The sequence below is a fragment of the Cyanobium sp. NIES-981 genome, from assembly GCF_900088535.1.
Lineage (GTDB): Bacteria > Cyanobacteriota > Cyanobacteriia > PCC-6307 > Cyanobiaceae > NIES-981.
Genome location: NZ_LT578417.1, coordinates 1481134 through 1535207, shown reverse-complemented (window position 1 = coordinate 1535207; position 54074 = coordinate 1481134). Strand labels below are relative to the sequence as shown.

General features: G+C 69.3%; 58 protein-coding genes (1 of these 58 running past the window's edge). 40 read left to right on the top strand and 18 right to left on the bottom strand.

Annotated features, from left to right (window positions below; translation table 11 throughout):
* Positions 1 to 221: 221 nt before the first annotated feature.
* Positions 222 to 896 (bottom strand): DoxX family protein, encoded by a 675-nt coding sequence (locus tag CBM981_RS07855; RefSeq protein WP_087067965.1) that lies wholly within the window; start codon positions 894 to 896, stop codon positions 222 to 224.
* 193 nt (positions 897 to 1089) lie between these two features.
* Here CBM981_RS07855 and CBM981_RS07850 point away from each other — a divergent pair, with 193 nt between their 5' ends.
* Both CBM981_RS07850 and CBM981_RS07845 read left to right on the top strand, forming a co-directional pair.
* Positions 1090 to 1302 carry a hypothetical protein gene (locus CBM981_RS07850; RefSeq protein ID WP_087067964.1) on the top strand — a complete coding sequence of 71 codons (213 nt, stop codon included), beginning with the start codon at positions 1090 to 1092 and terminating at the stop codon, positions 1300 to 1302.
* 57 nt (positions 1303 to 1359) lie between these two features.
* Complete coding sequence (locus tag CBM981_RS07845) at positions 1360 to 1503, top strand: chlorophyll a/b-binding protein (RefSeq protein ID WP_087067963.1); 144 nt, start codon at positions 1360 to 1362, stop codon at positions 1501 to 1503.
* 99 nt (positions 1504 to 1602) lie between these two features.
* On the opposite strand, the gene CBM981_RS07840 is transcribed toward CBM981_RS07845, so the two are convergent.
* Positions 1603 to 3672: a glycogen-debranching protein gene (locus CBM981_RS07840; RefSeq protein ID WP_087067962.1), complete on the bottom strand. Its 2070-nt coding sequence runs from the start codon at positions 3670 to 3672 to the stop codon at positions 1603 to 1605.
* A 155-nt stretch (positions 3673 to 3827) separates the two neighbouring features.
* Here CBM981_RS07840 and CBM981_RS07835 point away from each other — a divergent pair, with 155 nt between their 5' ends.
* From CBM981_RS07835 to CBM981_RS07785, 12 genes are all read left to right on the top strand, one after another.
* Positions 3828 to 4520, top strand: coding sequence for an MBL fold metallo-hydrolase (locus CBM981_RS07835; protein ID WP_172820849.1), 693 nt, complete (start codon positions 3828 to 3830; stop codon positions 4518 to 4520).
* A 137-nt stretch (positions 4521 to 4657) separates the two neighbouring features.
* Positions 4658 to 4933: an HU family DNA-binding protein gene (locus CBM981_RS07830; RefSeq protein WP_006911342.1), complete on the top strand. Its 276-nt coding sequence runs from the start codon at positions 4658 to 4660 to the stop codon at positions 4931 to 4933.
* Between the two features lie 50 nt (positions 4934 to 4983).
* Entirely contained in the window at positions 4984 to 5952 is a 969-nt protein-coding gene (gene gluQRS / locus CBM981_RS07825) for a tRNA glutamyl-Q(34) synthetase GluQRS (protein WP_087067960.1), read from the top strand.
* 449 nt (positions 5953 to 6401) lie between these two features.
* Positions 6402 to 6680 (top strand): hypothetical protein, encoded by a 279-nt coding sequence (locus CBM981_RS07820; RefSeq protein ID WP_369801591.1) that lies wholly within the window; start codon positions 6402 to 6404, stop codon positions 6678 to 6680.
* Between the two features lie 70 nt (positions 6681 to 6750).
* Complete coding sequence (locus CBM981_RS07815; protein ID WP_087067958.1) at positions 6751 to 7293, top strand: NAD(P)H-dependent oxidoreductase subunit E; 543 nt, start codon at positions 6751 to 6753, stop codon at positions 7291 to 7293.
* Positions 7293 to 8975 (top strand): NuoF family protein, encoded by a 1683-nt coding sequence (locus CBM981_RS07810; RefSeq protein WP_087067957.1) that lies wholly within the window; start codon positions 7293 to 7295, stop codon positions 8973 to 8975. The genes CBM981_RS07815 and CBM981_RS07810 overlap by 1 nt, the downstream gene beginning before the upstream one ends.
* Positions 8972 to 9691 (top strand): bidirectional hydrogenase complex protein HoxU, encoded by a 720-nt coding sequence (hoxU, locus tag CBM981_RS07805; protein WP_087067956.1) that lies wholly within the window; start codon positions 8972 to 8974, stop codon positions 9689 to 9691. The genes CBM981_RS07810 and hoxU overlap by 4 nt, the downstream gene beginning before the upstream one ends.
* A 13-nt stretch (positions 9692 to 9704) precedes the next feature.
* A complete protein-coding gene (locus CBM981_RS07800) occupies positions 9705 to 10280 on the top strand; it encodes an oxidoreductase (RefSeq protein ID WP_087067955.1) in 576 nt (191 codons plus the stop codon).
* 12 nt (positions 10281 to 10292) lie between these two features.
* Entirely contained in the window at positions 10293 to 11753 is a 1461-nt protein-coding gene (locus CBM981_RS07795; protein ID WP_087067954.1) for a Ni/Fe hydrogenase subunit alpha, read from the top strand.
* A gap of 185 nt (positions 11754 to 11938) precedes the next feature.
* Entirely contained in the window at positions 11939 to 13216 is a 1278-nt protein-coding gene (locus CBM981_RS15305) for a hypothetical protein (RefSeq protein ID WP_157665379.1), read from the top strand.
* A 251-nt stretch (positions 13217 to 13467) separates the two neighbouring features.
* Positions 13468 to 15258, top strand: a complete 1791-nt coding sequence (locus CBM981_RS07790; protein WP_225867306.1) for an N-6 DNA methylase — start codon at positions 13468 to 13470, stop codon at positions 15256 to 15258.
* Complete coding sequence (locus tag CBM981_RS07785; protein ID WP_087067953.1) at positions 15255 to 16379, top strand: restriction endonuclease subunit S; 1125 nt, start codon at positions 15255 to 15257, stop codon at positions 16377 to 16379. Before CBM981_RS07790 ends, CBM981_RS07785 begins: the two co-directional genes overlap by 4 nt.
* Before the next feature lie 40 nt (positions 16380 to 16419).
* Here the strand turns inward: CBM981_RS07785 and CBM981_RS07780 are convergent, their stop codons facing one another.
* Together CBM981_RS07780 and CBM981_RS07775 are read right to left on the bottom strand one after the other, a co-directional pair.
* Entirely contained in the window at positions 16420 to 16689 is a 270-nt protein-coding gene (locus tag CBM981_RS07780) for a Txe/YoeB family addiction module toxin (RefSeq protein WP_087067952.1), read from the bottom strand.
* The gene (locus tag CBM981_RS07775) at positions 16676 to 16951 is read right to left on the bottom strand and encodes a type II toxin-antitoxin system prevent-host-death family antitoxin (RefSeq protein WP_087069279.1); all 276 of its coding nucleotides are present in this window, start codon (positions 16949 to 16951) and stop codon (positions 16676 to 16678) included. Before CBM981_RS07775 ends, CBM981_RS07780 begins: the two co-directional genes overlap by 14 nt.
* A gap of 254 nt (positions 16952 to 17205) precedes the next feature.
* Here CBM981_RS07775 and CBM981_RS07770 point away from each other — a divergent pair, with 254 nt between their 5' ends.
* The 6 genes from CBM981_RS07770 to CBM981_RS07750 all read left to right on the top strand — a co-directional run bounded on the left by CBM981_RS07770 (position 17206) and on the right by CBM981_RS07750 (position 22899).
* Positions 17206 to 17568 (top strand): nucleotidyltransferase domain-containing protein, encoded by a 363-nt coding sequence (locus tag CBM981_RS07770; RefSeq protein WP_087067951.1) that lies wholly within the window; start codon positions 17206 to 17208, stop codon positions 17566 to 17568.
* On the top strand, positions 17558 to 17944 hold the full coding sequence (locus CBM981_RS07765) for a HEPN domain-containing protein (protein WP_087067950.1): 387 nt from the start codon (positions 17558 to 17560) through the stop codon (positions 17942 to 17944). Before CBM981_RS07770 ends, CBM981_RS07765 begins: the two co-directional genes overlap by 11 nt.
* A complete protein-coding gene (gene hsdR / locus CBM981_RS07760; RefSeq protein ID WP_087067949.1) occupies positions 17941 to 20283 on the top strand; it encodes an EcoAI/FtnUII family type I restriction enzme subunit R in 2343 nt (780 codons plus the stop codon). Before CBM981_RS07765 ends, hsdR begins: the two co-directional genes overlap by 4 nt.
* Positions 20284 to 20290: 7 nt before the next feature.
* Positions 20291 to 20914, top strand: coding sequence for a hypothetical protein (locus CBM981_RS15300; protein WP_157665378.1), 624 nt, complete (start codon positions 20291 to 20293; stop codon positions 20912 to 20914).
* Positions 20914 to 21660: a uracil-DNA glycosylase family protein gene (locus CBM981_RS07755; protein WP_087067948.1), complete on the top strand. Its 747-nt coding sequence runs from the start codon at positions 20914 to 20916 to the stop codon at positions 21658 to 21660. Before CBM981_RS15300 ends, CBM981_RS07755 begins: the two co-directional genes overlap by 1 nt.
* Positions 21661 to 22104: 444 nt before the next feature.
* Positions 22105 to 22899: a transglutaminase family protein gene (locus CBM981_RS07750; protein WP_087067947.1), complete on the top strand. Its 795-nt coding sequence runs from the start codon at positions 22105 to 22107 to the stop codon at positions 22897 to 22899.
* A gap of 103 nt (positions 22900 to 23002) precedes the next feature.
* Here CBM981_RS07750 and CBM981_RS07745 read toward each other — a convergent pair whose 3' ends face one another.
* From CBM981_RS07745 to CBM981_RS07735, 3 genes are all read right to left on the bottom strand, one after another.
* The gene (locus CBM981_RS07745) at positions 23003 to 23698 is read right to left on the bottom strand and encodes a response regulator transcription factor (protein ID WP_087067946.1); all 696 of its coding nucleotides are present in this window, start codon (positions 23696 to 23698) and stop codon (positions 23003 to 23005) included.
* A gap of 60 nt (positions 23699 to 23758) precedes the next feature.
* On the bottom strand, positions 23759 to 23962 hold the full coding sequence (locus tag CBM981_RS07740; RefSeq protein WP_087067945.1) for a hypothetical protein: 204 nt from the start codon (positions 23960 to 23962) through the stop codon (positions 23759 to 23761).
* Between the two features lie 134 nt (positions 23963 to 24096).
* Positions 24097 to 25311 carry a DUF2235 domain-containing protein gene (locus tag CBM981_RS07735; RefSeq protein ID WP_087067944.1) on the bottom strand — a complete coding sequence of 405 codons (1215 nt, stop codon included), beginning with the start codon at positions 25309 to 25311 and terminating at the stop codon, positions 24097 to 24099.
* Between the two features lie 189 nt (positions 25312 to 25500).
* Here CBM981_RS07735 and CBM981_RS07730 point away from each other — a divergent pair, with 189 nt between their 5' ends.
* From CBM981_RS07730 to hypA, 3 genes are all read left to right on the top strand, one after another.
* Positions 25501 to 25689: a hypothetical protein gene (locus CBM981_RS07730; protein ID WP_087067943.1), complete on the top strand. Its 189-nt coding sequence runs from the start codon at positions 25501 to 25503 to the stop codon at positions 25687 to 25689.
* Positions 25690 to 25803: 114 nt separating this feature from the next.
* Positions 25804 to 26265 carry a hydrogenase maturation protease gene (locus CBM981_RS07725; protein WP_157665377.1) on the top strand — a complete coding sequence of 154 codons (462 nt, stop codon included), beginning with the start codon at positions 25804 to 25806 and terminating at the stop codon, positions 26263 to 26265.
* On the top strand, positions 26258 to 26599 hold the full coding sequence (hypA, locus tag CBM981_RS07720) for a hydrogenase maturation nickel metallochaperone HypA (RefSeq protein WP_087067941.1): 342 nt from the start codon (positions 26258 to 26260) through the stop codon (positions 26597 to 26599). Before CBM981_RS07725 ends, hypA begins: the two co-directional genes overlap by 8 nt.
* Before the next feature lie 9 nt (positions 26600 to 26608).
* Here the strand turns inward: hypA and CBM981_RS07715 are convergent, their stop codons facing one another.
* Both CBM981_RS07715 and CBM981_RS07710 read right to left on the bottom strand, forming a co-directional pair.
* The gene (locus CBM981_RS07715; protein ID WP_225867604.1) at positions 26609 to 26968 is read right to left on the bottom strand and encodes a type II toxin-antitoxin system VapC family toxin; all 360 of its coding nucleotides are present in this window, start codon (positions 26966 to 26968) and stop codon (positions 26609 to 26611) included.
* The gene (locus CBM981_RS07710; RefSeq protein WP_087067940.1) at positions 26968 to 27189 is read right to left on the bottom strand and encodes a CopG family transcriptional regulator; all 222 of its coding nucleotides are present in this window, start codon (positions 27187 to 27189) and stop codon (positions 26968 to 26970) included. Before CBM981_RS07710 ends, CBM981_RS07715 begins: the two co-directional genes overlap by 1 nt.
* A 311-nt stretch (positions 27190 to 27500) precedes the next feature.
* Here CBM981_RS07710 and hypB point away from each other — a divergent pair, with 311 nt between their 5' ends.
* From hypB to hypE, 7 genes are read left to right on the top strand one after another with little or no spacing between them, the layout of a single operon-like run.
* Entirely contained in the window at positions 27501 to 28196 is a 696-nt protein-coding gene (gene hypB / locus CBM981_RS07705; protein WP_225867603.1) for a hydrogenase nickel incorporation protein HypB, read from the top strand.
* The gene (hypF, locus tag CBM981_RS07700) at positions 28193 to 30643 is read left to right on the top strand and encodes a carbamoyltransferase HypF (protein WP_087067939.1); all 2451 of its coding nucleotides are present in this window, start codon (positions 28193 to 28195) and stop codon (positions 30641 to 30643) included. The genes hypB and hypF overlap by 4 nt, the downstream gene beginning before the upstream one ends.
* Positions 30603 to 30812 carry a HypC/HybG/HupF family hydrogenase formation chaperone gene (locus CBM981_RS07695; RefSeq protein ID WP_087067938.1) on the top strand — a complete coding sequence of 70 codons (210 nt, stop codon included), beginning with the start codon at positions 30603 to 30605 and terminating at the stop codon, positions 30810 to 30812. The genes hypF and CBM981_RS07695 overlap by 41 nt, the downstream gene beginning before the upstream one ends.
* Positions 30809 to 34531, top strand: coding sequence for a pyruvate:ferredoxin (flavodoxin) oxidoreductase (gene nifJ / locus CBM981_RS07690; protein WP_087067937.1), 3723 nt, complete (start codon positions 30809 to 30811; stop codon positions 34529 to 34531). The genes CBM981_RS07695 and nifJ overlap by 4 nt, the downstream gene beginning before the upstream one ends.
* Positions 34528 to 35574 carry a dihydroorotate dehydrogenase-like protein gene (locus CBM981_RS07685; RefSeq protein WP_087067936.1) on the top strand — a complete coding sequence of 349 codons (1047 nt, stop codon included), beginning with the start codon at positions 34528 to 34530 and terminating at the stop codon, positions 35572 to 35574. The genes nifJ and CBM981_RS07685 overlap by 4 nt, the downstream gene beginning before the upstream one ends.
* Positions 35571 to 36692 (top strand): hydrogenase formation protein HypD, encoded by a 1122-nt coding sequence (gene hypD / locus CBM981_RS07680; RefSeq protein WP_087067935.1) that lies wholly within the window; start codon positions 35571 to 35573, stop codon positions 36690 to 36692. The genes CBM981_RS07685 and hypD overlap by 4 nt, the downstream gene beginning before the upstream one ends.
* Positions 36689 to 37744 (top strand): hydrogenase expression/formation protein HypE, encoded by a 1056-nt coding sequence (gene hypE, locus CBM981_RS07675; RefSeq protein ID WP_087067934.1) that lies wholly within the window; start codon positions 36689 to 36691, stop codon positions 37742 to 37744. The genes hypD and hypE overlap by 4 nt, the downstream gene beginning before the upstream one ends.
* Before the next feature lie 40 nt (positions 37745 to 37784).
* Here the strand turns inward: hypE and CBM981_RS07670 are convergent, their stop codons facing one another.
* Positions 37785 to 38276: a hypothetical protein gene (locus CBM981_RS07670; protein WP_087069276.1), complete on the bottom strand. Its 492-nt coding sequence runs from the start codon at positions 38274 to 38276 to the stop codon at positions 37785 to 37787.
* Between the two features lie 160 nt (positions 38277 to 38436).
* On the opposite strand from CBM981_RS07670, the gene CBM981_RS07665 reads away from it, so the two are divergent.
* The 3 genes from CBM981_RS07665 to CBM981_RS07655 all read left to right on the top strand — a co-directional run bounded on the left by CBM981_RS07665 (position 38437) and on the right by CBM981_RS07655 (position 41574).
* Positions 38437 to 38619, top strand: a complete 183-nt coding sequence (locus tag CBM981_RS07665) for a hypothetical protein (protein WP_087067933.1) — start codon at positions 38437 to 38439, stop codon at positions 38617 to 38619.
* A 112-nt stretch (positions 38620 to 38731) separates the two neighbouring features.
* A complete protein-coding gene (locus CBM981_RS07660; protein WP_087067932.1) occupies positions 38732 to 39592 on the top strand; it encodes a galactose mutarotase in 861 nt (286 codons plus the stop codon).
* Positions 39593 to 39630: 38 nt separating this feature from the next.
* A complete protein-coding gene (locus tag CBM981_RS07655; RefSeq protein WP_087067931.1) occupies positions 39631 to 41574 on the top strand; it encodes a sensor domain-containing phosphodiesterase in 1944 nt (647 codons plus the stop codon).
* On the opposite strand, the gene CBM981_RS07650 is transcribed toward CBM981_RS07655, so the two are convergent.
* The 3 genes from CBM981_RS07650 to CBM981_RS07640 all read right to left on the bottom strand — a co-directional run bounded on the left by CBM981_RS07650 (position 41564) and on the right by CBM981_RS07640 (position 45980).
* Positions 41564 to 43141, bottom strand: coding sequence for a mechanosensitive ion channel family protein (locus CBM981_RS07650; RefSeq protein WP_225867602.1), 1578 nt, complete (start codon positions 43139 to 43141; stop codon positions 41564 to 41566). The two genes, CBM981_RS07655 and CBM981_RS07650, sit on opposite strands and share 11 nt — an antisense overlap.
* A 103-nt stretch (positions 43142 to 43244) precedes the next feature.
* Positions 43245 to 45482, bottom strand: coding sequence for an FAD-dependent oxidoreductase (locus tag CBM981_RS07645; protein ID WP_225867601.1), 2238 nt, complete (start codon positions 45480 to 45482; stop codon positions 43245 to 43247).
* 33 nt (positions 45483 to 45515) lie between these two features.
* A complete protein-coding gene (locus CBM981_RS07640; protein WP_225867600.1) occupies positions 45516 to 45980 on the bottom strand; it encodes a cupin domain-containing protein in 465 nt (154 codons plus the stop codon).
* Between the two features lie 271 nt (positions 45981 to 46251).
* Between CBM981_RS07640 and CBM981_RS07635 the strand changes: the two genes are divergently transcribed.
* Positions 46252 to 46527 carry a DUF2721 domain-containing protein gene (locus tag CBM981_RS07635; RefSeq protein ID WP_087067928.1) on the top strand — a complete coding sequence of 92 codons (276 nt, stop codon included), beginning with the start codon at positions 46252 to 46254 and terminating at the stop codon, positions 46525 to 46527.
* Here CBM981_RS07635 and CBM981_RS07630 read toward each other — a convergent pair.
* Positions 46521 to 46955, bottom strand: a complete 435-nt coding sequence (locus CBM981_RS07630; protein WP_172820847.1) for a hypothetical protein — start codon at positions 46953 to 46955, stop codon at positions 46521 to 46523. The genes CBM981_RS07635 and CBM981_RS07630 overlap by 7 nt on opposite strands.
* 106 nt (positions 46956 to 47061) lie before the next feature.
* The gene (locus tag CBM981_RS07625; protein WP_087067926.1) at positions 47062 to 47574 is read right to left on the bottom strand and encodes a BCAM0308 family protein; all 513 of its coding nucleotides are present in this window, start codon (positions 47572 to 47574) and stop codon (positions 47062 to 47064) included.
* Positions 47575 to 47714: 140 nt separating this feature from the next.
* Here CBM981_RS07625 and CBM981_RS07620 point away from each other — a divergent pair, with 140 nt between their 5' ends.
* Together CBM981_RS07620 and CBM981_RS07615 are read left to right on the top strand one after the other, a co-directional pair.
* Entirely contained in the window at positions 47715 to 48164 is a 450-nt protein-coding gene (locus tag CBM981_RS07620) for a VOC family protein (protein ID WP_087067925.1), read from the top strand.
* A gap of 32 nt (positions 48165 to 48196) precedes the next feature.
* The gene (locus CBM981_RS07615; RefSeq protein WP_087067924.1) at positions 48197 to 49375 is read left to right on the top strand and encodes a hypothetical protein; all 1179 of its coding nucleotides are present in this window, start codon (positions 48197 to 48199) and stop codon (positions 49373 to 49375) included.
* 20 nt (positions 49376 to 49395) lie between these two features.
* Here CBM981_RS07615 and CBM981_RS07610 read toward each other — a convergent pair whose 3' ends face one another.
* Positions 49396 to 49959, bottom strand: coding sequence for a pyridoxamine 5'-phosphate oxidase family protein (locus CBM981_RS07610; RefSeq protein WP_087067923.1), 564 nt, complete (start codon positions 49957 to 49959; stop codon positions 49396 to 49398).
* Positions 49956 to 50591, bottom strand: coding sequence for a glutathione S-transferase family protein (locus CBM981_RS07605; protein WP_087067922.1), 636 nt, complete (start codon positions 50589 to 50591; stop codon positions 49956 to 49958). Before CBM981_RS07605 ends, CBM981_RS07610 begins: the two co-directional genes overlap by 4 nt.
* Before the next feature lie 140 nt (positions 50592 to 50731).
* Here CBM981_RS07605 and CBM981_RS07600 point away from each other — a divergent pair, with 140 nt between their 5' ends.
* The 4 genes from CBM981_RS07600 to CBM981_RS07585 all read left to right on the top strand — a co-directional run bounded on the left by CBM981_RS07600 (position 50732) and on the right by CBM981_RS07585 (position 53726).
* Complete coding sequence (locus CBM981_RS07600) at positions 50732 to 51343, top strand: TetR/AcrR family transcriptional regulator (protein ID WP_087067921.1); 612 nt, start codon at positions 50732 to 50734, stop codon at positions 51341 to 51343.
* A 79-nt stretch (positions 51344 to 51422) separates the two neighbouring features.
* Positions 51423 to 51875 carry a rhodanese-like domain-containing protein gene (locus tag CBM981_RS07595; RefSeq protein ID WP_157665375.1) on the top strand — a complete coding sequence of 151 codons (453 nt, stop codon included), beginning with the start codon at positions 51423 to 51425 and terminating at the stop codon, positions 51873 to 51875.
* Positions 51830 to 52984: an acyltransferase family protein gene (locus CBM981_RS07590; protein WP_087067919.1), complete on the top strand. Its 1155-nt coding sequence runs from the start codon at positions 51830 to 51832 to the stop codon at positions 52982 to 52984. Before CBM981_RS07595 ends, CBM981_RS07590 begins: the two co-directional genes overlap by 46 nt.
* Before the next feature lie 10 nt (positions 52985 to 52994).
* Positions 52995 to 53726: a TIGR04283 family arsenosugar biosynthesis glycosyltransferase gene (locus CBM981_RS07585; protein WP_087067918.1), complete on the top strand. Its 732-nt coding sequence runs from the start codon at positions 52995 to 52997 to the stop codon at positions 53724 to 53726.
* Here CBM981_RS07585 and CBM981_RS07580 read toward each other — a convergent pair.
* A protein-coding gene (locus tag CBM981_RS07580; protein WP_087067917.1) for a DUF547 domain-containing protein crosses the window boundary here: on the bottom strand, positions 53708 to 54074 show its 3' portion. Its footprint extends 326 nt past the window's final position; 367 of the gene's 693 nt are visible here — the last part of the coding sequence; its start codon lies beyond the right edge, outside the window; the stop codon is at positions 53708 to 53710. The genes CBM981_RS07585 and CBM981_RS07580 overlap by 19 nt on opposite strands.

Genomic DNA, 54074 nt, shown 5'->3' with positions numbered 1-54074 from the left:
GAAGGGGAGGAGGACATCACGACCCTCCTGCCCCGACGATCCCACCAACGCGACCATCTGCGCAAAAAGAAGGGCGCCCCGTGTCGGGCGCCCTTGGGCCTGTTGCGGGACTCGCGCTGCCCGGTCCTGGCCTCTGACCCATGGCTAGATCCGCCCGGCCGCGCTGTCAGTACGGCAACCCGTCACCGGGCGGTTTCAAGCGGTGGGTGCCACGGGCGGGTTCAGATCCCTCCACTCGGCGCCAGGGGGGCGGAAGCCAGGGAGGCGGACACGGTCTCCGCCGGGTCGTTGGCGTCCTCCCGATCACGCACCAGGTCGGCGGAGATGGCACCGTCGAAGGAGAGACGGCCCGGCCCCAGCAGCAGCAGGCCGAGGCTGCCGCCCAGGTACAGCACCACCAGCTCGAGCACGTAGATGTTCAGGCCCGCGGTGAGGATGTGGTGGTAGGCGGCCACACCCATGGTGCCGGCGATGGCGAGGGCCCCCAGAGGCGTGAGCAGGCCCAGGATCAGCAGCCAGCTGCCCGCCACCTCGGAGAGACCCGCCACCCAGGCGAGCACGAGGGGGAAGGGGAGATGGAGCGGCGCCACGTAGGTGTCGGCGAAGGCCTGGGGGTTGGCGAGCTTGTCCTGGCCGTGGTGGATCATCATCAGGCCGACGGCCACCCGCAGGATCAACAGGCCGGCATCGGCGAGGGCACCGCGCTCCAGCACGTAGCGCCGCAGCAGGGTGCGTGTCGCCGGGCGCTGCACCAGGCGGGTGAGCGGACCAGGGGCGGGGGCGAGGGAGCCGGCGCGGGAGGCGTCGAGGTCGGAGCGGTTCAGGCGCAGGAACCACAGGGCCAGACAGGCCGCGGTGAAGCCAGCGAGACCTTCCAGCAGCTGAAGGGTGGACATCGGCAGCAATGGGGAGGATGGTGTGGAAGGAACTCTGGCAAGTCAGGTAACGGAACGTGAAGGCGTTCCTGAGCCCCGCCGTTCCCTGCCGCGGCCACGGCCGTGGCCGGCACCGCCCGGGGCTCCCGCCCCGCCGGGCCTCCGCCACGGCCCCGCTGGATCTGTCACAATGTTTACACTTCGTAACACCGTCATGACTGTTGGCGAGCTCTTTCTCGAGTCGGTGTCCACCGGGGTGATCACGCCCGCCGAGCTGCACTGGCTCACCCAGCGCCAGAACCTCTTTTCCCGGGTGGAGGAGGCGGCGGCCGTTCGCCTCGGCCGGCTCCTCGACCAGGGAGAGATCCAGCTGGGCTGCCGGCTGGGCCACCGTCCGGCCCCGTCCGGCGGATTTCCCGCCGCCTGACCCAGGACCCGCCTCGGGCAGTTAGGATTTCTTTACGTTTCGCAATCACGCGCAACCATGTCTGACTCCACCTCCCGCTTCGGTTTCGTCGCCTTCGCTGAAACCTGGAATGGCCGCCTCGCCATGCTCGGTTTCGTGATCGGTCTCGCCACCGAGCTGCTCACCGGCCAGGGCATCCTCGGCCAGATCGGCCTGGGCTGATCCGCGGAGCTTCCGCCACCCGCCAACGGCCATCCGCCCACGGCCGATCAGCGGCGGCACCCCCCGGGTACCGCCGCTTCTTCATGGCCGGCCCCCGCGTCAGGGCAGGCGCACCCCCGCCAGGCGCCGACGGGCCACCAGCAGCACCAGGCTGCGGCTCTCCAGCGGGATGCCCCCGGGCCTCCAGCGCTCCGGTGTGGCCGGCAGGTCGTCGCCGGGGGGCAGGCCGGTGTCGATCACCCGCAGCCACCCCGAGGTGGACACCGGCAGGTCGAAGTGCACGGCCTTGCTGTAGGCGTTCATGGCGCACCAGAGCAGGGGCCCATCGATGCTGTCGTTGATGCTCCAGGCCACCGTGTGCGACCAGCCGGCCCAGTCCGGCCGGCCGATCTCCACCCCATGCCACTGGCGCCAGCGGTGCACCGGGTCGTCCTGACGCCGCTGGGGGCGTTCCGGCAGGGGGAATTCCGGATTGATCAGATCCACCAGCTGGTGCCGCAGGGCCAGGAGCCGCCGCAGGAACAGGCGCAGGGCCTGGTCGCCCGCGTCGGGCTGCCAGTGCATCCAGCCCAGGGGGTTGTTCTGGCACCAGGTGTTGTTGTTGCCCCCCTGGCTGCGCCGCACCTCATCCCCCATCAGCAGCATGGGCACCCCGGGCGCCAGCAGCAGGCTGCTGAGCAGATTGCGCAGCTGCCGCTCGCGCAGGCTGGTGATCGCATGGTCGGTGCTCGGACCCTCCACGCCGTGGTTCCAGCTGTTGTTGTGGTTGTCGCCGTCGCGGTTGTCCTCCCCGTTCGCCAGGTTGTGCTTGGTGTTGAAGCTCACCAGATCCGCCAGCGTGAAGCCGTCATGGGCGGTGAGGAAGGTGATGGCCTGGCCGGGGTGCACCGGCACGTGGTGGTAGAGGTCAGGGCTGCCGCTGAGCCGCTGGCCCACCGCCCAGGCGCAGTTGTCATCGCCTTTCCAGAAGCGGCGCAGGTCGTCGCGGAAGCGGCCGTTCCAGGTGGCCACCCGCTTGGCAGGGAAGTCGGCCAGCTTGTACAGCCCGCCGCAGTCCCACGGTTCGCTGATCAGCTTCAGGTCGGCCAGGTCGGGATCGGCCTCCATGGCCTCGAACAGGGGCGGCGTGGTGAGGGGGGCGAGGTTGTCGCCGCGGCTGAGGGCGATGCCCAGATCGAAGCGGAAACCATCCACCCCCAGTTCAACGGCCCAGCAGCGCAGGGATTCGAGGATCAGCCGCCGCACCAGGGGCCGGTTGGCGGCGATGGTGTTGCCGCAGCCGCTCACGTCCAGATACTCGCCCAGGGCGTTCTGCTGGTAGTAGAGCCGGTCGCAGAAACCGCGCCAGCTGAGGGTGGGGCCATTCTGGTTGCCTTCGCTGGTGTGGTTGTAGACCACATCCAGCAGCACCTCGATGCCGGCCTGGTGGCAGGCCGTCACCAGCTGGCGCACCTGGTCGCGGCCGCTGAGGGGATCGGTGCCGATCAGGTAGTCGGGATGGGGAGCCATCCAGCTCACCGGGCTGTACCCCCAGTGGTTGAGACGGCCGTCCGGGGCATCGCTGGGATCGAAGGCCATCACCGGCAGCAGCTCGATCGCGGTGATGCCCAGCTCCCGCAGGACGGGCAGGGCCTCGATCAGCCCCAGCAGCGTGCCCTGCTGCTCCCGGCTCACCGGACAGCCCGCCCCCTGGGTGAAGCCGCCCACGTGCAGCTCGTAGATCACGCTGCGCTGCCAGCTGTGGCGCGGCCGTGGGGCCGCCTCGAAATCGAAGCGGTCGCGCTCGGTCACCACCCCCTTGAGGCAGTGGGCCGCGTTCGGCGCCGCCCCCACCGCCGCGCTGCGCCGGTAGCTGCCCCAGCCGGCGATGGCCCGGGCACAGGGATCCAGCAGCACCTTGGAGGGGTTGAAGCTGTGGCCACCCGGCTGCAGCGGCCCGAACACGCGGTAGCCGTAGCAGGTGCCCAGGCCCAGGCCCTCCACCTCCACGTGCCAGTGGTCACCGGAGCGGTGGCCGGAATCGAGTTTCACCACGCGGACGGGCTCGCTGGCCTCGCCGTGGCTGAACAGCAGCAGCTCCAGGCTGGTGGCCAGCGGCGCCACCACGGAGAAGTTCACGCCCCGGGGGGTGAGGGAGGCGCCGAGGGGCCAGGGTCGCCCGGGGCGCACCGCCCCCGCAGGCTGGCCCGCGGCAGTGCCCCGCTGGGGAACCGCCGGCTGGGCTGGAGCCGGCTGGGCTGGAGCCGAGGTGGATGGGGCTGACAACGGCTCCGGCCAGTGCGCCCACAAACTAGGCAGCAGTGCCGTGGAAAGCCCAGGTGTCCGTGCTCGCCCATCCTCCGGAGGCTGGCCGCCCACCCCAGGCCGTGCTGCCCGGTCTGTGGCTGTTCGCCCCCAGCCGCGACAGCCAGGGGGGCAGCAGCTGGTTGCTGGAAGCCTCCCGCACCGGGCTGGGCTTCGATCTGCTGATCGACTGCCCCGGCTACAGCCAGGCCAACCTCGACTGGTTGCGCGGTCGGGGCGGGGATGGGCTGCTGGTGCTCACCGGCCGGGAGGGCCACGGCCGCTGCCGGCGCTGGCAGCAGGCCCTCGGCTGGCCGGTGCTGGTGCAGGAGCAGGAGGCCTACCTGCTGCCCGGGGTGGAGCGTCTGCAGCGGTTCGGCTCCGCCCATGACCTGGCCGCCGGCGCGCGCCTGCTCTGGACCCCGGGCCCGACGCCCGGCGCCTGCGTGCTGCATGTGCAGCGCCAGGGCCTCGACGGGCTGTTCTGCGGCCGGCTGCTGGCGCCGGTGGGGGTGGGGGCCGTGGCCCCGTTGCGCACCGCCCGCACCTTCCACTGGCCGCGGCAGTGCCGCAGCCTGGGGCGGCTGCGCCAGTGGCTGCCGCCGGGCTCACCCCACTGGATCGCCTGCGGTGGCGGTCTCGGTGCCCTGCGCGGCGAGAAGCTCGTGCCCCACGGCGCTGCCGTGCTGGCTGCCCTCGCGCTGGAAGGCCCGCCCACCCCATTGATGGGGTAATTCAACACGAAAACCGTTGCAGCACCGTGCTTCTCTGTTGCGGTACCGGGGTGTGGCCCATACCATTGGCGCGCTGATGCCCCGTACGGCGCCCCCGCCGCCGCTTCGATCGCGCCCCAGAGGCTTACCCCGCTCCCATGAACAAAGCTGACCTCGTCAACCTCGTGGCCGCCCGCACCGAGTTGACCAAGACCGACGTCTCCCAGGTCGTCGACGCCGCCATCGAGACCATCATCGATTCGGTGGTGGAAGGAAAGAAGGTGTCCATCCTCGGTTTCGGTTCCTTCGAACCGCGCGAGCGCTCCGCCCGGCAGGGCCTCAATCCCAAGACCGGCGAGAAGATCAAGATCCCGGCCAAGCGGGTTCCAGCCTTCACCGCCGGCAAGATGTTCAAGGACCGCGTGCAGGGCTGAGCCAGCCCGGACCCACCCCCGGCACCAGCGGCCTCCAGGCCGCTTTTTTCATGTCCGCCCGTCCGCCCGTGCTCCCCGATCATCTGCAGCAGCTGCTCCAGGCCGGTGTGCAGCGGCGGGCCAGGGCCTACCGGGGCCGTTTCGCCCCCTCCCCCACCGGCGCCCTGCACCGGGGCAACCTGCGCACGGCCCTGCTCAGCTGGCTGGAGGCCCGGCTGGCCGGCGGGGAGTGGCTGCTGCGGCTCGATGATCTCGACACGCCCCGCAACCGCCCCGGAGCCGAGGAGGGGATCCTGCAGGACCTGCGCTGGCTAGGCCTCTCCTGGGACGGGCCGCTGTGGCGCCAGAGCGACCGCCGCGGGCTGTACGCCACGGTGCTCTCGGCCCTCCGCCGGCAGGGCCGCCTCTACCCCTGCCGCTGCAGCCGGCGGCTGCTGGCCGACGTGTCCGCCCCCCATGGGGCCTGGGCCGTGTACCCGGGCTTCTGCCGCGACAGGCCGCCCCGGTGGGGGCCCGAGCAGGGGCGCCTGCCCAGCTGGCGGCTGCGCTCCCCGCCGGGACGGATCCGCTGGAGCGAGCACTCCGCGCTGGGGTTGTGCTCGGCGGCTGGAGACCTGGACGCCGCCAGCCAGGTGGGGGATGTGGTGCTGCGCCGGGCGGATGGTTTCCTCGCGTACCACCTCGCCACGGCCGTGGACGAACTCACCCTGGGCATCAGCGCCGTGGTGCGGGGGGCCGATCTCTGGCGCTCCACCGCCGCCCAGGTGGCGGTGATGGCCGAGCTGGGCGCTCCACCGCCGCTGTATGCCCATGGGCCGCTCTGGTGTGACCCGGCCACGGGTCAACGGCTGAGCAAGCGCGAGGGCTCCGCAGGGCTGGCCGGTCTGCGGGAGCAGGGGCTGGACGGGCCCGGGGTGATCGGGCTGCTGGCCGCCAGTGTCGGCCTGGTGCCGCCGGGCTCCCGGCTCAGTGCCGCGGACCTGCTGCAACAGGTTCGCGGCGGCAGGCGGGAGGCTTAAGGAAGGTTTCGGGAATGGGGTGTGGAAACCCACGCACACTGAGGAGAGAACCTCCACGGCTCCCCCGGGCCGCCCAGAACCAGGCCGCATTGATGAACATCGAAGCCAGGCTCCTCCACCTCGACCCCCAACAGACTGGTCGCCGGGCCGGGCGGATCTGCGGCCACTGCGGCGGCAGCGGCATCCTGCGCCTCGACGACCAGCGCTTCCGCACCTGCCTGGACTGTCTGGGGCAGGGGCGCTGTGCCGCGCCCGCCATCACCCCGATCAGCGGGTCGGTTTCCTCTTCTGCTGCCTGATGAAGAAGGCGGCCGTCGCCACCACCACGGCCAGGGGAACGGCCGTCAGCAGCAGCAGGATCACGGCGGTCCAGTCGGTGTACATCCGCAACCTGAGAGTTGCTGCCATCATCCCAGCAACCCCCCCCGCTGCGCTGCACGGGTGCTGTGATGCCGCTGCGTCGTTGTGTTCTGTCCCTGGGGCTTCTCGTGGGGTCGGGGGTTCTGCCGGGCCTGCCGGGCGGCGCCGGCGCCACGGCGGATGTGGTGTTCGACGACTGCCGGCCCACCGCCGACGGGGGCGTGAGCTGCGACACCCGCCCCACCGGCGACACCCTGCTGAACGACGAGGCGGCCCGCTTCGGCCTGTTCGATGCCGCCAGCCCGGGCTGGAGCGAGTTCGAGCCCTTCGAGGCCGACGACGACATGCTCGGGGGCAACGGCACCTGACCTCCCAGGCCGGGCCCCTGCTGACGGGGGGGCGATCCGTCGCTAGGCACGGGATGGCGATGCGCCGGTGATGGCAACGACGGCCCCTGCTCCCCCTGGCTCCACCTGCCTCCTGGCCGACACGCAGGCGCGCATCAGCCGGATCGTGCGGGGGCAGGGGGGCCGGGCCGACGCCCTGATCGAGGTGCTGCACCGGGTGCAGGAGCTGATGGGTTATCTGAGCCAGCCGGCGCTGGAGCAGGTGGCCCGCGAGCTGCAGCTGCCCCTCTCGCGGGTGTACGGGGTGGCGAGCTTCTATCACCTCTTCCGCCTGCAGGCCCCCTCGGCCCATCGCTGTGCCGTGTGTCTGGGCACCGCCTGCTTCGTGAAGGGGGGCGCCGAGCTGGCGGCGCTGCTGGAGCGGCGGCTCGCGCTGCGGCTGGGGGATCCGGCCGGCAACGGCACCTGGGCCCTGGAGCCGGTGAGCTGCCTGGGGGCCTGCGGGCAGGCGCCGGTGCTGGTGGTGGACGGCCAGCTGGAGGCCCGCTTGCCGGTGGACGCTCCCGAGCAGCTGGCCCGGCGCCTCGATGCCCTGGCGCTCGGGCAGAGCCGGCCCGGAGCCGGGGGGAGCTGATGGCGGCCGGGGCCTGCCTGCGCTGCTGCGGCGCCAGCGGCTGCCGCTCCGCCGGCAGCGAAGCCGTGCGCCAGGCCCTGGAGGGGGCGGCGGAGCGGGCCGCCGCGGCCGGCCAGGCCCCGCCCGCGATCCGCCCGGTGGGCTGCCTGCGCCTGTGCGGCCGGGGGCCGCTGGTGGCGCTGGATCGGCCCCAGCAGCCGGGCCGGCTGTTTGCCGCCGTGCGGCCCGAGCAAGCGGCTGCCCTGGTGGCGGCCGCCACCGGGGCAGCCGAGGTGGCGTGCGGGGTGGAGCCTGGGATGGCGGCGTCTGCGCTGGCGGAGGCGGCCCTCGCAGGCCAGGAGCTGGACCTGGGGCATCCCTTCTTCGCCCTGCAGCAGCCGGTGGTGCTGGAGAACTGCGGCTGGATCGATCCCACCGCGATCGACGACGCCCTGGCCCGCGGGGCCTACGGGCAGCTGCAGCGGGTGCTGAGCGGCTTCACCCCGGAAGCGGTGCGGGAGCAGGTGAAGCGCAGCGGCCTGCGGGGCCGCGGCGGCGCCGGCTATCCCACGGGGCTGAAGTGGGACACGGTGGCCCTGCAGCCCCCCGGGCCGCGCACGGTGGTGTGCAACGCCGATGAGGGCGATCCGGGCGCCTTCATGGACCGGAGCGTGCTGGAGGGCGATCCGCACCGGCTGATCGAGGGGATGGCGATCGCCGCCTATGCGGTGGGCGCCGCCCAGGGCTACGTGTACGTGCGGGCCGAATACCCCCTGGCGATCGAGCGGCTGCGGCTGGCGCTGCGGCAGGCCCGCAGCCGGGGCTTCCTGGGGGAGCGCATCGCCGGCACGGGCTTCCGGCTGCGGCTGGAGGTGCGGGTGGGGGCCGGGGCCTACGTGTGCGGGGAGGAAACGGCGCTGCTGGCCTCAATCCAGGGCCAGCGCGGCACCCCCAGGCCCCGCCCCCCCTTCCCCGCCCAGGTGGGTCTGGGGGGAGCGCCCACCCTGATCAACAACGTGGAAACCCTCGCCGCCATCCCGGCGATCCTGCGGGAGGGGGGCGACTGGTATGCCGCCATCGGCACCGAGGGCAGCCGGGGCACCAAGGTGTTCGCCCTCTCGGGGGCGGTGGAGCGCACGGGGCTGGTGGAGGTGCCGATGGGCACCAGCCTGCGCACGGTGGTGCTCACCATGGGCGGCGGGGTGCCGGGGGGGGAGGGTCCCCACGGCGGCATCAAGGCGGTGCAGACCGGCGGGCCCTCGGGCGGCTGCATCCCGGCGGCCCTGCTCGACACGCCGGTGGACTACGCCCGCCTCACGGCCCTGGGTTCGATGATGGGCTCCGGCGGCATGGTGGTGATGGGCGAGAGCACGTCCATGCCCGAGGTGGCCCGCCATTTCATGCGCTTCAGCGTGCAGGAGAGCTGCGGCAAGTGCGTGCCCTGCCGCGCCGGCACGGTGCAGCTGGCCCAGCTGCTCGACCGCTTCGTGGAACGGCGCGCCGTGCCGCAGGATCTGGAGCGGCTGGAGCAGCTCTGCGCGATGGTGGGCCGCACCAGCCTCTGCGGCCTGGGGCAGGCGGCGCCCAACCCGGTGCTCAGCACCCTGCGCCATTTCCGCCACGAATACGAGGCGGCCTGCCGCGAGCCCAGCGGCTGCCAGACCAGCGGCAGCTGCCCCATCGGCGAGGCGCCCCGGCCATGAGCGTGCACACCCTCACGGTGGACGGGGTGGAGGTGGCGGTGCCGGCCGGAGCCTCGCTGCTGGAGGCGGCCCGGGCGGCCGGATCGGAGCTGCCCACCCTCTGCCACCTCGACGGCCTCACGCCGGTGGGGGCCTGCCGCCTCTGCCTGGTGGAGGTGGAGGGCAGCGGCAAGCTGCAGCCGGCCTGCGCCACGGCCGCCGCCGAGGGGCTGGTGGTGCGCACCCGCACGCCGGAGCTGGCGGAGTTCCGCCGCATGGCCGTGGAGCTGTTCTTCGCGGAGGGCAACCACGTGTGCGCCTTCTGCGTGGCCAACGGCGCCTGCGAACTGCAGGACGTGGCGGTGACCGTGGGCATGGACCACTCCAGCTTCCCGTATCAGTACCCGGCGCGCCAAGTGGATGCCTCCCATCCGCAGTTCGCGCTGGATCACCACCGCTGCATCCTCTGCACCCGCTGCGTGCGGGTGTGCGAGGAGATCGAGGGGGCCCACGTGTGGGACGTGGCCCACCGCGGCGCCGAGTGCCGGATCATCGCCGGGCTGGACCAGCCCTGGGGCGAGGTGGCGGCCTGTACGTCCTGCGGCAAGTGCGTGGACGTGTGCCCCACCGGCGCCATCTTCCGCAAGGACGACACCACATCCGAGAAGCAGGCGCACCGGGAGCGGCCCCAGCAGCTGCGCAGCGCCCGCGACCAGCACCAGTGGCAGAACCAGTGAGCCCGAACCAGCCATGACCACCCCAGCTCCGAAACTGCGCTTCGCCACGGTGTGGCTGGCGGGCTGCAGCGGCTGCCACATGTCGTTTCTCGATCTCGACGAGTGGCTGTTCGAGCTGGCCAGACACGTGGATGTGGTGTTCTCGCCGGTGGCCAGCGACGTGAAGACCTATCCCGAGGCCGTGGATGTGTGCCTGGTGGAGGGCGCCGTGGCCAATGCCGACAACCTCGAACTGGCCCAGCAGCTGCGCCAGCGCACGCGGCTGGTGGTGGCGTTCGGCGACTGCGCCGTGACCGGCAACGTGCCGGCCCTGCGCAACCTCTGGGCCGGCGTGGATGGGGGCTCGCGCCAGAGCGTGCTGGATCGCGGCTATGTGGAGCTGGCCGACACCGGCGCCCAGCACCCCCATGCGCCCGGCATCGTGCCGGAGCTGCTGGAGCGGGTGCTGCCGCTGCATGAGGTGATCCCGGTGGATCTGTATCTGCCCGGCTGTCCGCCGAGCGCCGATCGGATCCGGGAGGCGATCACGCCCCTGCTGCGGGGCGAAACGCCGGTGATGGAAGGCGCGGCGATGCTCAAGTTCGGCTGAGGGGGAGAGGCCATGACCCGCACGATCACGATCGATCCCGTCACCCGCATCGAGGGCCACGCCAAGATCACGCTTCACCTGGATGAGGCGGGCCGGCTGGCCGATGCCCGCTTCCACGTGGTGGAGTATCGGGGCTTTGAAACCTTCTGCGAGGGGCGGCCGTTCACCGAGATGGCGGGCATCACCGCGCGGATCTGCGGCATCTGCCCGGTGAGCCACCTGCTGGCGGCGGCGAAGACGGGCGACAAGCTGCTGGCGGTGCAGCCGCCACCGGCGGCAAGGAAGCTGCGGAAGATGCTGAACCTGGCCCAGCTGTGCCAGAGCCATGCGCTCTCCTTCTTTCACCTCAGCAGCCCCGATTTCCTGCTGGGCTGGGAGAGCGATCCGGCGAAGCGCAATGTGTTCGGCCTGATGGCGGCCGATCCGGAGCTGGCCCGCGCCGGCATCCGGCTGCGCCAGTTCGGCCAGCAGGTGCTGGAGCTGCTGGGGGGCCGCAAGATCCACTCGGCCTGGGCGGTGCCCGGTGGGGTGCGCACGCCCCTGAGCGCCGAGGCGAAGGCCTGGATCCTGGAGCGGCTGCCGGAGGCGAAGGCCACGGTGGCCACGGCCCTGGAGCTCTACAAGAAGCTGCTCGATGGTCCGCTGCAGCGGGAGCAGCGCACGTTCGGCGATTTCCCCTCGCTGTTCATGGGCCTGGTGGGGCCGGGGGGGCAGTGGGAGTGCATCGATGGCCTGATCCGCCTGGTGGACAGCAGCGGCGCGGTGGTGGCCGATGGCCTCTCGGAAGACGACTACGCCAGCTTCCTGGGTGAGGCGGTGGAGAGCTGGAGCTACCTGAAATTTCCGTACTACAAGCCGCTGGGCTACCCCGACGGGATCTACCGCGTGGGCCCGCTGGCGCGGCTGAACGTGTGCGAGGCGATCGGCACGGACTGGGCCGACCGTGAGTTGCAGGAGTTCCGCCAGCGCAGCGGCACGGCGCAGAGCGGCGGCCGCATCGCCACATCATCCTTTGCGTATCACCATGCGCGGCTGGTGGAGATCGTGGCCTGCCTGGAGGGCATCGAGCAGCTGGTGGCGGACGACACCCTGATGAACGGCCGCATCCGCGCGAGGGCCTCGCTCAATGCCAACGAGGCCGTGGGCGTGAGCGAGGCGCCCAGGGGCACGCTGTTTCACCACTACCGGGTGGACGACGACGGCCTGATCACCCGCGTGAACCTGATCATCGCCACGGGCCAGAACAACCTGGCCATGAACCGCACCGTGACCCAGATCGCCCGCGAATTCATCCCAGAACCGGTGGCCGAGGGCGCCGAGATCCCCGAGCCGCTGCTGAACCGGGTGGAGGCGGGCATCCGCTGCTTCGATCCGTGCCTCTCCTGCAGCACCCATGCGGCGGGGCAGATGCCGCTCAGGATTGCGCTGGTGGATGCCAGCGGGGCGGTGGTGGCGGAGAGGGTGAGGGGTTGAAGGATGTTATGCGAATCCGTAGAAGCTGCGTAGGGTCAGAAGTGCTTGCCTAGGATTCATTGCCGCAGCAAGATTTGCAGCAAGAGCTTACTGCTGAGAGAGGTTTATGCCGCTGAATCCGGGAGGCTCTTGGCCTTTTGCGGGTCCGCCCAATAAGCGTTAGACACACTTAAATCACTTTGCACATGACTCGAAAGGCTCGGCAAAACTCCTCAGGACAAGACAACATCGAGAAGCTTGCAAACACTGACTTAGACCCAATAGGCAGTGAAATCGCTCGGATAAGCAAGCTAGGTGGTGCCTTAAACCCAAGGCTTGAATTACCCAGCTTGTCGGTACAGATTGCTGCCAAAGCAGGGTTGTCAGAAGCAATAAAGAATATGAACTCTCTAGCTCCGGCCTGGGCAGACCTTGCTAAGTCATTGGATTGGTCCAAGTCAGTAGCTTTACAGACTGAGGCCCTCAAGGCCATGGACTTGTCGTCAGCAATACAGCGTCAAACTGAAGCGCTTCGAGCAATAGACTGGGATCTTGGGAGGCTTCGTGGAGAGCCACCAGCAATCCTACAAGATGCATTGGAGGAGAGTAGTAATGAAAGTGGACTTGAAGGGGAGATTCGTAAACTCCGAAAAGAAATAGAAAAGAAGGGTGCTCTTCTTGCCGACAGAGAGGCAGACCGTACCGAATTGCAAGCTCGGGCATCCGAACTCAAGGCAAGTCTCGAACAACTACGCCAAAAAGAGCGATTTGCCTTCCTGCTAAATCAGGTTCATCCTGCAGCCCAGGTGTTGCTCGGCACCGATCTTTCCTTTAGGGATCAATTCTTGGGTGCAAAGGAGTGCACTGGTTTTGTTGTCTCAATGGATATCCGAAGATCAACGGAGCTAATGCTGAAAGCACGCAGCCCAGACCGGTACGCAGAGTTTATCTCGTCGTTATCTCGTCAGCTAACCAAAGAAGTGCTTGAGTCATTTGGTGTGTTTGACAAGTTTACAGGTGACGGCATCCTGGCTTTCTTCCCTGATTTCTACAGTGGAACGGATGCAGGTTTTTATGCCGTTTCATCAGCGATGCGATGTCATCAGATATTTCACCAGCACTACAAGTCGCATCGAAACAGCTTCATCTCTGTCCTCCAGGATACAGGTCTTGGTGTCGGCATTGACTATGGGAATCTAAGTCTTGTTCAGGTTTCAGGTCACCTTACGGTTGTTGGGCCTCCTGTTGTGTACGCATGTAGGCTAGGTGGCGCCCCTGCCGGCTCAACACTCGTTAATCAGCCAGCATATGAGATTCTTTGTGAGGCTTACGGACTTAATCTGCACTTCGAGGAAACCACTCAGGATCTTAAGCACGAAGGGAAGATATTGGCTTATCGTACAGAGCCAACCCCTAAAGAGTATGAGCCAAGTGCGCCAATGTGGTTTGTCCAAGATGCCACTGCAAGTGATCCATGTGATTGATCGCAATGCGTCTTGGAGTGCCTAACACGAGATTCAGAAGACGGATGCAGAAACTGCCTCTATTTCCAGAGTGAATCCTCCCTTCTCATCTGGGGCGTTGTACATCTTCAAAAACCACTTCGTTCCCTGCTTGCATCTCTGCCGCCATCGTTCTCTCCAATACCCCCACCCACCCTTCCACCCCCCTGCCACCAGCCTTGCCTCCCCCCTGACCCCGCTGGCATCCTGAGTAAGCAGATCCACTCCCCCCGTTGACCTACGCCGCTGAGACCCCGCTGAGCGACGCCGGCAGCAGCGACGACCTCCACGACGAATTCCTCGGCGCTCTCGCCGCCCTGGGCGGTTCAGCCGGCAACGGTCGTCTGCGCGAGACGCTGGAGTGGGACGAAGCCCGCTACGAGGCGGTGAAGGGTGCCCTGCTGAACCGCCGCCTGATCGTGCCCGGCCGTGGCCGCGGGGGCTCGGTGTCTCTGGCGGGTGAATCGGCGGCTGAGCCCTCCGGCAATGGCCAACGCGCCAGCCGCGCCCCCAGCACCCGCACATCCAACGGCTCCCGTGTCACCTCGGCCCCCAGCTCGTTCGAGCAGGCGTTCCGCGCCATCGACGACTGTCTGCGCAAGGAGGCGGGCTGCGGCACCGAGCTCGACTACACCGAGCAGACATCCTGGCTGCTGTTCCTCAAATACCTCGACGGGCTGGAAGACGACAGGGCCGCCGTGGCCGCTCTGGAGGGCCGCAGCTACAGCCCCATTCTGGAGGAGCCCTACCGCTGGAGCCGCTGGGCGGCGCCGAAGAACGCCAGCGGCCAGCTGGATCACCACGCCGCCCTCACCGGCGACGACCTGCGCGACTTCGTGAACCAGCGCCTGTTCCCCTACCTGGAGCGCTTCAAGCAGCGCGCCAGCGGGCCGAACACGATCGAATACAAGATCGGTGAGATCTTCGGCGAACTGCGCAACAAGATCAGCAGCGGCTACAACCTGCGCGAGATCATCGATCAGCTCGATGGCCTCCAGTTCCGCTCCCAGGCCGAGAAGCACGAGCTCTCGATGCTCTATGAGGAAAAGATCAAGCGCATGGGCAACGCCGGCCGCAATGGCGGTGAGTACTACACGCCCCGGCCGCTGATCCGCGCCATCGTGCAGGTGGTGAACCCCCAGATCGGCGAAACGGTCTACGACCCGGCTGTTGGCTCTGCCGGCTTCCTGTGCGAAGCGTTCGAGTACATGCGCAAGGGCGGCGCCTCGGGCCGCGAGCTCAGCACCGAAGATCTCGCCACCCTCCAGACCCGCACCTTCACCGGCAAGGAGAAGAAGAGCCTCGCCTATGTGATCGCGATCATGAACATGATCCTGCACGGCATCGAGGCGCCCAATGTGCTGCACACCAACACCCTCACAGAAAACCTCAGTGACGTGCAGGAGCGCGACCGCTTCGATGTGATCCTCGCCAATCCACCCTTCGGCGGCAGCGAACGCAAGGAGGTGCAGCAGAACTTTGAGATCCGCAGCGGCGAAACCGCGTTTCTGTTCCTGCAGCACTTCATCCGCCTGCTGCGGGCCGGCGGCCGTGCCGGCGTGGTGATCAAGAACACGTTCCTGTCGAACACCGACAACGCCTCGGTGGCCCTGCGCCAGAAGCTGCTGTCCGACTGCAACCTGCACACGGTGCTCGACTGTCCCGGCGGCACCTTCCAGGGGGCAGGGGTGAAAACGGTGGTGCTGTTCTTCGAGAAGGGCGCGCCAACCCGCAAGGTGTGGTTCTACCAGCTCGATCCCGGCCGCAACCTTGGCAAGACCAATCCGCTCAACGACCGCGACCTGGCTGAGTTTGTGGAGCTGCAGAAAACCTTTGCCGATTCGCCCAAGAGCTGGAGCGTGGCGATGGACTCTATTGATCCACAGAGCTGGGATCTTTCAGTGAAGAATCCCCATGGGGCTGAGGCGGCGGCGTTGCGGAGCCCGCAGGAGATCCTGGCGGAGATTGCGGCGCTCGATGCGGAGAGTGCGCAAGTGCTGGGGAGGATCAGGATGTTGGTATGAGGGAAGGTTGGCAGTTCAAGAGGCTTGTCGACGTTGCCACGCTTCAAAGAGGGTTCGACCTGCCAACCCATGAGCGATTAGGTGGGGATGTTCCGCTCGTCACCTCAAGCGGAATCAGTGACATGGTTGATAGCAGCGCCGTTATTGGGCCAGGAGTTGCAACAGGTCGCAGCGGAAGCATTGGCAAAGTCTTCTTCTTGGATCAAGACTTCTGGCCTTTAAATACAGTGCTCTATGTCAAAGACTTCCATGGTAATGACCAGCGATTCATTTTTTACCTGCTCCAAAACCTTGACCTGAGTCGATTCGCGACCGGCACGGGTGTTCCAACGCTCAATCGCAACTTTGTTCACGATGAAGTTGTATGCGTCCCCCCGCTCCCCGAACAGCAGCGAATCGCCGCCCTGCTCGACGAAGCGTTTGCGGGCCTCGCCACCGCCAAGGCCAACGCCGAACGGAACCTCCGGAACGCCCGCGCGATCTTTGAGAGTCATCTCCAATCTGTGTTCAGTCAGCGGGGGGAGGCGTGGGTGGAGAAGTGCCTTGATGAACTCTGCACGTTCAGCAGCGGAGGTACACCTTCGAAGGCGAACAAGAGTTATTGGGAGGGGGAGATACCATGGGTTTCTGGGCGTGACATGAAATCCACCCGGCTCTCAGATTCTGCTCTACACATCTCCCAGGCAGCAGTTGCCGAGTCTGCAACACGCATGGCCTCGGTAGGAACACTCCTTATTCTTGTTCGTGGAATGGGGCTTGCGCATGGAGCGCAGATCACTGAACTGCTTGTTCCGTGCGCGTTCAACCAGGACATTCGGGGAATCCATGCCAAGCCAGGCTTGCTTCCGAGGTATCTCCTTTTCGCTCTTCGGGACGGAATCAATTCAAGCGACACAGTCTTGAGCAGTGCGGCTCACGGTACTCTCAAGATTGACTCAAATGAACTGGCGAAGGTGATCATTCCATTTCCTCCACTCGAGCAGCAGCAAAGTATTGTTTCCGCGATTGACACCCTGGCAGAAGAAACCCAACGCCTCACCCGCCTCTACGAACGCAAACTCGCCGCCCTGGAGGAACTGAAGAAGTCCCTCCTGCACCAGGCGTTCAACGGCGAGCTCTGAACGCGTGCCCTCGGCCTACGGTGCACCTCGCCGAGCTGTCTTACCGATAGTGATACCTGCAGGCCAGGATCACAAGCTGCTCCCCATCCAACCTGTAAACCAGGCGATGTTCCCCGTCAATCCGGCGCGACCAGCAGCCGGCCAGGTTTTCCCGCAGGGGCTCGGGTTTGCCGATGCCAGCGAAGGGATCGCGCAGGCACGCCTGGATCAGCTGGTTGATGCGCCGCAGCTGTCTTCGGTCCTGGCTCTGCCAGTGGAGATAGTCGTCCCAGGCGGCAGCCGTCCAGGCCAGCCGCTCAATCGCCGCCATCGGCCACATCCGGATCGATCAGCCCATGGGAGAGAAGCTCCCCGCGCCCGGCCTGCTCCAGTGACCGCTGCAGATGGGCCGCATTGGCCGGGGAACGCAGCAGATGCACGGTTTCCATCAGGCTGTTGTAGGTGTCGAGCGACATCACCACCGCCCCCTTGGCGTGCCTCCGGGTGATGAGGGTCACGTCGGCATCGGCCTCCACCCGATCCAGCACGGCCTTGAAACTCTCCCGGGCCTCTGAAAAGCTCACCACCTGCATGGCGTTGTCCAAGAACCTGTACATCAGGATAGTCTGGTGCTCGCCGTGTGAGTGGCACGCCTGCATCGCAGGACACCAGCTGCCTTCTGCCGCAGATTGCTGGCTTCAGGGCAATCCCAGCCGCTGGTTGCCCAGCGCTCCACCATGCCGCAGGCCCCAGAGCGGCCCCGCCTGCTCAACGCCGATGGCGGCCCGCTGCAGGAAGCGCGCCGCTGATCCAGGCAGAGCCCGGCCACCCACGCCAAACTGGCGGCATGAGCCCCGTGGCCCGCCCCTCCAGCTATTCCTACGTGGTGGATGAGCCGCTGCTGCGCACGATCGCGGCCGAGATCCAGGCGGCGATTCCCGGCGCCGAGGTGCGCCTGTTCGGCTCCCGCGCCCGCGGCACCGAGCGGCCCGATTCCGATCTGGATCTGCTGGTGACCGTGCCGGATGCGTGGCTGGCAACGCATTCGCGCTTTGAGGAGACGGGCGAATTGAGCCGAAAGCTGGCCCGGCATCGGATTCCGATTGATTTGCTCGTTTACTCCGCTTCCGAGGCTCTTGCTCGCCGGCAATACAGCCAGCATGTGGTGGCCGAGGCCTACCGCGAGGGGAGAGAGCTGCATGCCCTCTGATCGCCAGCGTGAGGCGGCTCGCATGCTGCGGATTGCCCATCGAGATCTCAAGGCTGCGAGGTCCATGCTGGATCCAGATCTCTTTGATGAGGCCACGTGGGGCTTTCATGTTCAGCAGGCCACGGAAAAGGCTTTGAAGGCATGGATGTCTGCGCTTGAACGCGACTATCCCCGCACCCATGACCTCGCTTTGCTAGGTCAACTGATCATCGATGGCGGCGGTGATCCAACACCCTTTCAATCCCTTGAGAACTTCACGCCCTTCGGAGCCCGTCTTCGCTATGACGACGAGCCGGAGGTCCTGAACCTCGATCGCGCTGCCTGGAATCAGCTCTGCGCCGATCTCCTCGAACAGGTGGCCTCGCTGATCCCATGAACGAGGCCGAAACCCGCGCCGAGCTCATCGATCCGCTGCTCGCCGCAGCCGGCTGGGGTGTGGTGGAAGGCAGCCGCATCCGCCGCGAGTTTCCGATCACCCCCGGCCGGCTCGAAGGCGGCGGCCGGCGCGGCCGGGCCCTCAGCGCCGATTACGTGCTCCAGTTCCGCAACACCAAGCTGGCGGTGGTGGAGGCCAAGGCCGAGTCTGCTCCCCTCAGCGAAGGCGTGGGCCAGGCCAAGGATTACGCCGCCAAGCTGCAGATCCGCTTCACCTACGCCTGCAACGGCCGGGGCGTCTACGCCATCGACATGGCCACCGGCGCCGAGGCGGAAGCTGCCGGTTTCCCCAGCCCCGAGGAGCTGTGGCAGCGCACCTTCGCCGCCGAGAACGCCTGGCGTGATCGCTTCGCCGATCTCCCCTATGCCGACAAGGGCGGCAGCTGGCAGCTCCGCTTCTACCAGGAGATCGCCGTGACGCGGGTGCTGGAGGCGATCGCCGCCGGCCGCCACCGCATCCTGCTCACCCTGGCCACCGGCACCGGCAAAACCTCGATCGCCTTCCAGATCCTCTGGAAGCTGTTCCAGGCCCGCTGGAACCTCTCCGGCCAGCCCAGCCGCCGGCCGCGCATTCTCTTTCTCGCCGATCGCAACAACCTCGCCGATCAGGCCTTCAACGACTTCACCTCCTTCGCCGCCTTCGAAGACAACGCCCTCGCCCGCCTCGAACCGGGCGACCTGCGCAGGAAGGGCCGGGTGCCCACCAACGCCAGCGTGTTCCTCACCATCTTCCAGACCTTCATGAGCGGTCCGCCGGTGGAGGGCAAGCCCTCCCCCTGGTTCGGCCAGTACCCGGCCGACTTCTTTGATGTCATCGTGATCGATGAATGCCACCGCGGTGGCGCCAACAACGAATCCACCTGGCGCGGCATCCTCGAGTACTTCGCCCCCGCCGTGCAGCTCGGCCTCACCGCCACCCCCCGCCGCGAAGGCAACACCGACACCTACGCCTACTTCGGTGAGCCGGTGTTCACCTACTCGCTCAAGGAAGGCATCAACGACGGCTTCCTCACCCCCTTCCGCCTCAAGCAGTTCACCACCACCCTGGATGAATACGTCTACACCCCGGACGACACCGTGGTGGAAGGCGAGATCGAAGCGGGCAGGGTGTACAAAGAGGCCGATTTCAACCGCATCATCGAGATCAAGCAGCGCGAGCAGCAGCGGGTGCAGATCGTGCTGGATCAGATCGACCAGCGCCAGAAAACCCTGGTGTTCTGTGCCACCCAAGACCATGCCCTCGCCGTCCGCGACCTGATCAACCAGCACAAGAGCAGCAGCGATCCCAACTACTGCCAGCGGGTCACCGCCAACGACGGCGAACTCGGCAACACCTGGCTGCGCGCCTTTCAGGACAACGAGAAAACCATCCCCACCATCCTCACCACCTCCCAGAAGCTCTCCACCGGCGTGGATGCCCGCAACGTGCGCAACATCGTGCTGCTGCGGCCGGTGAACTCGATGATCGAGTTCAAGCAGATCATCGGCCGCGGCACCCGCCTCTACGACGGCAAGGACTACTTCACCATCTACGACTTCGTGAAGGCCCACCACCACTTCAGCGATCCGGAGTGGGACGGCGAGCCCCTGGAGCCAGAACCCGCCGTGCCCCGCCAAGACGTGCCCCCAGGTCCACCAACCGAGCCCCCCGATCCAGGCGACGATGATGAGCCCGGCGCCCAGCCCCGCCGCACCAAGGTGCGGATCCGGCTCGGCGACGGCAAGGAACGCGCCATCCAGCACATGATGGTGACCAGCTTCTGGCATCCCGACGGCACGCCGATGAGTTCGCAGCAGTTCCTCGAACTGCTCTATGGCCAGTTGCCGGAATTCGTGAACGATGAAGCTGAGCTGCGCGAACTCTGGAGCGCGCCCGACACCCGCCGCAAGCTGCTGCAGGGCCTGGAGGAGAAGGGCTTCGGCGCCCAGCAGCTGGCGGAGATGCAGCGCCTGATCGATGCCGAGAACAGCGACCTCTTCGATGTGCTGGCCCATGTGGCCTATGCCCTGCGGCCCATCCCCCGCCAGAGCCGCGCCGATCAGGCCCGCCTCTACATCCACTCCAAATTCACCAGCAAGCAGCAGCTGTTCCTCGATTTCGTGCTCCAGCACTACGTGACGATGGGGGTGCAGGAACTCGCCCAGGACAAGCTCATCCCCCTGCTGTGCCTCCGCTACCAGAACAGCATCGCCGATGCGGTGGCCGATCTGGGCCAGCCGGAGGAGATCGGGCGGCTGTTTTCGGGGTTCCAGCGGTATCTGTATGAGGCTTCTGCCTGATGCAGGCGTGACGGCCGTGAGCATGGATGCGTGGCCACCTCAAGTCCTGCTTGACCCATCAGTGCACTTGCATCTGGATGGCCAACCAGTGGGTACCGGAAGCACGGTTCTTGACTTCTGGGGCTGGGCGATGTCTGATTTCCGCGATAATACGAATCGTGGGCTTCTGGCTGAGTTTATCGTCGCCAAGGTGATTGGCGCTCGCCTACAGATCCGCTCCACCTGGGCCGATGTCGATCTTGAGACTCCTCAGGGGATATCCGTTGAAGTGAAATCAAGTGCCTACTTGCAAGCCTGGAACCCAAAGCTGGTCTCAAGACCTAGCTTCTCCGGTCTGAAGGCTCGCGCGTGGTCGCCAGACACTGGCTACGCCAAGCATGCGAGCTATCGCGCGATGGTGTACGTGTTTGCCCTGCAGGCTTCACGCCGGCGATCAGACTACGACGCCTTGAATCTCTCGCAGTGGCTGTTCTGGCTCGCGCCACGAAGTGCCCTTGAGGCACTCGGCCAGAAGTCGATTGCTCTGAGTTCTCTGGAGAAGCACTTCGGCCAGGGTTTTGGCTTTCAGGATCTTCATTCCAGATTCCATGCGATCACACGGGACCTTGACGGACATGGCCGAACCTCTTGATGAGCTTTGACGATCTCCGCAAGGCACCTGCCTTGGGCTGTCACTTACCCGAGGTGGCTCCGGTTAGTGTCGCTGCGATTCCCTCTCGCTACTGTCTGTTTGATGACGGTGTCATCTCGGTCATGTATGCACCGTTTGACCACATCAATCCCGACGCTCGCATCATGATCCTCGGCATCACCCCCGGTTTGCAGCAGACGCGAATCGCTTTCGAGACCGCCATTCTGATGCGAGGAGAGAATCAGCAACTTATTGGCATGGAGGTCAAACGACGTGCAGCTTTTGCTGGTGCCATGAGGGCCAATCTGATTTCCATGCTTGACGAGCTTCGTGTGGCGCCTCTGCTCGGCATCGAGTCCACCGCAGATCTGTTTTCGAGCAGGATAGACCTCCTGCACAGTACGTCTGCTCTGCGCTATCCCGTTTTCAAGCGCGGAGTCAACTACTCCGGCCATTCCCCGAAGCTGACGCAACACCCATTTCTTGTGGCGATGCTCGATCAGCTTCTGGCCCCAGAGCTTGCTGCGGTTCCCAAGGCTTTGATCGTTCCTCTCGGGAAAGCTGTTGAATCGGCGCTCCGCTATCTGGTGTCGCAAGGGCAGCTTTCGCGGGAGCGATGTCTTTATGGATTTCCCCACCCCTCGGGAGCCAATGCACACCGAAGGTGCACTTTCGAATCCCAGAAAGATAAGCTCTCTGCCGCAGCCATGGCTTGGCTCGGCTCCTGTGCACCTACATGGCCGTGAGCCGGTAACTGCCGGCAATCTCTGTGGGAGAGACGATCACCGCGCTTGTTACCCGATCAGCCCAAGGAGCCTTTCAGCTCTTCAGAGTGTCCATAAGCGCTGGTGTGCCATGTTAATCTTCCATTCTCTAGGAGCTATATCTGCACTTCTGTGAGTCGTGGTTTGTGGAAATATTGTACCGGGGCATTCTGGAGGGCCCCAGGCTTGGCATCGAACGTGAGGTGTTCTGTTTCACCACGTTCTTCAGTGGTGGAGCTCGCCCCAGCCCTCCGGCAGAACCTACGGGAGGCGGGCATCCGCTGCTGCGATCCCCGCCTCTCCGGCCGCAGCCCGGCGGCGGGGCAGATGGCGTTGTGCACCGAGTTCAGAGATGCCGGTGGGGGTTCACGCACCTGTGATTGCAACGGTTCAACGAATCGCGTCTGCTGAGTTAGCATGATGTGCATGTGGATCACGGCAACCTGCTTCCTTGAGTTTCACGTGCAGGTCGCCACTCCGTTCCTCTTCATGTTGCGCCCACGCAGTGGGTGGCAGCAATGGGTGGGTCGTGAGGAGTACATCCTGAGCCCCAGTGTGCCGGCGGTGGAATTTGCCGATCCGTTCGGCAACCTCTGTCAGCGGTTGATCGCGCCGCCGGGGCGATTCACCGTGCACACCGCGGTCGACATTCAGTGTGCAGAGGCCTCCGATGCCGCTCCCGGGGCTCCGTTTGTGGAGGTGCACCTCCTGCCTGAGGAAACGCTGCCGTTCCTTCTGCCCAGCAGGTTCTGCGAGTCCGACCGCTTCACCCGGATGGCGGCTTCGATCGTCAACGGCGAAGCCCCCGGCTATGACCAGTGCACGGCCATCGTGAACTACATCCGCCAGACGACGCGCTATGCCCCCGGCAGTGGACAGGACATCGTGAGTGCCTGTGAGGTGAATCAGAGGTCTGAGGCCGTCTGCCGCGACTTAGCCCATCTGGGCATTGCCTGTTGTCGTGCCCTCTCCATTCCGGCCCGCATGGTGGTGGGTTATCTGGAGAACTTGCAGCCGATGGATCTGCATGCCTGGTTCGAGGCCTATGTCGGAGGGCGGTGGTACACGTTCGATCCCACCCGCGCCGACCTCCAGGGTGCCCGGGTAGCGATCGCCTACGGCCGGGATGCCGCTGATGTTGCCATCTACACGCAATTCGGCGATCCGGTTGAGCTGCTCTCGATGAAGGTCACGGTTGATCGCATGGAGAAGCCTGGCTGAGCAACTGCCTATCCGTGGCCGCCAGCCGGGATCGATGCCATACCGCTACGCCCCAGTGCGCTGGATGGGGCTGGCTCCAGAGTGTTCCTCTCCCGGCTCCGCCTCAGATCTGAACCATGCCGCAGCGCATGCCCTTCAACACCGCCTGCAGTCGGTTGTGCACCTGGAGTGTCTGCAGCAACCACTTGGTGTAGGTGTGGGCGGTTTCATCGCTCACCACGAGACGCCTGGCGATGTCCCTGTCGCTCAGACCACTGGCCAGCAGGTCGAGAACTTCGTATTCCCGGGGGGTGAGTCGGGGACAGCTCAGGTGGGGCAAGGTGCCGGTGCGCAGGGATGGGCTGCGGTACGAGTGGCCGCCAAGCACGGCCATCACAGCCGCCTGCAGGGGCTGCTGATCGTCCACGAAGTCAGCCTCGGCCACAACGGCCTCCAGCCAGGGCGCCTCGATGCATTCGGCCGGAATCGCATCCCCGAGTGCCAGGACCACGGCATGGAGATGGGGACGAAGCTGGCGTGCCTCGCGGACGAGATCGAAACCATTGCCGCTCTCCAGGTAGTCGGTGCACACCAGCAGCTGGTAGGAATCACCGGCATCCTGCGCCAGGTACTCCAGGCAGGCCTCCTGATCGGTGACGGCGCAGGTGATGCGGGTGTAGCCCCCGAAGCTCCGGCACAGGGCGCGCAGCAGAAAGCGGCCCTTGGCCGCCAGGGCCACCCGGCCGGGGATCGCGATCGCTTCCAGGCCCTCCTCGTGGGTCCCCTTGTCGGTGGTGGCCAGAAAGGGCGTGAGATCCATGCGCAGAGGGGCCCCGGGGCGTGACGCAGAGCGCGCCATGAGAGCGGGCCACCAGCCACCCTAGAAGTGGCGGGGCTCCAGGCTGCTCCAGCCGTTGGCGCTGCCGGGCGTCTGGCGCAGGGTGGCCTGATCCGCATCCACCAGGGCCAGTCGCTCCATCACCAGGGCCAGGTCCAGGGCCGTGAGCTCGCCATTCACGTCCCATTTCAGGCAGGTGCGGCCCAGGCAACTGCCGGAGGTGGTGGTGGTGGATCGGTGGGCCATGGTGAGCCTCTTGCTGCGATGGGTTCAGTGTCGGCGGCGTGGGCCCGGCGGCGATGCCCCCAATCGGGGGTAATCGCGAAGGTTCTCCCGGCAGGGCACGCCTTCGGCCTCAGTCACGGGCAGAGCAGGGGGCGTTACCCCCTGGGCCGGAGGCTCTTCGAGACGTCCTGGAGTCGTGTGACCAGCTGCGTCCATTCCTCCCCCAGTTGCTTGCGACGAAAGAATTCGTGCAGCGTTTTTGGAAGCCATCCCCGCACATCCTGCAACCGTTCATGGGCAAACTCAGAGATCACTTCTTTGGCCTGTGATCCAGGAGAAGGATCGGTATGGAGGGGGATTATCCGGCGGCGCTTGCCAAGCAGCACCGTGATGAACCCGATGATCCGAAACGGCCCCTTGCTCACCGCGTGGCTGGGATTGGGTTGAAAAGGCATCTGGATGCCGCGGATATCGCAGTGCAGGCCTGAATGGCTGGTCTCAAGCTTGTTGAGCATCCACTGCAGGGCTCCATCTGAAAGCGGAGCCACAGCCTGATCGCCCCCACCCACGCCGCCATGCCCCCCGGGAAACCAGGCTTGCTGCAGATGATCACGATGGCTCGAATGCTCAGTGTCGATCGGGATCAGGCTGAAGGTGCTTCGCTCCTCCTCGATCGAAACCGCGTGGTAGGCGGCATGGATGATTGGGCTGATCTTCTCGTCGTGAAACTTGTATTTCGCGTTGAACAACGTGCTGGGCTGGATCGCGTTCAATTGCTTGGGCAGGGGGAGCTCGGGCAGACCCAGGGCCTTCACCGTATCCCATACGCCCAGGAATCTGATGGGGGGCCTGCCGTCTGGCGTGTCAGTGATGGCGTACTTCTGGCGGAAGGCCACGGCTTCGGAGCCCCAGGGTGCACAGTTCTCGTTGCTTTTGGGCTGCCGGTAGATCTCATAGGCGCGGGGTATCATCCGCACCTGCTCTCTTCTGAGAAGGCCGCAGTTGTAGATCAATCCGGCCAGGCTGCGCACCGTGTAGGCACCCCGGCTGAATCCAAACAGGTAGATCTGATCGCCCGGGCTGTAGTTCAGGCAGAGGAAGCGATAACACTTCATGATGCGATGGTCGATGCCAATCCCAAAGGCTCCGCCAAAGATCTTGATTAAGTTGTCGATGAAGTTCAGTCTGATGCTGATCTGCTTGGTGCCAACTCCTTCGTCGTAGTACGTCAGCTGGTCTCTCCCTTCCGATGTCTGGGGAGGAATGGCCTCCAGCAGCCTCACCACATTGGTCGGAAACGGCTGGGCAAGGTCTTGCCATGTGCCATCACTGAGCACGATCAGGTTCTTTCCTGTCACCTTTCCCGTCATCTTTCATGTGTGCGCGGCTGGATCCATCCTCGCCAGGCCTGTCAGTGGCCTGGCGTCCATCGTGAACACACGTAGCTCTGATGGTCAATCCGGAAGTCGAAAGTCTTTCCGAATGCTTCCGAATCGCCGCGATCCAAAGTGCCACAGTGAGGGTGACTTCCATTCTTGCCACCCATGACTCAGGCAGAAATGAAATCCCTGGCGCAACAGGCCGTGAAGCAGGCCTACACAACCCAGGTGATGCAGCTGTACAGCGTCTTGTCGTCGAAGCTGCTCACGGCCAGGGGTGGCGCGGAACAACTTGAAGCCTCCCGGCAATTCCAGAACGGCCTGGCTCTGGCCAGGGACACTCTTCTCACGGCCACCAGAAATCTGTGAAGCTCCTGGAAACCCCAGCGGCCTGGCACAGCTTGGGGGTTGGCTGAGAGGCGTGTGTGGGCGTCGAGCGATGGAGCCTGAGGGATGGAGCCCAGAAGGATGGAGCCCAGAAGGATGGAGTCGAAAACGATGAAGCCCTGTTGCATCGTTGGCATCGGCAACCCCCTGCGCGGCGACGACGGCGTGGGGGCCCTGCTGGCCGAGCAGGCGGGGGGGCGCAGCGTGCATCAGCTCACCCCCGAGCTGGCCGCCGAGCTGGCGCCGCTGCAGCGGGTGTTGTTCATCGATGCCTGGCTGGCGCCGGAGGTGGCGGGCGCCACCCCTTCGCCCCGGCTTGACCCTTTGCCCGTCGCCGCCCGGCCTGGAGACGGCAGCACCAGCCACCGGCTCGAGCCCGCCGAGCTGGTGGCGATCACGGCCGCCCTCTATGGCCGCGCCCCTCGGGCTGCCTGGCTGCGGGTGCCGGCCTTCGCCCTCGGCCACGGCAGCGCGCTCTCCGCGCCCCTGCGGGCCTCCCTGCCCCAGGCCCGCCGCCTGCTGCACCAGTGGCTGCAGGAGGGCAGCGCCGGTGCATGAGCTCAGCCTGATGGAGGCCGTGCGCGATCAGGCCCTGGCGGCGGCCCGCGCCGACGGGGCCCGCCGCATTGCTGCGATCAGCCTGCGGGTGGGGGAGCTTGCGGGGGTGGAGGTGGAGGCCCTGCGCTTCGCCTTCCCGGTGGTGATGGCGGGCACGATCGCCGCCTCCGCCGTGCTGCGCATCGAGCGGGAGCCGGCCGAATGCCACTGCGCCGTCTGCGACGCCCCCTTCCCCGCTCCGGATGGCTGCTGCGACTGCCCCCGCTGCGGCACGATCAGCCGCCGGCTGCTGCGCGGCCGCGACCTGCGCCTGCTGGCCCTGGAGGTGGAGTGAGCGGCTTGCTCAGAGGGTGTAAGGGTGCAGCACGTCCCCGAGTTCCAGCGGGAAATCGCGCACGTTGCGGGTGGCCAGGGTGAGACCGGCGCATCGGGCCGTGGCCAGGATGATCGCGTCGGGCACCTTCAACCCGTGGCGTTGCCGCAGCAGCACCGATTCGCGGGCAACGGCCTGATCCAGCGGCAGGCGCGGGAACGCCTGCAGCCAACCCTCCACCCGTTCCTGCTCCCCCTGGCGGCAGCCCACCAGCACCTCGATCCAGGTGATCACGCTGATGCTCGGACGCTGCTGCTCCGCCAGCCAGCGCAGGGCCACCGCCTCGCCCCGCAGCACGTCGATCAGCAGGTTGGTGTCAAGCAGCAGCATCAGCGGCCGGCCCACTCGCTGCGGAGCGCCTCCTGCAGATCCAGGGAGCCCTCGGGCCGGTCGCGCCAGAGGCCGAACACCTGCTCATGCTGCGGCCGCTGCTGCTCCAGCCACTGGCTCAGGGCTTCGCGCAGCGCCTGGGCCCGGGAGATGCCGCGCTGCCGGCACAGGGCATCGAGCTGGGCCCGCTCCGGCTCCGGCAGGTCCACGATCGTGCGCATGATGACGTGATCTGATTACGTCATCCTAGGTGTGCGTTGCCTTGGGGTCCTGGTCGTGACAAGGTCTGATTTCGAGAGGTCTGGACGATCAAAGTCACGGTGGCGTTGTCGGATCAGGAGATGGCGGAGGCCCTGCAGCAGCGCCGCCTCACCCGCAGCCCATCTGGCGGAGCCGGTGCGCCTGCGGCGACTGCAGCGTCCTGGCTGAGCCAGGCTGCCAGCGCCATCCGCTGTTCCTAGGTTGAAGGCGGCCCCAGCCCCGAGCCGCCATGTGCCGCGACTGCTCCTGCGGACAGGTGAGCTCCCCGCCCATGACGGCCGCTGAGCAGCCGGCCCGCACCACGCGCGCCCTGCCGCTGCACACCGCCCTGCTGCAGCGCAACGACGCCGGAGCCGATGCCCTGCGCCGGCGCTTTGCGGCCGCCGGGGTCACGGCGGTGAACCTGCTCTCCTCCCCCGGCTCCGGCAAAACCGCCCTGCTGGAGGCCCTCGCCCGGCGCCTGGATCCCGCCCGCCTGGCGGTGGTGGTGGGCGATCTGGCCACCGACAACGACGCCACCCGCCTGCGCGCCGCCGGCCTGCGGGCCGCGGCCATCACCACGGGCCAGGCCTGCCACCTGGAGGCGGCGATGGTGGCGGAGGGCCTGCATCGCCTCAGCCACCAGGGCGTGGCCCTCGAGCAGCTCGACCTGCTGGTGATCGAGAACGTGGGCAACCTGGTGTGTCCCGGTGCCTACGACCTGGGCGAGAGCCTGCGGGTGGTGCTGGTGTCCACCACCGAAGGCGAGGACAAGCCGCTCAAGTACGCGCCGATCTTCCACGCCGCCGACTTGGTGCTGATCACCAAGATCGACCTGGCCGAGGTGGTGGGCTTCAACCGCGCCGCCGCCCACGCCGCCATCGCCCGCGTAGCCCCCCACGCCCGGGTGCTGGAAACCTCCGCCCGCAGCGGCGCCGGCCTCGACGCCCTGATCGCCCTGCTGGGGCAGGCCGTTCCGGTGCCTTGAGCCAGGCCCGGCTGCTGCTGCACTGCCGCGGCACCGTGCAGGGGGTGGGCTTCCGGCCCTTCGTGCATCGCCTCGCCTCTGAGCTGGCCCTCACCGGCGAGCTGGAGAACGTGGCGGGAGCGGTGCGGCTGGACCTGCACGGCGAACGCCCGGCCCTGGAGACGTTTCTGAGCCGCCTTGCCAGGGAGCTGCCGCTGCCGGCGGTGCTGCGGCCGCTGCAGCCCACATGGCTCCCGCCCCGGCTGCCGCCGCCGGCCGGCCTGCGCATCGCCGCGGCGGCGCCCCGGCCCCTGGGTCCAGGCCTGTTCGCGCCGGCCCTGCTGGCCGACCGGGCCCCCTGCCCCGCCTGCCGGGCCGAGCTGGCCGATCCCGCCAGCCGCCGCCACCGCTACCCGTTCATCAGCTGCTGCGTGTGCGGCCCGCGCTATTCGATCGCCACCGCCGAGCCCTTCGCCCGCGCCCACACCACCCTGGCCGCCTTCCCCTTGTGCCCTGCCTGCCGGCGGGAGTTCGAGGATCCAACCGACCGCCGCTTCCACGCCGAAACCACCGGCTGCCCCGCCTGCGGGCCGCGGCTGGCGCTGGTGGATGGCAACGGCAACCCTCTCCCCGCTGCTGAGGGCCGCGACCCGATCGCCGCCGCGGCCGCCCTGCTCCGCTCCGGCGGCATCCTGGCCCTGCAGGGGGTGGGCGGCTTCCAGCTGCTGGTGGAGGCCACCCGGCCCCAGGCCGTGGCGGAACTGCGGCGGCGCAAGCGGCGGCCCGCCAAGCCCTTTGCGCTGCTGGTGGGCGATCCGGCCTGGCTGGCGGCAGAGGTGCGGATCGGCCCGGCGGAGCTGGCGCTGCTGCGCTCGCCGGCGGCGCCGATCGTGCTGCTGCGCCGCCGCCATGGCACCGTGGCGGTCTCCCTGGCCACGGATGTGGCCCCCGGCAGCCCGAGCCTCGGCGTGATGCTGCCCGCCTCGCCGCTGCACCAGCTGCTGGTGGAGGCGGTGGGCCGGCCGCTGGTGGCCACCAGCGGCAACCCCAGCGGCGAGCCCCTCTGCATCGATCCCCTCGAGGCCCGCCAGCGGCTGGGCGCCATCGCCGATGGCTTCCTGCTGCACAACCGCCCCATCGCCCGCCCCCTCGACGACTCCCTGCTGCAGCTCATCGACGGCCGCCCCGCCCTGCTGCGCCGCGCCCGCGGCTACGCCCCGGCCCCCCTCGATCTGCCTCAGCCTCCCCCCGCCGATCGGGCCGTGCTGGCCCTGGGCGGCGACCTCAAGGCGGCCCCGGCCCTGGCCCGGGGCGGTCGCGTGTGGGTGGCGCCCTACCAGGGCGATCTGGCCGGCCTGCGCCAGCAGCAGGCGGTGGAGCAGGGGCTCGACGCGATCCTGGAGCCCGGCCCCGGCCCCGCCCTGCAGGCGCTGGTGGCCGACGCCCACCCCGGCTACGTGGGCGGCGCCATCGCCGCGCGGCTGGCCCGGCGGCACGGGTTGCCCCTGCATCGGGTGCAGCACCACCGCGCCCATGGCCTGGCGGTGGCGGCCGAGCACGGCCTCAGGGGGCCCCTGCTGGTGTGGGCCGCCGACGGGCTGGGCTACGGCCCCGGGCCTGGGCCAGAACTCTGGGGCGGTGAGCTGCTGCTGCTGGATCCCGGCGCGGCGGGCGGGGGGGCAGCCCGGCGGCTGGCCTGTCTGCGGCCCTTCCCGCTGCCGGGCGGGGAGCGGGCCATGCGCGAGTGTCGCCGGGCGGCTCTGGGGCTGCTGCTGGCGGCCGATCCCGCCCTGCTCGATCACCCCGGCGCCGCCGGCTGCCGGGAGGCCTTCAGCACCGCCGCCCTGGAGCTGCTGGCGGCGGCCGTGGCCGGTGGCTGCAACGCGCCCCACACCACAGCCCTGGGGCGGCTGTTCGATGCCGTGGCTTCCCTGCTGGGCGTGCTGCAGGAGCAGAGCCACGAGGGGGAGAGCGGGCTGCGGCTGGAGGGGCTGGCCCAGGGCTGCATCGTGCCCCCGCTGCCCATCGAGCCCCTTCCCCTGATCCCCTCCCCCCCCGACGCCCAGCCCGCTGCGCCCCTGGGCTGGCTCGACTGGGAGCCGCTGCTGCGCCGGCTGCTGGCGGCCCGGGCCGAGGGCGCCCCCGCCGAGGCGCTGGCGTCAGGCTTTCATGACGCTCTGGCGGCCTCGCTGGTGGCCGCGGCGGCCCGGGCGGCCGAGATCACCGGCTGCCCCCAGGTGGCCCTGGCCGGCGGCTGCTTCCAGAACGCCCTGCTGCTGCAGGGCTCCCTCACCGGACTGCGCCGCGCCGGCCTCGTGCCCTTCTGGAGCGAGCAGGTGCCCTGCAACGACGGCGGCCTGGCCCTGGGCCAGCTGTGGGCAGTTCTGGGGAGCGTTTCTAGAACGGAGGCAGCCGCTCCGGCACCCCATGTGCCTGGCCACCGCGGGCCTGATCCTGGACATCGCTGAGGCCGGGGATCCCCTCTGGCGGAGCGCGGAGGTGGATTTCGGCGGCGTGCGCCAGCAGGTGAGCCTGGCCTGCCTGCCCGAGGCGGTGGTGGGTGACCGGGTGCTCGTGCACGTGGGGGTGGCCCTCGCCCTGGTGGACGAAGCGGAGCTTCAGGGAGAAGGGGAATGACGACACTCACCCAGCTGCCCGGGGTTCAGGCGGCGGTTCAGCCCGAGCGGGTCACGCTCGACGCCAACGAGGCGGTGGCGCGGGTGGCCTACCGCCTCAACGAGGTGATCGCCATCTACCCGATCACCCCCGCCTCGCCCATGGGCGAATGGGCCGATGCCTGGGCGTCGCAGGGGCGGCCCAACCTCTGGGGAGCGGTGCCGGAGGTGGTGGAGCTGCAGAGCGAGGGGGGCGCCGCCGGCACGGTGCATGGCGCCCTGCAGGCCGGGGCGCTCACCACCACCTTCACCGCCAGCCAGGGCCTGCTGCTGATGCTCCCCAACCTCTACAAGGTGGCGGGGGAGCTGACGCCGGCGGTGATCCATGTGGCCGCCCGCTCCCTGGCCGCCCAGGGGCTCTCGATCTTCGGTGACCACGGCGATGTGATGGCCGCCCGCGGCACCGGCTGGGGCCTCCTCTGCTCGGCCTCGGTGCAGGAGGCCGCCGACATGGCCGCCATCGCGGCGCGGGCCAGCCTGCGCAGCCGGCTGCCGTTCCTGCATGTGTTCGACGGCTTCCGCACCTCCCACGAGATCCAGAAGGTGGCGGCCCTGGATGACGACCTCCTGCGCGCCCTGATCCCCGAAGACGCGGTGCGCGAGCACCGCGCCCGTGCCCTCAGCCCCGAGCATCCGGTGGTGCGGGGCACGGCCCAGAACCCGGATGTGTACTTCCAGGCGCGGGAGTCGGTGAACCGCTTCCATGACGCCGGCCCGGCCGCCGTGCTGGAGGCGATGGACCGGTTCGCCGCCCTCACCGGCCGCCGCTACCAGCCCTACCAGTACACGGGGCCGGCCGATGCCGAGCGGGTGCTGGTGCTGATGGGCTCCGGTGCCGAAACCGCCCTGGAGGCGGCCGAGGTGCTGCAGGCCGCCGGCGAGCGGGTGGGGGTGCTGAAGCTGCGGCTGTTCCGGCCCTTCGCGGCCCGCTGGCTGGTGGAGGCCCTGCCGGCCACCACCCGGGCGATCGCCGTGCTGGACCGCTGCAAGGAGCCCGGCTCGGTGGGCGAGCCCCTCTATCTCGATGTGCTGGCCGCCGTGGCCGAGGCCTGGCCCGCCGTGCATGGCCCGCTGCCCCTGCCCCGGGTGCTGGGCGGGCGCTACGGGCTCTCCTCCAAGGAGTTCACCCCGGCGATGGTGAAGGCGGTGGCCGATCACCTCAAGGGGGCGCTCGTGCCGGGGGCGGATGCGCTCAACCACTTCACGGTGGGCATCCACGACGACGTGACCCACCGCTCCCTGCCGCTGGAGGAGAGCTTCGTCACCGAACGCCCCCGCTCCGAAAGCGGCGAGGTGCGGGCCGTGTTCTACGGCCTCGGCTCCGATGGCACCGTGGGCGCCAACAAGGCGGCGATCAAGATCATCGGCGAGGGCACCGATCTCTTCGCCCAGGGCTACTTCGTCTACGACTCGAAGAAATCGGGTTCGGTCACCGTGTCGCACCTGCGCTTCGGGCCGCGGCCGATCCGCTCCACCTATCTGATCCAGCGGCCCACCTTCGTGGCCTGCCACCAGTGGGATTTCGTGGGCCGCTTCGATCTGCTGGCCGGCATCGAGCCGGGCGGGGTGGTGCTGCTCAACAGTCCCTTCGAGCCGGCCGAAACCTGGGCGCGGCTGCCGGAGGCGCTGCGGGGGCAGATCCGCCGGGGCGGCCTGGCGGTGCACGTGATCAACGCCTACCGGGTGGCCCGCGAGGCGGGCATGGGGCCCCACATCAACACCGTGATGCAGGCCTGCTTCTTCGCCCTCAGCGGCGTGCTGCCCCGCCAGGAGGCCCTCGAGCGGATCCGCGCCTCCATCCACCACAGCTACGGCCGCAAGGGGGAGGCGGTGGTGGCCATGAACCTGGCCGCCCTCGATGCCAGCCTCGACCACCTGCAGCCGCTGCACTGGCGCAGCCTCGATGCCGAGGCGACGGCACCCCTGCCCGGCGCGGTGGCCCAGCCGGGGCCTGCCCGGAGCCCTGCCTCCAGCGAGCCCAGCCTCACCGAGCCCAGCGTCCGCGAGCGGCTGGCGGCGGCGCCGCCCTTCGTGCGGCACGTGATCGCCCCGATGCTGGAGCGCCGCGGCGATGGGCTGCCCGTGAGCGCCCTGCCCTGCGACGGCACCTGGCCGGTGGGCACCGCCCGCTGGGAGAAGCGCAACATCGCCGCCGAGGTGCCGGTGTGGGAGAGCGACCTGTGTGTGCAGTGCGGCAAGTGCGTGATGGTGTGCCCCCACGGCGTGATCCGCGCCAAGGTGGCCGAGCCCGAGGCCTTCGCCGCGGCCCCCGAGGGCTTCCGCACCGCCCCCGCCCGCGACCACGCTTTCCCCGGGCAGACCTTCACCATCCAGGTGGCCGCTGAAGACTGCACCGGCTGCAGCCTCTGCGTGGAGGTGTGTCCGGCGCGGGATCGCCGCCAGCCCCGGCGCAAGGCGATCAACATGGCGCCGCAGCGGCCCCTGCGCCAGCAGGCCCGCGGCCACTGGGACTACTTCCTGCAGCTGCCGGAGGTGCCCAGGGCCGGGCTGAACCTGCACAGGATCGGCCAGCAGCAGCTGCAGGAGCCCCTGTTCGCCTTCTCCGGCGCCTGCGCCGGCTGCGGCGAAACGCCCTATCTCAAGCTCGCCACCCAGCTGTTCGGCGACCGCATGCTGGTGGCCAACGCCACCGGCTGCAGCTCCATCTACGGCGGCAACCTGCCCACCACCCCCTGGAGCGCCAACGGCGAAGGCCGCGGCCCGGCCTGGAGCAATTCCCTGTTCGAGGACAACGCCGAGTTCGGCTACGGCATGCGGGTGGCCCTCGACCAGCGGCGCCAGGCGGCCCTCTCCCTGCTGGAGTGCCTGGCGCCCCAGCTGCCGCCGGCCCTGGTGGAGGCCCTGCGCACGGCGGACCAGGGCGATGAGGCCGGCCTCCTGGAGCAGCGGCAGCGGGTGGCCCTGCTCAAGGAGCGGCTGCAGGCCTTGGGGCAGGAGGCCGGCGCCGAACCCTCCCGCGCCGCCGCCCGCCTCCTGGAGCTGGCCGATGCTCTGGTGAAAACCAGCGTGTGGCTGGTGGGCGGCGACGGCTGGGCCTACGACATCGGCTTCGGCGGCCTCGATCACGTGCTGGCCAGCGGCCGTGACGTGAACGTGCTGGTGCTCGACACCGAGGTGTACTCCAACACCGGCGGCCAGGCCTCGAAGGCCACGCCCCTGGGGGCGGTGGCCAAGTTCGCCGCCGGCGGCAAGGGGGCCGCCAAGAAGGATCTGGGCCTGATGGCGATGACCTACGGCCACGTGTATGTGGCCAGCGTGGCCATGGGCGCCCGGGACGAGCACACCATCCGCGCCTTCCTCGAGGCGGAGAGCTACCCGGGCCCCTCGCTGATCCTGGCCTACTCCCACTGCATCGCCCACGGCATCGCCATGGCCAGGGGGATGGAACACCAGAAGCTGGCGGTGGATGCGGGCCGCTGGCTGCTCTACCGCCACGACCCCCGGCGGCTGGAGCGGGGCGAGAACCCCCTGCAGCTCGACAGTCCGGCGCCGAGCCGTTCCCTGAAGGAGGCGATGGCGGCGGAACAGCGCTTCCAGATGCTGCGCTACAGCCAGCCCGAACGGGCCCACCAGCTGCTGGAGGAGGCGGAGAGGGAGCGCGACCGCCGCTGGGCCGCCTATCGCGCCCTGGCCGGCAGCGGCGGAGGCCTGCGGTCATGACCACAAGCTCCCTGCGGCCCGACCTCTCCACCTCCTACCTGGGGCTGCCGCTGCGCACGCCGCTGGTGGTGGGGGCGGCCGGACCCCTCAGCGAAACCGTGGCCCAGCTCGAGGTTCTGGAGCAGGCCGGCGCCGCCGCGATCGTGCTGCATTCGCTGTTCGAGGAGCAGATCGAGCGGGAGCAGCTCGCCCTGCACTGGCAGGTGCAGCAGGGCAGCGAGAGCTACGGCGAGGCCCTCAGCTACCTGCCCGAGCTGGCCGCCACCCACGGGGGCGCCGACCCCTACCTGCGGCTGATCGAGCAGGCGCGCCGCCGGCTCTCGATCCCGGTGATCGCCAGCCTCAACGGCAGCCGCGCCGGCCGCTGGGTGGAGACGGCGCGCCGCATCGAGGCCGCCGGGGCCGCTGCCCTCGAACTCAACATCTATTCCATGCCCACCGATCCCGAGCTCTCCAGCGCCGCCATCGAGGCCCGGGTGGAGGAGATCGTGCGGGAGGTGCGGGCCGAGGTGGCCCTGCCCCTGGCGGTGAAGCTGGGGCCTTTCTTCACCAACTTCAGCGCCATGGCGCGGCGGGTGGCGGCGGCCGGCGCCCAGGGCCTGGTGCTGTTCAACCGCTTCTACCAGCCCGACATCGACATCGAGGAGATGACGGTGCGGCCCAATCTGCTGCTCAGCACTCCCCATGATCTGCGCCTGCCGATGCGCTGGATCGCCCTGCTGCATGGGCGGGTGGCGCTGGATCTGATCGGCAGTGGCGGCGTGCACCGCGGCACCGACGTGGTGCGGCTGCTGATGGCGGGCGCCTGCGCCACCCAGGTGGTGGCGGCCCTGCTGCGCCACGGGCCCGAGCGTCTGCGGGGGCTGGAGGACGAGCTGGCCGTCTGGATGGTGGAACACGAGCTGGCCAGCGTCAGCGCGCTGATCGGCTGCATGAGCCAGGCCCAGTGCCCCGATCCCGAGGAGTACGAGCGGGCCCAGTACATGCGGGTGATCCAGAGCTACCGCCCCGGCTCCACCATCCCGGCGCCGGGGGGCTGGTGAGCCGGGTCGCCGAGCTGGCCGCGCGGCTCCGCGCCAGCGTGACCCGCCCCTGGACGCTGATGGAGGTGTGCGGCGGCCAGACCCACGCCATCGTGCGCTGGGGCCTCGATCAGCTCCTGCCCGAGGGGCTGCGGCTGATCCATGGCCCGGGCTGCCCGGTGTGCGTCACCCCGGCCGCCACCCTCGATGCGGCCCTGGCCCTGGCCCGCCGGCCGGAGGTGATCCTCTGCTCCTACGGCGACATGCTGCGGGTGCCCGGCAGCGCGCCCGGCGACGATCTGCTGGGGGTGCGGGCGGCCGGCGGCGACGTGCGCCTGCTCACCTCGCCGCTGCAGGCGATCGCCCTGGCCCGGGAGAATGCTGGGCGGCAGGTGGTGTTCCTGGCGGTGGGCTTCGAGACCACGGCGCCGGCCACGGCCCTGCTGGCCCGCCAGGCCCTGGCCCTCGGCCTGGCCAACCTCTCGCTGCTCAACGCCCATGTGCGGGTGCCGCCGGCGATGGCCGCGATCCTCGAAGCCCCCGGCAACCAGGTGCAGGGCTTTCTGGCGGCGGGCCATGTGTGCACGGTGATGGGCCTGCAGGAGCTGGAGCCGCTCGCCGCCGGCCACGGCGTGCCGGTGGTGGCCACGGGGTTCGCGCCCGAGGAGCTGCTATTGGGCCTGTGGCGCTGCGTGCAGCTGCTGGAGGCCGGCACCCCCGCGGTGGTGAACGCCTATGGCCAGGTGGTGCGGCAGCACGGCAACCCCCGCGCCCGGGCCCTGCTGCAGGAGGTGTTCGCGGTGGTGGATCAGCCCTGGCGCGGGCTGGGGGTGATCCCGGGGGGGGGGCTGGGGCTGCGGCCCGCTTACGCGGCTCTCGATGCCCGCCAGCGCTTCGGGCTGTGCGACCAGGCGCCAGGGTCCGGCGGTGAGACCACCAGCCGGGACGACGACGGCGTCTCGGAGTGCATCGCCGGCCTGATTCTGCAGGGACGGGCCGTGCCCACCGACTGCCCCGCCTTCGGCGGCCGCTGCCGGCCGGAGCATCCGCTCGGGGCGCCGATGGTGTCGAGCGAGGGGGCCTGCGCGGCCTACCACCGCTACCGCAGCGCCGCGCCGACGACCGCCGCCGCCCTGTGAGCGGTTCCCCGCCCCTGCCCCAGGACGGTGAGGCCTGCATCCAGCTGGCCCACGGCGGCGGCGGCACCCTGATGCAGCAGCTGATCGATCAGGAGCTGCGGGCCCTCTACGCCGATCCGGAGCAGGTGCTGCACGATGCCGCCAGCCTGGCGCTGCCCCACGGCCGGCTGGCCTTCAGCACCGATGGCTACGTGGTGCAGCCGCTGGAGTTTCCGGGCGGCGACATCGGCCGGCTGGCGGTGGTGGGCACCGCCAACGATCTGGCCATGGCCGGGGCCCGCCCCCTGTGGATCAGCGTGGCCCTGATCCTGGAGGAGGGGCTGCCGCTGGCGCTGCTGCGGCGGCTGGTGGCCTCGATGGCGGCCGCGGCCCGGGAGTGCGGCGTGGCGATCGTCACCGGCGACACCAAGGTGGTGGAGCGGGGCAAGGCCGACGGCCTCTTCATCACCACCAGCGGCATCGGCGCGCTGCCCGATCCCGCCCCGGGGCGCACGGCCGCCACCGATCCCGGCGTCATCAATCCCGCCGCCATCCGCCCCGGCGATCAGGTGCTGGTGAGCGGCGATCTGGGCCGCCATGGGGTGGCGATCCTCGCCGCCCGCCACGGGCTGCGGCTGGAGCCGCCCGTGCTCAGCGACTGCGCTCCTCTCTGGCCCCTGGTGGAGCAGCTGCTGGCGGCCGGCGCGGTGCCCCACTGCCTGCGGGATCTCACCCGCGGCGGGCTGGCCAGTGCCCTGCAGGAGCTGGCCCTGGCGGCCGGGGTGGAGATCGCCATCGAGGAGGAGCGTCTGCCGGTGATCCCGGCGGTGGCCGGCACCTGCGCGCTGCTCGGCTTCGAGCCCCTGCACCTGGCCAACGAGGGGCGGCTGGTGGCGGTGGTGGCACCGGAGCAGCGGGCGCTGGTGGAGCCGTTGCTCGAGGCTGGGGGCGGCGCCTGGATCGGGGAGGTGCGGCCGGCCGGCCGGAGCCCGCGGGTGCTGCTCACCACGGCCCTCGGCACCGAGCGGCTGCTCCTGCCCCTCAGCGGCGAACTGCTGCCACGGATCTGCTGAGGGATCTGCTGAGGGTTCCTCTGGGCGATCAGTTGGGTGATCAGGTGAGCGGTTCGCGCCGCCACAGGGCCAGTCCCCCACCCCGGCCGCGGGCCACCAGCCAGGCCTTCTCCCCCTCCCGGCGGCTGGCGATCAGGGCAAAGAAGGGCAGCGACCGCTCGGCCGGCCGGGCCAGCGGCCGCTGCCACAGCCGCCGTTCCCCCAGCCGCAGTTCGAGGCGATCGAACCAGAACACCAGCAGGGGCCGGCGGCCCCGCAGCTCCCCGGCCCCCATGAAGCGCACCTCCAGGCCCCCGAGCCGCACGCTGTTGCGCACCGCCAGCTGGCCGTGCTCGCCCGGGGTGAGGCTGAGGCTCGCCGCCAGGGGCCGCAGCAGCCCCGCCGCGACCTGCAACGGCCGGGCCTGGCGATCCCAGAGCCGCTGCAACCGCCAGCAGCCACGCAGATCCTCCTGGCCCAGCCCCGAGCCCTGCCCGCGGCTGCCCCGTTCCAGCTCCAGGATCGCGGCACCGTCGGGCTCGGACAGGGGCATCAGGGCGGCTGCGGTTGCCGACATTCTTGGCGCTGGCCGGGATCGGCCCTCCCCGCCCCTACTTCACACGTCGCAATCGTTGCATGGGTATCCCTGCTCAACCTGCTTGCCTGCCTGGGGGGATGTTCATACGGTCGAAGAACATTCACCTCCCGGCGCCATGACGGTTTCCCACGGCCACTCCAACGCAGTCGATTCCCTGAGCGGCCATCCACCCTCCGTCTCCTTCCCCCAGGCGGACCATGATCCGGTGGAGGCCTATTTCGAGTGCATCACCACCTGCTCCATCGACGATGGGGAGTGTGTGACCACCTGCACGGAAATCCTGCGCCAGCACAGCTGAGACCGCACAGCTGAGACCGCACAGTTGAGGCAACTCAGCTGAAGCACCACAGCTGAAGCACCACAGCTGAGCTCCCTTCCCCACGCCGCCGCCCCGGCGATCGTTCCCCGCGATGGTTCTGCAACAGCGGCGTGAGCCCTATCCCCACTGGGAATACACCGATCCTTCCGGTGCCGAGGTGCTGCGGGTGGTGCCCGAGCGAGGTGGCCTGGTCACCGGCTGGAGCAGCCTGGGCCGCGACTGGCTCTACTTCGACGCGGAGCGCTTCGCCGATCCGGATCTGTCGGTGCGGGGGGGGATCCCGGTGCTGTTTCCGATCTGCGGCGGCCTCCCCGACGGCCGGCTGCCCCTGCCCCAGGGGGTGTTCACCCTGGCCCAGCACGGTTTCGCCCGTGACCGGGCCTGGGAGCTGTCGGCCCTGGAGGGTGGCGATGGCGTGCGGCTCACCCTTGCCCATGACCCGCACACGCTGGCGGCCTTCCCCTTTCTCTTCCGCCTCAGCCTCGAGTACCGGCTGGCCCCCGGCCAGCTGGGCATCACGGCGCAGGTGGCCAACGCGGGCGAGGATCCGATGCCCTTCAGCTTCGGGCTCCATCCCTACTGGGCCGTTGACGACCTTTCGGCCGTGCGCCTCGAGGGGCTGCCGGCGGAGGGCTTCGACCACCACACCATGGCGCCGGCCACCCTGGCCGCGCAGCTCGAGGCGCTGGGCGAAGGCGTGGACCTGCTGGCCCACCCTGCCGGCCCGGTCCGGCTGCGCGGCGTCGCCGGCGGCGCCGCGGTGACCCTGGAGCCGGACGCTCCCCTGGACCTGGTGGTGCTCTGGACCGATCCGCCCAGGCCGATGGTGTGCCTGGAGCCCTGGACAGCGCCCCGCGGGGCGCTGATCAGCGGGGATCGCCGCCTGCTGGTGGATCCGGGCGGCTGCTGCAGCCTGAGCTGCCGCTACCGGGTGGACCGCGGGTGGGGCTGATTCCCATCCCTGGCTAGGAGTGGGTATGCAGGTGGTGCATGGGTGGATGCCGAGCCCAGCCCCTGCCGGTTGAATCCGCCCCGCAGCCTCCCACCATCTCCACAGAGCAGCCGACACAGCAACCCATCCAGCAGCCCAGCGAGCAACCCACCCAGCAGGCTGAACGGCTGTGGGGGTTGGCCGGCGACGGGCCACCGCAGGACAGCCGTGACTCCTCGCTCGACCACATCACCGAGCTGGCCCGGCGTCTCGCCGGCACCGAGATCGCCATGCTCAGCCTGGTGGACGGCGACCTGCTGCGGTTCAGAAGCTGCGTGGGGATGGAGCTGGACCAACCCAACGTGCCCCGCCGTGCCTCCCTCTGCGGCCACGCGATCCTCAGCCGCGAACCCCTGATCGTGGCCGACATGCGCTGCGATCCCCGCTTCCAGGCCAATCCCCTGGTGACCGGACCGCCCCATGTCCGCTTCTATGCCGGCTTTCCCCTGATCTCCGCCAGCGGCTTCCAGCTGGGCAGCCTTTGCGTGATCAGCGGCCAGCCGCACCACCTGGATCCGCAGCAGGTGGACAGCCTGCAGCGTCTGGCGGCCCTGGCGGTGCAGCGCTGCAGCCAGCTCAGCCAGCTCAGCCAGGCTGGCGCCCCGGCGGCCGCCCCTGGAGCCGGGCCTGCGGCTGCCGAGGCAGCGTCGGTGGCAGCGGGGCTGCTGGACCGTGAGGCGATCCTGCGGCAGCTCGAGCAGCGGGTGGCCCAGGCGGCGGAGCAGCCCTTCGCCCTGGTGCGGTGCCGCCTGCGGGATCACGAGCGCATCCATGCCGCCTTCGGCGCCGCCATGGCCAAGGCCTGTCTGGTGGAGGCCTCGCGCCGCATCCTGGCCGTGCTGCCCTCCGGGGGGGCGCTCGGCGTGATCGGCGATGGTGAGCTGCTGGTGCTGTGGCCCGATCCGTCGCCGCTGGAGAAGCTCGATGCCCTGGGGCAGCGCCTCACCGCGGCGGTGAGCCAGCTGCACCGGGTCGGGGATGTGTCGGTGGGCATGGCGATGGCGGTGGGCATCGCCGTGGCCCGCCGCGAAGGCGAGTCGAGCCAGGCGCTGCTGGCGGATGGGGGGCTGGCTCTGCAGCGGGCCTGCACCACCCGGGGCTCCGCCTGGTATGGGCTGGATGCCCGGTCCCGGAGCGCCACGCTGGGCAGCTTCCGCTTCGCGTCCCAGTTCCATACCGCCCTCGACGAGAGGGATCGCATCAGCCCCTCGTTCCAGCCGATCGTGGATCCCGCCAGCGGCAGACCCCACGGCTTCGAGGCCCTGGCCCGCTGGCAGCACGAGGGCCAGCTGCTGCCCCCGGACCATTTCCTGCCCCAGGCCCGCGATGCCGGACTCACCGGCGAGGTGGATCTGCTGGTGGTGGAGAAAGCCCTGGCCGCCCTGCCGCAGCTGGCGGGCGCCATGGGGCGCCGTGGGGCCGGCCCGATGCTGATGAGCGTCAACCTCTCCAGCGGCATGCTGGCCGACCCCGACCTCGGCGCCAGGCTGCTGGCGCGCCTCGAGGCGGCCACCCTCCCCCCGGGCTGGACCCTCCAGGTGGAGCTGCTGGAGGAGGCCTTCCACGCCAGTTCCGCCACGGCGGTGGACGCCTTCCTGCAGCGTCTGGCCGCCTTGCAGGTGAGCATCGCGATCGATGACTTCGGCACGGGGTACTCGTCGCTGGCGCGGCTGATCTCGCTGCCGATCCAGCGGGTGAAGCTCGACCGCAGCTTCATCGCCCAGCTCGATTCCGGCAGCCCCTCGCCCCGCACCCTGCTGAGCCGGATGGTGCTGATGCTGCGGGATCTGGATCTGGCAATCACGGCGGAGGGGGTGGATTCCTCCGTGCAGCGCGACTGGCTGCTGGAGCAGGGCATCCGCAGCGCCCAGGGGTATCTGTTCTCCCCACCGCTCCCCCTGGCCGAGGCCGTGGCCTACCTCGCCGGCCCGTTCAGCCCGTGATGGGCGGCAGGGTGCTGGCGTTGCCATTGCGGATGGCGTGGTAGCCGGGGGAGAGGATCTCCACCTTGGCGGCGGCGAACTGGTCCTGGATGGCGGCGAGCAGATCGGAGAGGGTCTCGCGGTATTTCTTGGCGTCGCGCACGCTGGCGGTGAGCTCGTAGCTGATGTGGAAGTCGTTGAGGCTGGTCTGCAGCACGAACGGCGCCACTTCGTCGCTGATCCCCTGCACCGAGTCGGCCGCCGCCAGCAGCAGGGCATGCACCTGGCGCCAGGGCACGTCGTAGCCGATGGTGATCGTGGTGCTGAGCGCCACGGGCTTGCGGATCTCGCGGCGGGAGAAGCTGAAGTTCACCACCGAGGAGGCGATCACCGCCGCATTCGGGATGCTCACCAGTTCGTTGCGGGGGGTGCGGACGCGGGTCACCAGCAGGGCACGCTCCTGCACCACGCCCACCACCCCGTTGATCTCCACCCGGTCGCCCTCCAGGAAGGCGCGGGTGTAGATGAGCATCAGGCCGCTGATGATGTTGGTGGCCACGGCGCTGGAGCCCAGGGCCGCCAGCACGCCGAACAGCAGGCCTGCCCCCTGGAACACCTTGCTGTCGGAGCCCGGGATGTAGGGGAAGGCGAAGACCACTCCCACCAGCACGATCAGGATGTTGGCGATGCGCCGGGTGGGGATCGCCCACTCCCGGTAGAACCAGGAGAGGCTGATCTGGCCCCGTCGCAGGGCGGCGAAAAGCCAGTTGCTCACCCGCAGCATCAGGGCGGTGACCACCGCGATCATCGCGATCCAGAGCAGGTTGGGCACCAGGCCCAGGCAGGCCTTCACCAGCCGGATCGCCAGGCTGAGGATCTGGCCGCGCAGGCCCTCGGCAATCCCCTGGGTGGGCGGGAAGAAGCTGAGCAGCAGCGGGATCAGCAGCCAGCTCACCGTGAGCAGCAGCCCCCAGTGCAGAACCGTGAGCGTGAAGTGGCTGAAGGCCCGGGTCTGCTCCGGGGTCACCAGCGTCTGCTGGCCGATCTTCAGCTTCGGGGCCAGCTCCACGCTGCGGCCCGAGAGCCAGCGCTTGAGCCTGGTGTGGGTGCGCCGCTGCCAGCGCAGCCACACCACGTACACCGCCAGCACCGCCAGGGCCAGCAGGGTGCCCACGATCCAGTTGCGCAGCCTGTTGCGGTCGTCGTAGGCCTGCACGGCCTTGCGCACCGCATCGCGGTAGCGCATGGCCAGCACCTCCCGCGTGGTGCCGGCTGCCTTGGCCGCCCGCTCGTCCACCGCCAGGCCCGGGATGAACTTGCCCTCGAAGTTGAGCAGCCCCACCATCGAATAGGGCGGCTCCTCGCGCACCACCACCTGGTCGGCCCGGAAGCGGGGGTTCCTCACCAGCCGGTTGAGGTGCGCGCTGATCCGCTTCGCCACCTCCTCGGGCGATTGCGCTCCGGCGGCTTGCTTGATCTCCACCACCTTCTGGCCATCGAGGGTGACCCAGGCGGCGCTGGCGGTGGGGGCGAATCCCAGCAGCAGCAGGGCCGCCAGTAGCAGGGCAAGACAGCGGCGGACAGCCACGGGCTTCAGCGGCCGAGAGGCCGGAATTTTGGGCATTATCCGGCCCGGCCACCCGGCCACCCGGCCGCCTGCCAGCCCCACCGCCTGCCCGGCTACCCGCCAGTCAGTTCTCTCCCCGCCGCCAGCGGAAGTACCCCTCCAGCCAGCCCAGCAGCCGCTGGGGCGTGCGGGCCTTCTTCCAGACGCCCGCCGCGTACTTGTTGGCCTCGGTGAAGGTGGGGTAGGCGTGCACCGTGCTGAAGATGCGGTTCAGGCCCAGGCCCCAGCGCATGGCCAGCGCGAACTCGGCCAGCAGCTCGCCGGCGTGCTCGGCCACGATCGTGGCGCCCAGGATCGTGTCCTTGCCGGGGGCGGTGAGCACCTTCACGAAGCCCCGCTCGGCGCTCTCCACGATGGCCCGGTCGAGCTCGTGCAACGGGAAGCGGGTGACCTCCACGGCGATCTGCCGGGCCGCGGCCTCCGCTTCGGTGAGCCCCACCGTGGCCACCTCCGGGTCGGTGAAGGTGGTGCGGGGGATCACCCGGTAGTCGGTCCGGAAGCGCCGCACGCCGCCGAACAGGGCGTTCACCGCCGCATACCAGGCCTGGTGGGCGGCGGTGTGGGTGAACTGGAACGGGCCGGCCACGTCGCCGGCCGCATAGATGTTGGGGTAGAGGGTCTGGAGGTAGGCGTTGGTGGTGACCGTGGCGCCGGTGGTGATGCCCAGCTCCTCGAGGCCGTAGCCCTGCAGCCGCGCCCGGCGGCCCAGGGCGCAGAGCACCGCATCGCAGGCCAATGGGCGCACCTCACCCTCGTGCTCCACCTGGACCCGTGCCGCGCCGGAGGCGTCGGCGGCGAAGCCCACCACCTGGGTGTGGGTGAGCACCTGCACGCCATCGGCCTCCAGGGCGCGGCGCACCTCCTCGGCCACATCCGCATCCTCGCGGCGCAGCAGGCGGCCGCTGCGCTGCACCAGCGTCACCGGCAGGTCCAGCTGGGCCAGGGCCTGGGAGAGCTCGCAGCCGATCGGTCCGCCCCCCAGCACCACCAGCCGGGGACGCTCCAGGGGGCAGGTGCGCAGCCAGCTCCAGATCGTTTCGCTGGTGAGCAGGGGCACCTGCTCGGCGCCGGGCAGATCCGGCAGCACCGGCGCCGCGCCGGTGGCCAGCACGATGGCGCGGCTGGTGAGGCGCCGCTCCGGCTGGGGCTGGGGGCCGGCCTGGGTGATGGCCACGGTCCAGGGATCGAGCAGGCGGGCGTGGCCGCGCACCACCTCCACGCCGAGCCCCTCGTAGCGCTCCACACTGTCGTGGGGGGCCACGGCCTCCACCTTGGCGGCCACCCGCTCGAACACCTGCCGCACCGAAAGGCGGGGCTCCACCGGCTCCAGGCCGTAGCGGTCGGCCCGGCGCATGCGGGCCGCCAGGCGCGCCGAGGCGATCAGCGCCTTGCTGGGCACGCAGCCGGTGTTGAGGCAGTCGCCGCCCATGGCCTCGGCTTCGATCAGGGTGACGCGCGCCTTCACGGTGGCGGCGATGTAGCTGCTCACCAGCCCGGCGGCCCCGGCGCCGATCACGATCAGGTTGCGGTCGAAGCGGCGCGGGCGGCTCCAGCGCCGGTAGAGGCGCCAGGTGGCCAGGCGGCCTGTGGCGGCCCTGGCCAGCCAGGGGAAGGCGGCCAGCAGGCCGAAGGAGAGCAGCAGCGGCGGCGAGAGAATGCCTCCGAGCCCCTGGAGCTGGGCCAGCTGGGTGCCCGCGTTCACGTACACCAGGGTGCCGGGCAGCATGCCGATCTGGCTGGTGAGGTAGTAGGAGCCGGCCCGCATCGGCGTGAGGGCCATCAGCAGGTTCACCAGGAAGAAGGGAAACACCGGCGCCAGCCGCAGGGTGAGCAGGTAGAGCACCCCGTCCCGCTTCACGCCGGCCTCGATCGGCGCCAGCTGCCTCCCGAAGCGCCGCTGCACCAGATCGCGCAGCAGGGTGCGGGCCAGCAGAAAGGCCAGCAGCGCCCCGGCGCTGGAGGCGAACGACACCAGCAGCGTGCCGAGGCCGAGGCCGAACAGGGCGCCGCCGGCCAGGGTGAGCACCGCCGCCCCGGGCAGCGACAGGGCGGTGACCACCACGTAGAGGCCCATGTAGGCCAGGGAGCTCTGCAGCGGTGCCGCCTGCCGCCAGGCCAGCAGCGACCCCTGGGCCCGCTGCAGCCCCTCCAGGGTCAGCTGGCGCTGCAGCCCGAAGCCGAAGAACAGGGCCACCGCCAGGGCGATGGCAGCCAGCAGCAGCAGCTTGCGCCAGAGGCCGCCCTGGGGCTCCGGTTCCGGGGTGTCCTCGCCGGCTGGGGATTCGGCTGCGGGAGGGTGCATGACAACGGGCGGTCTGGCTCTCTACCTTCCTCCCTACCTGCCGGGGCTCCCTGCGGATTGATGATCCCCGGGCCCAGCCGGCACGGACAGCGGCTCCCCCTCCAGCCCCACGTACACCACCACGATCCGGGCGGGTCCGGGCCCCAGGCTCTTGCCCTGGTGGGGCGTGTTCACCAGCTCGATCAGCCCGTCGCCGGCTTCGAGGGTGATTGTCTCGCCGGTGGCGGAGGTGACCCGCAGCCGGCCCTCCAGCAGCACGCCGGCATTGATCACGGGATGGGCGTGGGGGGGCAGCGACACTCCGGCCGGGATGGTGAGGCGCAGCACCGTCACCTCGGGCTGCCCCGGGCCGATCGGGGGCAAGGGGGTGCCATCCCAGCTGCGGGTGCCCTTCACCAGCTGGTCCACCTGGATTGCCTGGGCCGCCCCGGCAGCTGGAGCCGGGGGCCGTTCCCCATCGGCGCGGGCGGGAGCGGCCACCAGGGCGAGGGCCACCACGGCGGTGGTGGCCCACCGGCGGGGCCCCGCAGCGGGGAGGGGCCAAAGCGCGGGGAGGGGCCGGGGTGGCACGGGAATACCGCTGCTGCCCGCACCATGGAAGACGGCTGCGGCGCTGTCAACGCCAGGCCGGTCCGCCACCCTGGGGAGGGTCGTGACGCATGCACGGCCGCCTGCCGTCATGGTCCCCAGGACGCAGTCACCCCCATGGAGCAGACCTCCTCGATCGTGAGCCTGTCGGGGGCGATCCAGCTAGCTCTCCCTCTCCCCGGTGTTCCTGCCCACCGGCATCGCCGGCCTGCTGAACATCTTCACCGGCCGCCTGGCCCGGATCATCGACCGCACCCAGGTGCTTCAGCAGGCCCTGGACAGGGACTCTGCAGGCGCGGAGTCTCCCCTGCACCGCGGCATTCAGGTGCAGAGGCGGCGCCTGTTTCTCACCAACCGCGCCATCCTGCTGGTGATGCTGGCCCTGATCGGAGGCCTGCTGCTGTTTCTGCTGGAGGTTCAGCTCGCCATCCGGCAGAACCCGCGCAAGTACTACTGAGCGCCGGGATTGGGGACAGCGGGGCCCGCAGCGCCCGGAGCGGCGGGGGTGGTGCTGCCGCCCTCCATCTCCTTCCTGATCCTGGCCCTCACCTGGGCCTTGCAGGTTTCCTTGGCGGCCTCGATCGTGGCGCCGGTGTCCACGTTCTGCACCACGCAGTCGCACACCTTCTGCACGAACATCGGCGGCGGGCTGGCCACACCCTTGCTCACCAGCTCCGCGTTGAGCTTGGCTTCGCACCGGCTGCGGATGAAGCGCTCGCGCAGGGACTGGGCCTGGGCCGGAGCCGTGGCCAGGACGGCCAGGACCGTGGCAGCGGCCACGCCCGGAAGGATCCGTTCGAGGGCGCCCGGCGTCCTGGAGGCAGGCGGCGTCCTGGAGGCAGGCCATGTCTTGATGGCATGCAGCTTCATGACATGCCGCTTCATGGCATCAAGCCCGGATGCCGAACTCTTGCACGGATGCGGGTTTGGATCCTCTGATCAACTGTGTTGTCCAGCCGTGCTCCCCAGCCGTGCTGCTCAGTTGCGCTACTCAGTCGCGCTGCCAGTGGGCGCGCATCGGTGCGCCGGGCTCGGGATAGGGCGCCTCCAGGCTGCCGCCGAAGGCCTTCACCAGCGCCTTGCCCAGCCCGTGGGTGGCGTGGATGCCGGTGAAGCGCAGCAGCACGGGGCCGGTGGCGGGATCACCGCTGGTGTCGATCAGGCGCTCCAGGGGATGCTCCATCCGCACGCGATCATCGGTGTTGTTCACCAGCCGCATCACCTCATCGGCGTGGGCCGCCAGGAAGGCGCCGCTCAGGGTGAGTTCCCCGGCCGGCATCCCATCGCGGATCCGCTCGCAGGCGGGGCAGCGGTGGCTGCTGGCGCCGGCCGGCGGTGTCTCCCAGCTCCAGCGGCCCTGGTGAAAGCTGGCCTGGCAATCCGGACAGGTGCTGGGCTCCGGTGGCTTGCGGCGCTCCAGGTAGGGATCGCTGTGGTGCCCGCTCTCCATGCCGTCGTGCCGGGGCTGATGGCTGGTGGGGCCATGGGCGCTGGTCGTGTTCATGGCGGTTGACCCTGCTGCACCTGGTCTAGCCATGGCCACGGCATCCGTCGGGGGGTGTGCGGAGCGGGTGCAGAAGAGACAAATCGCAGCAAAACTAGGGAGGCTGGCAGAGCTGCCCTTCAGGGGCCCGGAGCGTGTCGATGACCTCGCCCTGCTTCCATCTCTCGATCCCGGCCCGGGATCTGGAACTCACCCGCTGCTGGTATGAGCGGGTCCTGGGCTGCCGGGCCGGCCGCGGCAGCACGGCGGCGCTGATCCTCGATCTGGGGGGCCATCAGCTGGTGGCCCAGCACCAGCCCCATGATCCGGAGCCGCTGCAGCGGGGCATCTACCCGCGCCATTTCGGTCTTGTGTTCGAGGCCCTGCACCAGTGGCAGGCGCTGCGCGAGCGGGTGGAGGCGGCGGGCGAGCCGTTCGCCGTGGCACCGAAACGCCGCTACCCGGGCACGGTGCTGGAGCACCACACCTTCTTTCTCAACGACCCCTCCGGCAACTGGCTGGAGTTCAAGCACTACGCCCATCCCGAGGCGGTGCTTGGCTGCCGCGATCAGGCGGTGGTGGGCGATCCGGACCTGCGTCCGGGATCGTGAGGGGTTGGCGAGGGGGACGGCGAGCGGCAGGTGTGCCGACCCCCGGAGCCCGGTTCCTCTCGGTGCTCGATGCCGTGATCGACGATCTGGAGCTCCTGGTGGCCCGCCAGCGGGAGGCCAGCCGCTCGCTTCCGGCACTGCCGCCGGAAATGCACGCCGGCCAGGGCCTGCAGCTCACCCTGCTGAAGCGCCTGCGCGGCAGACGGAGGCGCGGCGGGATGCTTCCAGGGGGGGATTGGTGTTACTTCAGGAGCCGCCGGGCGCTGGCGGAGCTGAGGGACATCTATTCCCTGTATCCCGCCAACCGCAGGTTTCTGGATCTGTTCAGGGCCCTGCTGCGGCTGGGTTCTCCCGCCGCCGCCGCTCGCCTGCGCAGGGCTCTCAAGGGCAGGGCTGTGGTGCTGCACGTGAGCTGCCGGCATCGCATGCACCGCGCCCGCAGCAGCGTCGACACATTCCGGCCCCTGCCCGCCACGGAAGCGCATGTGGTGGTGATCGGCAGCCCCGCGGAACGCTCGATCCGGCGGCCCAGGGGTCTGTTCCGCTTCGCGGATGACGTGCTCGAGCTGCCCCTGCCGGATGACTACGAGTCCCTGGCGGTCAAGGTGCTCATGGCGATGACGGTGATCCACCTGCTGGGCGCACCACGGCTGATCCTGAAGTGCGACGACGACCTGTCGCTGCGGGACCGGTCCAGGCTTGACCATGTCTTCCGCACCTTTCTCAGGGAGCGGATGCACTACGGCGGCCTTGTGGCGAGGGTGGAACACCACCAGGAGTTCTGGCATGGCTGGCACCTCGGCAAGTGCAGACGCGGGGGCCTGAACCAGTGCGGCGTGCAGCAGCCGCTCCCCAGGGCGTACGCCTCGGGTGGGCAGGGCTATCTGATCAGCGCCAAGGGCATGGGTGCGCTTGCCGGTTCGTTCCTGTGCCTGCGAAGGTTCTTCGATGGCCTGGTGTGCGGCTATGAGGATCTGGCTGTGGGTCTGCTGCTGGAGCAGAGCGGTCTCTCGCCCCATTTCCTGGACCTCACGGGCTACATCGACTCCGGTGAATTCGACTGTCTCCTGCGGCAGCACGACCTCGGGGATGGGGAGGGTGCACCAGGCCAGCGCGACCCAGAGGCACTGCGGCGCCATCGCGCCGAAAGCTGGCAGCGGTATTTCACCCGTCTGGAGCACCTGAACCGTGGCCAGCCCGCTGCCGACTGACCGGTGTCGCCTCCCCTGCCTCAGCGCTGCAGGCCCTGCTGGCGCTCCGCGACCCGTGCTTCGAGCTCCGCCTCGCTGTAGCGGGGGGTGATGAACTGGGGACAGTTCCAGTCGAAGGCCAGCACGCGGATGCGCAGCCGCCGCTCCACGGGTGTGGCAGCAGCCCCCGCTACTGCTCCCGCCACGGCCCCTGGAGGGGCGGGGCGCACCTCGGCCAGGCCGTCGATCTTGAGGCGGCGGCGGTTGGGGTAATCCATCAGGAACAGGGCCACCCGCGGATCGCGGCGCACATGGGCGGTGGTGAGCAGCTGGCGGTTGCCGGAGAAGTCGGCGAACTCCAGGGTGCGGGCCTCCACCACCTGCAGAAATCCCGGGGGGCCGCCGCGGTGCTGCAGGTAGGGGGCTCCGTCCTCGGTGAGGCTGGCGATGTAGAAGCTGTCGCGCGCGGCGATGAACTGCCGCTCCTTCTCGCCCAGCTCGTCCGCCCCCTGCTCCTCCGGCACGGTGGAGGTGGTGCCGTAGGCGCGCTGCTGCTCGGCCAGCACGCCTGGGGTGAGATGGCGCCGGAGGTAGCGGCGGGTCATGCCGCCTCCTGCCCCACCGGGGCCATGCCGCGCATCGGCACGAAGCCGGGCAGGGCACGGATCCGCGCGATCCAGGCGCCCACCGCCGGGTAGGGAGCCAGATCGATCCCTCCCTCGGGCGCCAGGGCCACGTAGGGGAACACCGCCACATCGGCGATGGTGGGCGCGTCGCCCACCAGCCAGGGGCTGGCGGCGAGGTGGCGCTCCAGCTGGCCCAGGATGAAGGCCGCCTTCTGGTGGGCGCGCTCGATCGGAATCGCGGTGGCCTTGAACACGTGGTGCAGCCGGGCGCTCTCGGGCCCCTGGCGCACCTCGCCGGCCGCCGTGGACAGCCAGCGCACCACCTGGGTCTGGCCGAGCAGATCGGCGGGCAGCCAGCGGCCGTGCCCGAAGCGGCTGGCCAGCCACCACAGGATCGCCTGGGCATCGGCGAGCACCAGGGGCGGCTGGGCGGTGTCGTCCACGAGCACCGGCACCTGGCCAAAGGGATTGAGCGCCAGGAAGGGGGGCTGGCGGTGCTCGCCGGCCAGCAGATCCACCTCCACCCAGGTGTAGGGCACCTGGAGCAGCTCGAGCAGCAGCCGCACCTTGTAGCTGTTGCCGGAGAGGGGATGGCCGTGAAGCTGAAGCATGGGCCCTGGGGCGGGAAGCCGCCATCCAAGCAGTGGACAGACCGATCTGTCTACTCTTGGTGTTCCGTGGCCGCTGGCGGGTGATCGCTGGCCGGTGGCCTCTGGTCGTCTCCCTAGGGTTCGGGCAGCACCACCCACCGATGCCGCGCTCCTCGTCCACCGCCGCCCCTGCCGCTGCCGGCTCGCCTGCCGCCTCGCCGCGGCGCGAGCACCTGCTGGATGTGGCCCAGCGCCTCTTCTCCTGCCAGGGCTTCCACGCCGTGGGCATCGACGCGGTGCTGGCGGAGGCGGGGGTGGCGAAGATGACCCTCTACAAGCACTTCCGCTCCAAGAACGCGATGATCGCGGCGGTGCTGGAGCGGCTTGCCGGCGCCTCCCTGCGCTCGCTCCAGGCCCGGGTGGAGGCGGAGCAGGAGCCCCGCGCCCGGGTGCTGGCGGTGTTCGACTGGCTGGAGCAGTGGGTGAGCTCCTCCGCCTTCCGCGGCTGCCTGTTCCTGAAGGCGGCTGGGGAGTTCCCCGATTCTGAAGACCTGCCCCGCCAGCGGGCGGAGGCGTTCAAGGCGGGCTGCGGCGCCCTGCTGGAGCAGCTCTGCCGCGCCCTGCCGCTGCCCGGCCCCGAAGCGGCGGCCCTGGCCCGGCAGCTGCAGCTCCTGCTGGAGGGGGCGATCGTGCTGGCCGACCTGCAGCGCCAGCCCGGCCCCGCCATCAGTGCCCGGGCCGCCGCCGCCACCCTGCTCGATGCCGCCCTCTGATCCGCCCCCCTCGCCGAGGTGGCGGTGGAAGGATGCGCGGCTGCTCACCTCAGCCGTCCAGGCCGCCCAGCGTGTTGCGTTGGCCTGCCTGAAGCGCTGGATCCGGCGGCGCCATCCGGCCGTCACCGCCATCACCCCGGAGCAGCTCCAGCGGATCCTGGCCGGAGAGGAGCGCCATGACTGGCTGATCCTCGACGCCCGCAGCCCGGCGGAATTCGCCTGCAGCCACCTGCCCGGGGCTGTGCGGCTCGAGGCCGGCGGCCGGATGGCGGCCCTGGGGTCGATGGAGGCGCTGGCCTGGGAGCGGCCGATCGTCGTCTGCTGCTCGGTGGGGGTGCGCAGCGCCGCACGGGTGGAGGAGCTGCAGCGCGCCGGCTTCACGCGGGCCGTGAATCTCGATGGCGGCCTGTTTCGCTGGGTGCGGGAGGGCCGCAGCCTGATCCGGCAGGGAGAACCCACCCAGCAGGTGCATCCCTTCGGCCCGGGATGGGGCTGGTTGCTCCCCGCCCACTGCCGGGGCGGGGAGCCCTGACGGTGGCCGGCATTCATTCATCCCGTGCGCTGGATCTGGATTGGCTGCGGCTGCTGGCTGTCCTGCTGCTGATCCCCTTTCACGCGGCCGCTGTGTTCTACGAGGGAGAGCTGGGCCGCTTCTATGTCGCCGATGCCCAGAGCAGCGCCGGCCTGAGCGTGTTCATCGCGTTCGTGCACCAGTGGCACATGCCCCTGTTCTTCTTTCTGGCCGGTGCGGCCAGCTGGTATTCCCTGCAGACACGCTCGGCGGTGGAGTATCTGCGTCAACGGCTGCGGCGGCTCCTGCTGCCCCTGCTGATCGGCATCCCGCTGCTGGTGCCGCCCCAGGTTTACATCCACGCGCTGCAGGCAGGCCAGGTGAAGGGCTCATTCCTGCAGTTCTACCCCCACTTCTTCGACGGAATCCGCCCGGCCGGTCATTTCGAATGGGCCCATCTCTGGTTTCTGGCCTATCTGCTGGTGATCTCCATCGCCTGCCTTCCCGTGATGGTGAGGCTCAGCCGCAAGGCCGGCGGGGGCGATGGGGGGCGGACCCGTGCGACGGCGCATGGGCTGGGCAGCCTGATCGTTCTGGCTGTGCCCTTGATGCTGAGCGAGGCGCTGCTGCGTCCCCACTGGCCGGGCTTTCAGAACCTCTACGACGACTGGGCCAATCTGGTGCTCTATCTGCTGTACTTCGTGTATGGCGCGCTCTTCTGCAGCCGCAGCGGGCTGTGGACTGCCCTGGATCGCCACCGCGCGCTGCTGCTGGCCACCGCCGGCCTGGGCATGGTGCTGCTGCTGGCGCTGAGCCTCAGGGGCCTGGTGCCGGAGCGTGCCTATTCAGGGCCCTACATGGTGCATCAGGCCTTTCGGGGCTTCAACAGCTGGAGCTGGGTGCTGGCCCTGCTGGCCCTGGCCCGGCCCTATCGCGGCCGCAGCCATCCGCTCCTGCGCTACGGCAACCGGGTGGGCTTTTCGATCGTGCTCTTTCACCAGCCCCTGATCGTGCTGATTGCCTTCGTGGTGGTGCCGCTGCCCATGGCCCTGGCGCTGAAGTTCGTGCTGATCGGTGGGGCTTCGCTGCTGTTGAGTGCGGGCCTCCATCGCGTCCTGAGGCTGCGGTAGGACGCTGGCCATGGCCCGGCTGTCGATCATCATTCCCGCCCTGAATGAGGCCGCCACGCTGGGGCGCACGCTGCGGCGCGTGCAGGCCCTGCAGCCGCCGGCCTGGGAGGTGCTGCTGGTGGATGGGGGCAGCCATGATCAGACCGTGCAGATCGCCTGCGAAGCCGGCATCCCGGTGCTCCGCAGCGAGGCAGCGGGCCGGGCCCTGCAGATGAACCTGGGCGCCAGGCAGGCCACGGGCGATCTGCTCTGTTTCCTCCATGCCGACACCCTGATTCCCCACGATCTGGTGAGCGTGGCCGAGCGCACCTTCGCCGATGGCGCGATTGCCGGCGCCGGCTTCATCTCGCTGATGGGGGATGGCACCGCCACCCGCTGGGGCATCTCGGCCCTGAATCTGCTCAAGACCTATCTGGCGCCGCTGCTGTTCCGGCCCCATCTGTTTGTGCGGGGTCTGCGCCTGCTGTTCGGCGATCAGGTGATGCTCTGCCGCCGCAGCGATTTCTGGGGGTGCGGTGGATTCGATGCGGCCCTGCCGATCCTGGAGGACGGCGACCTGTGCCTGCGGCTGGTGCGGCGGGGCCGCATCGTGCTGATCAACCGCGTGGTGGAGAGTTCGGATCGGCGGGTGCAGCGCTGGGGGCCGGGCAGGGCCGCACTGATCTATCTGGCGATCGGCGTGCTCTGGGGCCTCGGCGTGCCGCCGAGCCGGCTGAAGCGCTTCTACGCCGATGTCCGCTGATTGAGGCTCCAGTCGTAGGGGAGATAGGCCAGCCGTGGCGGTTTGTTGGGCGCAGTGACGCCCTGCAGGTGGGGCAGGATCCAGGCCGCGATCGAGGGGGCCTGGGCCAGAAAGTCGCCCCGGTACCACTGGAAGATGCGGCTGCAGTGCAGCACGCCGGCCTCCGCATCGAGGCGCACCTTGGCGGGGTTGTTCACGAAGCGGAGCAGGTCGTGCTGGAGCTGCTGCTCCACCCGCTCCGGGGTGTAGGCCTCGGCCCGCAGCAGCGGACAGCCGAGCGAGGCGCACACGATCGCAAAGTGGATGCGGGGGTCTTTGCCCTGTTGCCGCAGCCTCTGATTCTCGATC

What these genes read in the sequence shown, in the direction of transcription:
- CBM981_RS07730 (WP_087067943.1), top strand. Translation starts at nt 25,501, where the DNA reads ATGAAATCCCTGGCGCAACAGGCCGTGAAGCAGGCCTACACAACCCAG.
- CBM981_RS07605 (WP_087067922.1), bottom strand. Translation starts at nt 50,591, where the DNA reads ATGCTTCAGCTTCACGGCCATCCCCTCTCCGGCAACAGCTACAAGGTG.
- CBM981_RS07830 (WP_006911342.1), top strand. Translation starts at nt 4,658, where the DNA reads ATGAACAAAGCTGACCTCGTCAACCTCGTGGCCGCCCGCACCGAGTTG.
- CBM981_RS07710 (WP_087067940.1), bottom strand. Translation starts at nt 27,189, where the DNA reads ATGCGCACGATCGTGGACCTGCCGGAGCCGGAGCGGGCCCAGCTCGAT.
- CBM981_RS07620 (WP_087067925.1), top strand. Translation starts at nt 47,715, where the DNA reads ATGACCTCGCCCTGCTTCCATCTCTCGATCCCGGCCCGGGATCTGGAA.
- CBM981_RS07795 (WP_087067954.1), top strand. Translation starts at nt 10,293, where the DNA reads ATGACCCGCACGATCACGATCGATCCCGTCACCCGCATCGAGGGCCAC.
- CBM981_RS07850 (WP_087067964.1), top strand. Translation starts at nt 1,090, where the DNA reads ATGACTGTTGGCGAGCTCTTTCTCGAGTCGGTGTCCACCGGGGTGATC.
- hoxU (WP_087067956.1), top strand. Translation starts at nt 8,972, where the DNA reads ATGAGCGTGCACACCCTCACGGTGGACGGGGTGGAGGTGGCGGTGCCG.
- CBM981_RS07740 (WP_087067945.1), bottom strand. Translation starts at nt 23,962, where the DNA reads ATGGCCCACCGATCCACCACCACCACCTCCGGCAGTTGCCTGGGCCGC.
- gluQRS (WP_087067960.1), top strand. Translation starts at nt 4,984, where the DNA reads ATGTCCGCCCGTCCGCCCGTGCTCCCCGATCATCTGCAGCAGCTGCTC.
- CBM981_RS07780 (WP_087067952.1), bottom strand. Translation starts at nt 16,689, where the DNA reads ATGGCGGCGATTGAGCGGCTGGCCTGGACGGCTGCCGCCTGGGACGAC.
- CBM981_RS07695 (WP_087067938.1), top strand. Translation starts at nt 30,603, where the DNA reads ATGTGCCTGGCCACCGCGGGCCTGATCCTGGACATCGCTGAGGCCGGG.
- CBM981_RS07610 (WP_087067923.1), bottom strand. Translation starts at nt 49,959, where the DNA reads ATGACCCGCCGCTACCTCCGGCGCCATCTCACCCCAGGCGTGCTGGCC.
- CBM981_RS07735 (WP_087067944.1), bottom strand. Translation starts at nt 25,311, where the DNA reads ATGACGGGAAAGGTGACAGGAAAGAACCTGATCGTGCTCAGTGATGGC.
- hsdR (WP_087067949.1), top strand. Translation starts at nt 17,941, where the DNA reads ATGAACGAGGCCGAAACCCGCGCCGAGCTCATCGATCCGCTGCTCGCC.
- CBM981_RS07590 (WP_087067919.1), top strand. Translation starts at nt 51,830, where the DNA reads ATGGGGCTGGTTGCTCCCCGCCCACTGCCGGGGCGGGGAGCCCTGACG.
- CBM981_RS07685 (WP_087067936.1), top strand. Translation starts at nt 34,528, where the DNA reads ATGACCACAAGCTCCCTGCGGCCCGACCTCTCCACCTCCTACCTGGGG.
- CBM981_RS07665 (WP_087067933.1), top strand. Translation starts at nt 38,437, where the DNA reads ATGACGGTTTCCCACGGCCACTCCAACGCAGTCGATTCCCTGAGCGGC.
- CBM981_RS07775 (WP_087069279.1), bottom strand. Translation starts at nt 16,951, where the DNA reads ATGCAGGTGGTGAGCTTTTCAGAGGCCCGGGAGAGTTTCAAGGCCGTG.
- CBM981_RS15305 (WP_157665379.1), top strand. Translation starts at nt 11,939, where the DNA reads ATGACTCGAAAGGCTCGGCAAAACTCCTCAGGACAAGACAACATCGAG.
- CBM981_RS07645 (WP_225867601.1), bottom strand. Translation starts at nt 45,482, where the DNA reads ATGCACCCTCCCGCAGCCGAATCCCCAGCCGGCGAGGACACCCCGGAA.
- CBM981_RS07765 (WP_087067950.1), top strand. Translation starts at nt 17,558, where the DNA reads ATGCCCTCTGATCGCCAGCGTGAGGCGGCTCGCATGCTGCGGATTGCC.
- CBM981_RS07715 (WP_225867604.1), bottom strand. Translation starts at nt 26,968, where the DNA reads ATGCTGCTGCTTGACACCAACCTGCTGATCGACGTGCTGCGGGGCGAG.
- CBM981_RS07815 (WP_087067958.1), top strand. Translation starts at nt 6,751, where the DNA reads ATGGCAACGACGGCCCCTGCTCCCCCTGGCTCCACCTGCCTCCTGGCC.
- CBM981_RS07670 (WP_087069276.1), bottom strand. Translation starts at nt 38,276, where the DNA reads ATGCCCCTGTCCGAGCCCGACGGTGCCGCGATCCTGGAGCTGGAACGG.
- CBM981_RS07655 (WP_087067931.1), top strand. Translation starts at nt 39,631, where the DNA reads ATGGGTGGATGCCGAGCCCAGCCCCTGCCGGTTGAATCCGCCCCGCAG.
- CBM981_RS07785 (WP_087067953.1), top strand. Translation starts at nt 15,255, where the DNA reads ATGAGGGAAGGTTGGCAGTTCAAGAGGCTTGTCGACGTTGCCACGCTT.
- CBM981_RS07800 (WP_087067955.1), top strand. Translation starts at nt 9,705, where the DNA reads ATGACCACCCCAGCTCCGAAACTGCGCTTCGCCACGGTGTGGCTGGCG.
- CBM981_RS07755 (WP_087067948.1), top strand. Translation starts at nt 20,914, where the DNA reads ATGAGCTTTGACGATCTCCGCAAGGCACCTGCCTTGGGCTGTCACTTA.
- CBM981_RS07750 (WP_087067947.1), top strand. Translation starts at nt 22,105, where the DNA reads ATGTGGATCACGGCAACCTGCTTCCTTGAGTTTCACGTGCAGGTCGCC.
- CBM981_RS07630 (WP_172820847.1), bottom strand. Translation starts at nt 46,955, where the DNA reads ATGAAGCGGCATGTCATGAAGCTGCATGCCATCAAGACATGGCCTGCC.
- CBM981_RS07845 (WP_087067963.1), top strand. Translation starts at nt 1,360, where the DNA reads ATGTCTGACTCCACCTCCCGCTTCGGTTTCGTCGCCTTCGCTGAAACC.
- CBM981_RS07725 (WP_157665377.1), top strand. Translation starts at nt 25,804, where the DNA reads ATGGAGTCGAAAACGATGAAGCCCTGTTGCATCGTTGGCATCGGCAAC.
- CBM981_RS07745 (WP_087067946.1), bottom strand. Translation starts at nt 23,698, where the DNA reads ATGGATCTCACGCCCTTTCTGGCCACCACCGACAAGGGGACCCACGAG.
- CBM981_RS07855 (WP_087067965.1), bottom strand. Translation starts at nt 896, where the DNA reads ATGTCCACCCTTCAGCTGCTGGAAGGTCTCGCTGGCTTCACCGCGGCC.
- CBM981_RS07770 (WP_087067951.1), top strand. Translation starts at nt 17,206, where the DNA reads ATGAGCCCCGTGGCCCGCCCCTCCAGCTATTCCTACGTGGTGGATGAG.
- CBM981_RS07810 (WP_087067957.1), top strand. Translation starts at nt 7,293, where the DNA reads ATGGCGGCCGGGGCCTGCCTGCGCTGCTGCGGCGCCAGCGGCTGCCGC.
- CBM981_RS07625 (WP_087067926.1), bottom strand. Translation starts at nt 47,574, where the DNA reads ATGAACACGACCAGCGCCCATGGCCCCACCAGCCATCAGCCCCGGCAC.
- CBM981_RS07660 (WP_087067932.1), top strand. Translation starts at nt 38,732, where the DNA reads ATGGTTCTGCAACAGCGGCGTGAGCCCTATCCCCACTGGGAATACACC.
- CBM981_RS07600 (WP_087067921.1), top strand. Translation starts at nt 50,732, where the DNA reads ATGCCGCGCTCCTCGTCCACCGCCGCCCCTGCCGCTGCCGGCTCGCCT.
- CBM981_RS07585 (WP_087067918.1), top strand. Translation starts at nt 52,995, where the DNA reads ATGGCCCGGCTGTCGATCATCATTCCCGCCCTGAATGAGGCCGCCACG.
- CBM981_RS07820 (WP_369801591.1), top strand. Translation starts at nt 6,402, where the DNA reads ATGCCGCTGCGTCGTTGTGTTCTGTCCCTGGGGCTTCTCGTGGGGTCG.
- nifJ (WP_087067937.1), top strand. Translation starts at nt 30,809, where the DNA reads ATGACGACACTCACCCAGCTGCCCGGGGTTCAGGCGGCGGTTCAGCCC.
- hypB (WP_225867603.1), top strand. Translation starts at nt 27,501, where the DNA reads ATGACGGCCGCTGAGCAGCCGGCCCGCACCACGCGCGCCCTGCCGCTG.